The following is a 57671-nucleotide window of genomic DNA, read 5'->3' on the forward strand; positions in this document are numbered from 1 at the left end:
TCTGTCCTTTATTTCTTATCTACCTGATGCTAGCTGGAAGTTGGTATTTCAAGCACTTTCTCAAGGGAACATCAATGTCGAAGAATCTGAATTATATAAACTCCTGGGAGTTGGAATTTTTCGGCAAATAAAAAGCGATCTCCCTCTCAAAGTTCCCAAAGAAGCCGAAAAGCTATTGCAAACACAATTAAAATCTATCCACAGTTATATCGACGAAATTGATCTCGAACCAGAATTGGGCCCTGTCTCCATCGATTTTTTCCCACCTTGTATGGCGCATCTCTTACAACGGATAGAATCCAACGAAAGACTCAATCCGCCATCGTTGTTCTCACTGACTTCTTTTCTTATTTCTACCCAAACAAACCCCCAAGAAACTCTTGATTATTTAACAAACAATTCTTTCCACCCCTCTCTAATCCAATCTACCATGGATTATCTCCAAGATAAAGACGGTGCACCTCTATACCCTCCACCATCATGCGCAACGATGCAAGCATATGGTGATTGTGTTAACATGGATGAAATTTGCCAAACAATATCTCATCCACTTCAATACTCTTCTAAAAAACACTCTTAGAATTCTAACTATTCTTCATTTCTCGAAAGCAAATACCCCGTTCCCATCATAGCCACTATAAATCCAACTATCGCCACAATTATCCACAACGTCCCTTCTTGAAGGATTCCATCTTGCATAGAATATTTGTTTCCAATATATACTATTGCCACTACAAAAACACTTGCCCAGGCCACAGAAGCGATTATCTCTAATAATCGAATTCGTGGTATGTTCATACTCTATCTATTTCTTAGAAATAGTAAAAAGGGCTTCGAAGCAAAACAATCTCTTATGCAATATCATTCTGATCCTTATTTCTCCTCACTATAATCCCCAAACGTTGTCTTTTCCGACTCACCAACTAATTCCTCAAAATCAATTCCTTTCTCATACAAGTCCCCCCGCGAAACGCGATAGTTCCCACCTTTTGTTATATACAAGTCCCCCGGATGAAAGAAATACCATTTCTCATTATTAAATCTTACACCAATACGCGCTTTGGCACCAAAGTTCTGAGAGAAATAAACTAAAGCTTCGACCTCTTCTCCACTTAAATAGATCTTATCACTAGCACTCGATTTAACTTCAAATGCATAAAATAACTTCCCATTTCCTGCTAATACATCTGGCAATTCTCGCGATGTGGCACCACCACTTGCAGGCGCCCGCATGACAGCAAAACCCGCTTTGTCTAGTAATCTTACCAGTTCTCTTTCCACTCGACTCCCCTTTACCTGAGCCGAACTCACGTCCCGAACTCCGATCCTCTCAAATAATTATCTTGCGATTCTGAGAGGTAGTCTATCTCAATTCCCTCCGATCTAAGTTTTATTTCTGCCACCTGTGCGTCCAGTTCCATTGGCACTGAATGTACCCCCGGACCATATGTAGGATTTACAACCATCTCGCGCATACAGACCGCTTGCATACCAAAACTTTGGTCCATTATCTCAATCGGATGCCCAAGAGACAATGGGCTGGCTAAATTGACAAGTCTCCCCGAAGCAAGCACATTAATCCTACGACCATCTCTCAATTGATACTCCCGAACACCATCCCTCACCATTCGTTCAGATGTGGCTAATTTTTCTAGTTCTTTTATATTAATCTCAACATCAAAATGCCCAGCATTTGCAAGAATAACCCCGTCCCTCATCAATTCAAAGTGATTTTTATTCAGAATATCACAATTCCCCGTCGTCGTAATGAATACATCCCCCCTATGAGCCGCTTGCAGCATTGGCATCACTTCATATCCCTCCATGTATGCCTCCAAACCCCTCAATGGATCTACCTCTGTAATTATTACCCGTGCGTTTTGACCGGATATTTTTTTGGCCACCCCTCTCCCACAATAACCATATCCCGCCACGACCACTGTTTTACCCGCCCATGAAAAATTAGTCGTAACGGCAATGGAGAGTATAGTCGATTCTCCCGTCCCATGAATATTGTCAAATAAACGCTTCATTGGAGTGTCATTAACTGCAAAAACAGGATATTTAAGTTTCCCTTCAGCTTCCATAGACTTGAGTCGGTGCACCCCTGTAGTAGTCTCTTCACACCCTCCAATTACGCTCTTTATCTTTTCCTCATGATCTTCGTGCAACGCAAAAATTAGGTCTCCGCCATCATCCAATGTCAAAGTGGGGTTGTGAGAAATCACAGCCTCTATCCCTTTGTAGTATTCTTCATCAGTAATTCCCTTTGCAGCATAACTCGAAATCATTGGGTTGGCATCCAGAGCAAAACTCACATCATCATGGGTTGAAAGAGGATTGCAACCAGTCACTACGACCTTTGCACCACCTTCTGCTAGTAATTCCAATAGCACAGCTGTTTTCGCTTCAACATGCAACGCGACACCTATGCATTGACCTTGAAATGGCATCTCACGAATGAATTGTTCACGTAAAAAAGAAAGAATAGGCATGTTGGACGCAGCCCAGTCAATTTTTTGTCTCCCCGTATCTATGTAATTATCCACATTGTCAACGGAATCTGAAATGGTGGGATAAATACTCATGAGCTCTCTAAGCGACGCACCAAAGAAAAGTGTTTCAAGATTCTATCTATATTAGATTACCTCTTTTTCCTTACCCGTTCACTAAGATCATTCGCACATATACGAGCAGATTCTATGACTTTAGATTCATCCAAAGTTAGTACTTCTCTGTCTTTCATAAGGACTTTTCCGTCACAAATAGTGTGGATCACATCCGAACCCCTCGCCGCATATACAAGGAGATTCACACATTTCCTCATTGGGGTAAGATGCGCAGCTTCGAGATCCAATATTGCCAAGTCCGCAACCCAACCCGGTTCTATTCTTCCTGCTGGTATGTCTAATATATTTGCCCCACCCACCGTGGCCATTGAAAAAACAGATGTGGCATTCACAGCACTAGCACTTTTAGCAGACAGTTTTCCTACCATCGCAGCGTCTCTCATCTCTCCAAATAGATCTAAGTCATTGTTCGAAGCAGCCCCATCAGTTCCGAGTCCTATTGTCACCCCTGCATTCTGCAATTTTTGAATTGGAGCAATTCCACTGGCCAATTTCATATTGGATGCTGGACAATGAACAACCCCTATACCTTTATCAACCAAAATATCAATTTCATTTGAATCAACATGAACACAGTGAGCCGCGAAATCCCCTGAACTCAAAATATTATATTCTGATGCAAGCTCTATCGGTCTCATCCCATGCATTTTGCTAGTTTTTTCGACATCCTCTAATGTTTCATTAGTGTGAAGATGAATGGGAATTCCTAAATCTCTAGCACGGGGGATGTGTTCTTCAAAATATTCTAAATCAACTGTATTCATACTGTGGGGCATAAATGCCGTCTTAATTCTGCCACCCGCAAATCCACTATATTCTTCAGCAAATTTTAGTCCCTTTTCAGCATCCAAATAAGCATCATCTTCATTTTTGCCAACCGTCACCACACCTTGGCCTAACACAGCACGCATCCCCGAACTTTCAGTAGCCATTGCGACTTCAGACATGTGAAAATACATGTCACAAAAAGTAGTAGTACCCGATTTAATTAATTCAACCAAAGCCAATTGGGACCCAATATAAACATCTTCGGGTGTCAAATGAGATTCAATAGGCCATATATCTTCTTTCAACCACTCTTCGAGAGGTTTGTCATCCGAATAACCCCGTAAAAGTGTCATAGCCATGTGGGTATGTGCATTCACCAGACCCGGAATGACCAATCCCCCTCTTGCATCTATTTCTTCATCACCTCTAAGTGACTCCCCTACTTCTAAAATTAGTCCCCTCTCGACATCTATCAGGACATCTAAAAATTCTAGCGTCAAGTCTTCTTGTAGGACCCTTCCCCCTATGACACTTAGAGTATTCATATATCTCCTTTGGGATAGAGGACATTAGCCCCTACGATATGATCTTAATATACCGAAAGAGTGTTTCTCGTAGATTACATTAGGTATACTTATGAGAGTCGCGTTACCGAATAAAGGCCGTCTCCACACCCCCGCATCTAATTTATTATCTAGAGCCGGAATCTATGTGAGAGAATCTCAGCAAGACAGGAAACTTTGGTCAGATACAACAATTCCTGATACTACTGTTATCTATGTTCGATCAGAAGATATTCCTAGATATGTTAGCAGCGGTGCAGCAGACCTAGGAATCACTGGACACGATCAAATCAAAGAAAAGAATTTTGACAATATAGTCGATATTTTGGACTTGGATTTTGGAAAATGTAAACTAGTGGTAGCTTCACTTGACCCCCGTGTCAGCTCCGATATTTCCATCGATTCCCTTGAAAAATTAAAAGGAAAACGTGTCGCAACAGAGTTTCCAAATATAACTAAAACTTTCTTTGAAAATCAAAATATATCTATTGAAATAGTAAAAGTTGGTGGAGCAACCGAACTCACACCTCACGTCCGCATGGCAGATGCAATCGTAGATATTGTCAGCTCTGGAGAAACCCTCCGTAGCAACCAACTCATTACCATAGAAGAGGTATTGAGCAGCAGCGCCCGATTAATCTCTCGAGATGATGTACAAGACCATCCCTTAACCAAAAAAATTGCTGGGGCACTTTCTTCTGTTGTCGCAGCTAAAAATAAGAGATATCTAATGATGAACGCTCCTCGGGAAAAATTAGAAGACATCACAGCCGTAATACCCGGATTATCTAGTCCAACCGTGATTGATACTGCTGGAAAATCCACGGCAGTTATCCACGCTGTGGTGGATGAATCAGATGTCTTCGATACAATCGAACTTCTCAAAGAAAAAGGAGCAACTGGCATTTTGGTAACTACCATCGATAGATTAGTCGAATAAAATTCAATATTTATTATATTTTATGGGCATCGATATCCTCATCATTTATCAGAACTGAATCGCTGCTGTGTATGTTCTAGAACTAGCAGGTGACAACTACGATTTCGCTGTAGCGGAGGCTCAAAATGCGGCAAAAGGCGTACAAGTAATCGCACCAGGGTTGGCCCTTGCGGAAACAGTTTCTCTCTCTCGAACTATCCATTTAGGTTATACTCATCGAGTCAGTGAGGTCCTCTTACAAACCTCATCTCACTTATCTGAACTTCTTTCTTCCTTAGACATGATCCACCTAGACCAACCAGGTACTATCGCCATTCGAGCTAGAGATATTCGAAAATCCACCAACATTGACACACAAAAAGTCGAACGAGAAGTAGGAACTGTATTTGTCAACAAAGGATTTTCTGTTGATCTGGATACTCCCATTCATGAAATTAGAGTTCTTTTTTCGGGAGATATCTGTATAGTAGGGCGTCTGCTCGAAACGAGTTCGAAGGGATATTCAGATCGTAACCCCACAAAAAAACCTTTCTTTCAGCCTGGGAGTATGGACTCAATCGAAGCACGGGCGATTGCCAATTTAGCTGGGGCAAGACCCAACTCCGTAATACTCGATCCTATGTGCGGCACTGGTGGAATTCTTATAGAAGCTGCATTGATGGGAGCAACTGTGTATGGCATGGACGCACAACAAAAAATGATACTTGGAGCGAACCAAAACCTTCGACATTACTCTGTTAAAAATTTCGTAACCATTCGAGGCGATGCTGCAAATCTACCCATTTCAACTAAAATAGATTCAATCTTATTTGATGTCCCTTATGGCCGCCAATCAAAAATAACCGGGTATGAGATAGATGTCCTTATAGAACACGCCCTTAAAGAAGCATATCCTCTCACTTCAAAAGTAGTTGTTATTTCTGACTTTCCACTTGAAAAATTAGCTAAACAAGCTGGATGGGTTCTCAAAAATCACTTCACACGGAGGGTCCATAAATCTTTAACTCGACATGTCCACATTCTCCGTAAATAATCTGATCATCCACTTTCCATCAAAATAGACTCTCCCGCTCTAACCCTATCTCCAATTTTAACTAGTACGTCCTCTATACGCCTTCCTGCGGGAAATATGACATCCACTCGGCTACCAAATTCAATATGGCCAATACGCTCTCCCTTTTCAATACGATCTCCAACTTTTATATATGGTTTTATACGACGAGCTAGTGCACCTGCTATCAACACGATCTCCCATTCATCACTTGCTTTTACTTTACTCTCTTCTGATGGATCCACTGTACACACAATTCTAACTCTCTCATTTCTATCCGATTCTTTTGAGAAAGCAGGAAATAACCCTCCGGGTATGTGCTCTATCCCTTTAACGTATCCTGACACAGGAGCCCGATTAACGTGAACATCATACACATTCATGAACACTCCCACTCTGACTCTCCCATCCGATTCCTTTCTTACTACACTTACTTTCCCATCTGCTGGAGACACAATACCGGTGCTTGGAATTTCCCTATTGGGATCTCTTTTACTCCACACTATGAACAAAACGACAACAACCACAAGAGCTATGATTATTTCTTTCATCCCAGCGATCCCAATTTTGTCAAAAAATTCGTTAAATGAATTATTGAATTAGCTTCTTTTGAAAGATTACAATCAATCTCACTTAGTATAAGTGCAAACTCTACCTGGTCCACATCCTCTCTCTCTTTCACAACTTTACTTATAATTTCCAACAATTCTCCTCCAGAATATCCACTAGTTATCATTAACCCCTCAAGAATGGACCTTGCATTCTCAAACTGACCACTCAACGAACATTCCACAAGCTCTACGATGGGTTCTTCTAGTCCCATTTCTTGAACTATTTCAATCACTCCCTCCTGGGTAATTTCACCCCACCGTTCTGCAATCGCTTGTGTGTACATAATTGCAGATCTAATATTCCCCGACGCACTATCTACTACAAATCCAATCCCCTCTTCTGTAAATTTTATTCCCTCCTTCCTCAATATATTCTCTATTATCATATTCATATCAGAATCTTGGGCCCCTCTCACTGACACAGAATAACAGCGCGATCTGATGGCAGGAATAACCTTCCCCAATCGACGTGTTGTGAGAATAAATTGGGTATTATGATGATATTGTTCTATTATGCGCCTAAGAGCTTGTTGAAAAGTCCTCTGGGCACTTTCAAAATTATCAAGTATCATAACCTTTCTTCCCCCTGATACTGGCGGATAACTTGCACTTTCCTTTATGAAGTGAATAATAAGCGAATCTTTCGACCCACTAGGCATTTTTTTAGACGATATAAACCCAGAAAAAAGTGGATTCTCTACAATTTCCTTTTTTGAGCTATTAACTAAATCTGCAATATTGAATTCAATTAATTCCCCTCCTCTCGCAATGATTCTAGCCGCCGAAGTCTTGCCACCACCTGCTGGACCGTATAATAAAAAATTTATTGACATTTCTTGGGACTTTGGCAAAATATAACGGAGTTTCTCTTGAGGAAAATCCTCCGCATTGGGTGCATATTTATCGATCCATAATGGCGAGTCCATTACATATTGATAGTATTCAAAAAACAAGAATTGGTCGATTCATCCACTATCTTCAATCTAGTTCGAAGCGGGTATCTCCTTCGAGTAACAAGATTTCCAAATGACATTGAGAATAACTTTCCTAGGGACTAGCGGTGCAGTTCCTACAACCGAAAGAAGCTCGAGTGGAATTTTCGTTAATATCCACGGAGATAAATTTCTTTTCGACGCTGGGGAAGGTATTCAAAGACAAATGATGCATTATGGAACTGGATTTGGAATCCAAGATATATTCCTCACCCATATCCATGGAGACCACATTTTTGGTCTTCTAGGATTGATACAAACAATGGATTTCAATGGCCGGGAAGAGTCCCTTTTTATTCACGCGCCACCTGGGACTAAAAATTATTTAGATAACTTAGTTTCTCTTTGTGGAGATGGGCTAGGATATTCTATAACCATCTCTGAAACCCATCCCAACACAACGGTCAAAAAAACCCCTAACTATGCGATTAAAACTTTTAAAACAAATCACAAAACTAGTTCTACGGGCTATGCCCTGATCGAAACCGAGCGCAAAGGGCGATTCTTTAGAGAAAAAGCGGAGGAACTCGGTGTCCCCGTGGGAAAAGATTTTTCCACACTTCATGAAGGAAATTCAATTACATTAAAAGATGGTAGTATAGTTTCACCAGAACAGGTAATTGGTCCCCCTAGACCCGGACGAAAAATAGCCTACACTGGGGATACTCGACCAACAAAAACCACTATCGAAACTGTTTCTGGATTCGACCTGTTAATCCACGATTCAACTTTCACTGAAGAATACCAACAACGTGCAGAATTAACTGGGCACTCCACAGCACTAGAAGCTGCAGAAATAGCAACAAAAGCAGATATTTCTCATTTAGTTCTTACACACATTTCCTCACGTTTTAGTGGAAATTCCAATCTTTTGCTAAGCGAAGCAAAAACTAGATTTAAAGGGGAGTTAACTCTAGCTCACGATGGGCTAGAAATCGATATACCTTACGTAGATTAATAAAATCAAAGCTATCATTTTGACTTTAATATTTTCTCTCACGATAACCAAATACCCATCCACAGTATTTTTGCACGGGGAATGTACAGGGACAAACGTATAAGATGCCTCATAACGAATCTCCATCTAATTTGACGACATACGATAAGATCACCCAGAATGTGGTTGAAAGCATAACCGATGCAGAAATCCGTACATTGGCAGAATCTCCTCTCGACAAACGTGCTTATGTTGGGTTTGAACCTTCTGGAGTTCTCCACCTGGGACACATGCTAACTGCCAATAAACTAATTGATCTCCAAGAAGTTGGAATGAAAATAGTAGTCCTACTCGCCGATTTGCACGCATATCTAAATGGAAAAGGGTCCTTGGAAGAAATCCAACATACTGCAGAAATCATGCAAAAACAATTCATAGCATATGGTTTAGATGAAGGTCAAACCGAATTTGTTCACGGATCTGATTTTCAATTAGAAAAAGAATACATACTCGACTTGCATAAGCTAGGAACTTTAGTTACTCTCAACCGTGCAAATAGGGCCATGGCCGAAATACAAAGCGGCGACGTACCCAAAGTAAGCCAAGCTGTGTATCCTATAATGCAGACACTTGACATGCACTATCTAGACCTAGATTTAGCGGTTGGGGGTACTGACCAAAGAAAAGTACACGTACTCGCTAGAGAATTATTACCCGAATTAGGATATTCCCCTTGTCCTATGATCCACACTCCCATCTTGTCCAATCTAACCACCGGAATCGGAAAAATGTCTTCCAGCGTAGGTACAACGATTTCAATGGAAGATTCACCGGAATCCATCCATAAAAAAATCAACAAAGCATTCTGTCCCCCAACTGCAACCCCACCTGAAGATCAAGATGGGAACAACCCCGAAAACCCAGTATTACAAATTTTTCAATTCCATATTTTTCCCCGATTTGAACAAATCACAGTAGAACGAAACGATAAACACGGTGGAACTATCACCTATAATTCTTATACGGACTTGGAACATGACATAGAATCTGGAAATCTTCATCCTCAAGATGCAAAAAAAACCCTCGCACACTACCTTGATAATCTCATTCACTCAGGAAGAGAGAGGTTGACGGATCAATCTTAATATGCCCACAAATATAGATGGGTATTGCTTAAAACCCCACCGTCCAATATAGTACCATGAGCAACCAAGATGACCCCGCGGAAGAAGAGCTCCAACGGAAAAAACTTAGAATGCCAAAAGATGGAGAAGTATTCGCAGTCGTTTCCGATATGCTTGGAGCCAACCGTATACAAGTCCGCTGTGCAGATAGTGTAGAGAGATTAGCTAGAATTCCTGGGAAAATGAGGAAACGCGTTTGGATTCGACAAGACGACGTTGTTTTGGTGAGACCTTGGGATTGGCAAGATTCAAAAGCCGATGTAGTATGGCGATATGATCGGCACGATGCTGACCAACTCCGGAGGGAAGGAACTATAGAGTCAATATCAAACTAATGCCACAGCCATGACGTCAAAAAAAGAAGATTTTGAATTTGACACTTGGACCAACATAGATTTCACCGACGATGAAGTTGATAAACTCTCCCGGAAAAATGACAGAAAATTCGCAACATTCAAAAAAAGAATAAAAGACACTGACCAATTCAAAGTCGAGGCAAATGTTTTCGATGATTCTACATATGCAGCATTATACAAATTAGTCCAAGAAGGACACATAACAGCCCTTGGTGGTCCCATTTCATCGGGAAAAGAAGCAATAGTCTTCGAAGCATACGGCAAGGATGACAGTGAGATAGCCATCAAAATATATCGCATAAACACTTCCTCATTTCGGCAAATGAAAGACTACCTAACAGGAGATCCTCGATTCTCTGGAATCGGGTCTGACAAAAGAGATATAGTTTTGGCTTGGACGAGGAAAGAATTTGCCAATCTCAAAAGAGCTAGAGATGGCGGCGTCCGTGTACCCGACCCGATCGCTGTAAAACTAAACGTCTTGGTCATGGAACTTATTGGAGTCGAAGGTAATGTTGCCCCAAAATTACAGAGCATAGAACTCGAAAACCCACTTCTTGCATATGAGATCATCCGAGATTTCATGAAAAAACTACATATCTCAGGTCTAGTCCACGGTGATTTGTCGGAATACAATATCCTGGTACACGATGGAGAATTATGCATTATTGACATCGGACAAGCAGTCACCCACCGTCACCCAAAAGCATCGACATACTTGCACCGAGATTGTGAAAACATATCTAAATTTTTCAGCCGAAACGGGGTAGAAACGTCTAAAGAAATTTTATACGATTATATAACTCAAAAATCCCCCTAAACAAAGCTTAACTAGCCTCCGACAGAAAAATCTATATTATGCAGTATGTGAAGATCCCTGGAGAGAGAATCGGCGTTCTCATCGGTGAAGGAGGAGCAACCCTGCAAAAGATAGAATCACACGCAAACGTTACGATTGAAGTCGATTCTGATAACCACCGAGTACAAATAGAAAACACAGAAGCACCCTTTGAAGAACTCGCCGCCGCCGACATCGTAAAAGCAATTGGAAGGGGGTTTTCTCCAAAAGTTGCCCTCTCGTTACTCAAAGACGATAATATAACATTCGATTTAATCGAATTAAAACGTCTGTCTAGAAATGAAAATGATATGAGGCGGCATAAGAGCCGATTGATAGGAAAACATGGGAGGACCCGAGCCACCATGGAAGATTTAACTGACACAAAAATTGTTATTTATCGTTCAACTGTGGGTATTATTGGACCTTACCAACAAGTAGATTTAGTCAGATCAGCAATAGAGATGATAATCGATGGCTCTCGCCACGGATCCGTCTACGGCTTCCTCGAACGCAAACGGCAAGAAGCAAATCAATCTAAATTTGAACAATTCTAACCTTCCCCCTGCAAATTCAAAAAAGTAGAGATATAATCTCAAACATAGTTGAATATTGGTCTCTGCCCTATGGAAAAAGGCCCCTCTGACGCTTCGAAAATTATATATAGAACAACAAACAAATCAAATCCACTTATGGCACAGCAGCTAGGCGGTCAGCCGCTGATTGTGCTCGCAGGAGGAGCTCAGAGAACCTCTGGACGAGATGCACAATCTATGAATATCACGGCCGGTAAGGCCGTCGCAGAAGCAATCCGGACCACTCTCGGTCCGCGAGGTATGGACAAAATGTTGGTAGACAGTTCTGGAACTGTCGTCGTAACCAACGACGGTGCTACAATTCTTGCGGAGATGGATATAGACCATCCTGCAGCAAATATGATTGTAGAAGTAGCTAAAACCCAAGAGGACGAGGTTGCAGATGGAACTACCACTGCAGTTGTACTAGCGGGAGAGTTTTTACACCAAGCTGAAACCCTTCTTACTCAAAAACTCCATCCAACAACAGTCACTCAGGGCTACCGACAAGCTGCTACAAAAGCAAAAGAAATACTAGATGGAATCGCCACTGACGTTTCTAAATCAGACACCGAAATATTAGAAAAAATAGCGTCAACTGCAATGACTGGGAAAGGGGCAGAAAGTGCAAAAGATCTCTTATCCCAATTAGTAGTTGAAGCTGTGACATCCGTGAGCGACGAAGACGGGATCGATCTAGATAATATACGAATTAAAAAAGCAGTTGGGGGTGCCATCAATGAATCTGAACTTGTCGAAGGCGTTCTTATTCAAAAAGAGAGGGTACAGGAAAATATGCCCTATTACATCGAAGATGCCCGCGTTGCGATCTATGGCGGCAAGTTTGAAGTTAGAGAAACCGAACTTGATTCTGAAGTTAATGTCTCCGATCCTGCCGAACTACAACTCTTCTTGGATCAGGAACAACAGCAACTCAAAGATATGGTAAACAAACTCGTCGAGTTAAAGGCAAATGTGCTTTTCACCGATGCAGGGATCCACGACGTTGCACAACACTTCCTAGCTGAAGCAGGAATCTTAGCCGTTAGAAGAACAAAAGCTTCAGATCAGAAAGCAATAGCAAGAGCAACTGGGGCTAGAATCGTTACCAATTTCGACGATATCAAAGAGACGGATCTTGGGCATGCCGGAGAAGTCGTACAACAAGATCTCGGTGGAGATCAACATATCTTCATAACTGATGTAAAAGACGCAAAAGCCGTGACGCTCATTTTGAGAGGTGGAACCGAACACGTAGTCGATGAAGTAGAGCGAGCTATCGACGATTCCCTGGGTGTAGTACGTGCAACTATCGAAGATGGAAAGGTTGTAGCAGGGGGTGGATCCCCTGAATTAGAAGTCGCTCTTGGAGTCCGCGATTTTGCTGAATCAGTTGGAGGTAGAGAACAACTCGCAATTGAAGCGTTCGCAGATGCAGTTGAAGTCATACCCCGAACTCTAGCTGAGAATGCAGGACTAGATCCGATTGATTCGATCGTGAGCCTTCGCTCTCAACATGATGGAGGTAATGTTTCTGCAGGCCTCAATGCAGACACGGGAGATGTCATTGATATGGCAGAAGAAGGGGTTTATGAACCTCTTCGGGTCAAGACACAAGCGATTAAATCTGCCACCGAAGCCGCAATTATGATTCTTCGCATCGACGATGTCATCGCTGCAAGCGATGCGCCATCTGGTGGTCAACCCAGCCCAGAAGAATTAGAAGCAATGATGGGCGGAATGGGCGGAATGGGCGGAATGGGCGGAATGGGCGGAATGGGCGGCATGATGCCCGGCATGATGTGATCCCTTCTTAAAAAATAATATATTTTACTAACAGCAATTCAAACCGCAGTTTCCGAGAGACTAAACTGACGATTTTCTTCCACCGCATTCAACACAACACTAGTGTTTGAAGCCTTTATTATCGGGTCGATAAGAATAGCTTTTATTTGTTTATTCATTCCAGCCGTGTCTTTGAACTTTGCAATAACAATTAAGTCATAATCCCCTGTGACTTCATAGATCGATATCATTTGTTCGTACTTAGACAATTTAGTAGTAATATCTGGAATTTGAGCCCCCTCGACTTTCAGCTGAATTATCGCTGTGAGTCCATATCCAAGCTTTTCATATTTGATTGTTGGAGCATATCCTGTGATCACTCCTCTTTCTTCCAATCCAAATAGATGCCTCGAAATGGTTGCCACTGAAACACCCACTCTTTCTGACAAAGTTCTAAAACTAGCTCTCCCATCCTCAAGTAGTTCATTTATTAACTTTGAATCAAGATTTTCATACGTCATCACCTAAATATACGGGTCATTCTTATTAAAATGCACCGAATGGTCATTTTTATCTTAAAATATCATCCGTGCGCAAACCATAAAATTTTATTATGTTACATACACTATAATAACCACAGATTAAAATGACAAATGGACATTCTGATTCCGAACTGGCTAAAATCGGCCCGTCGGAACAAAAAATTCTAGATAGTATTCAAAAAAATAACATCGATTTCTTGCGACTACAATTCGTCGATATACTCGGTGTAGTAAAAAATATAGCAATTCCTGCTAATCAAGCAGAAAAAGCATTCACAGAAGGTATCTATTTTGATGGTTCCTCTATAGAAGGCTTCACCCGGATACAAGAGTCTGATATGCGCCTCGTCCCTGACTCTTCAACCTACGAAGAACTTCCCTGGAGAAAAGATGAGAATGGTAGAGGTGCCGCTAGAGTCATTTCTGATGTACGTCGAATAGACAACACACCATTCGAAGGAGATTCCCGAACTACTCTTCAAAACTCTCTTGAAAAAGCAAAGAAACTGGGATTTGATCTAAACGTTGGAATTGAGCCTGAATTTTTCCTTCTAAAAACAAACGAAGGAAACCCTTCTCTAGACACACACGATGTAGGAGGTTATTTTGATATAACTCCTGCCGACCTAGGTCCTTCAATTCGCAGGGATATGGTCTATACTCTGCAAAAACTTGGGTTTGAAATAGAAGCAAGTCATCACGAAGTCGCAGAAGGCCAGCATGAAATAGATTGGAAATATGCTCCAGCTCTCAAGACGGCAGACAATGTTGTGACATTCAAAGCCGCAGTAAGAGCTGTTGCACACCAACACGGTTTATATGCTACTTTCATGCCAAAACCCATCTCTGGTATAAACGGATCAGGAATGCATACTCATATGTCTCTATTTGAAGGCGGAACGAATGCTTTCTTTGATAAAGATGGAGAATTTGGCCTTTCTGATATAGCTAAACATTACCTAGCGGGTTTGCTAGAACACGCACCAGCTCTAACCGCAATTTGCAACCCTATAGTTAATTCCTACAAACGCCTCGTCCCGGGATATGAAGCCCCAGTCTACATAGCTTGGAGTGATGTCAACCGATCTGCACTGATCAGAAAACCAGCTTCGAGAACTGCCGCAGGGACCCGCGTGGAACTTAGATCTCCCGACCCATCTGCCAATCCATATTTAGCTATAGCCGCAATGCTAGAGGCAGGATTAGATGGTATCAATCGAGAACTAGAAGCCCCCGAACCAGTCCGTGAAAATATCTACGATTTCGATGCCAAAAAACAAGAAGAATACGGTATAAAAACACTTCCAAGCAATCTAGGAGATGCTATAGATGCCCTCGAAGCAGACGAAGTTATTTGCAATGCACTTGGGCCTCACATAATCGAAGCATATACCACTACCAAACGTGCAGAATATGCAGATTATTTGGTTTCTGTTTCCGAGTGGGAACATAACCGATATCTACGCACTTTCTAAATCAATTAGTTTCCTGTAGCCTCGTATATCTCAGAAACTGTAGCATTTGTTTTCAATGTAGTTCCCCCATAGTGGGTTCTTGAAACCTCAAAACCCACATCTGATAAACATTGCACAAATATTTCCATGGAGGGCGCAGGGCGCTTCCACAGTCGACATAATTTATGCTGGTCATAGTGTGTAGGAATTTCTAGTTCCTCTAATAACCTTGAAAATATTTTTTGCGCCCTATGGGCCATACCCATTTCTTCTGTTAGGTTTCCCTCAACCCTGCCTACAAAATCTTTGCTGGCTGTATTTCCCAACCAAATTGGACCAGAAGTTGTCATTTTTGTACTGCCACACGAAGGACAAATAGAAGGTGGAAACGAAATCAAACCATCTTGAGTATCCCGATGCAAACAAGAGGTACAGTGATGCAAGTATCCTATTTCCTCCAACGATTCATTTGCTCTTGACACTCTCCTTTCTATTTCTACATACACCCTATAATAATGGCGAGTAGCATGGCATAATATGGGATTAATTCCAATATCATATCGCGCAGCCATTCGTGCCATCAAAGAAAGAAGAACTCTAATTCCTACTTCTGCATGGTATTCCGTTTTCCGAGGAATGGAACTATATCTCCGAACACCCGCCTGGAAATGTGCACCACAAAGAGGTGCTGTGTCGGTCGCAGTCACACAAATCAAACGCTTAGCCCCTCTGAATGCACTATCCAAAAAAGAAATCGGGCTTCCAAATGGGTCTATGTCCACCACGTCATATCTATTAAGACGAAGGACAATATTGACATCATTTTGATACACTTCTCCCGACAATCCATTCCTAGATAAATTAGATTTACACAATTCGACAGCATCTTCCTCAATATCCACTAATGTTACTTTCCAACCATCTGCAGCAGCCCTCACTCCTCTTATCCCGGTCGCAGCATTTGCATCTAGATATGTATCAACCCCCTCAACCCTGTATGCTCGCAACGCCGCTACTGTTATATCTCTATTTAGCTCCATATTCGGATTAAAAAACACATCTTTAGTTCTACCAGACACCGATGCAGACGGAACTATGGCTTCAATCCCTCCCTCTGAGACTGTATACATATATCCACGTCTGTGGCAAAACCTGAAAATCCATCGTTTATGGTTACTTGCCATCCTCTGTCCAACAAAGTTGCCAATTTATTTATTTTTATTACCCTGGAGCACTAACTACACCTTGTGCCAAAGCCCAGTGGAAAAAACAATTCCTCGCTACCTGAAAAACCCGCAAATTTTTACACAGAGTCATTACTACAGAAAAACGGGATTCGTGGACAAAAAGCCCTCGAAGCTATTCAAGAAGACAGGGTCAAACAATATCGAGATTTCACCGTAGTTGTCGGATATGATGACGAATATATCGTGGAAGACGGGATGTGTACCTGCAAAGGTTCAGAATACAATATCAAAAGCGACACGAATAAGAAATGTTGGCATTTATTGGCAGTAGATATAGCAGAAAGAACTGGAAGCATAGATTACCATGACATGTGGTATTCCGAAGTCCGAGATTTATTATGAATTTTTTTCAAAAACCAAAACCGTCTGAAATTTTTTGGTCCCTATTTCTATCAATCCCCGTTGGTATTGGTGTATCTTTGGCCATAATGAGAAGTACCGGGGGAAATTTAACAGAGCCACTAGTATTCGTACCGGGATTGCTTTCTTTTTTATTTATATTTTTAATCATTATCCTCAGTATTCTTACCCCTGAAGATTCCTCTTAAAATCTTTTTAGACTCATACACTTTGACAAACTTCAATAAAATTATGGAGAATTTTTAAACCAGTTTCTCCAGATTTCTCCGGGTGAAATTGTGTCCCAAAAATATTTTCTCTAGCAATCATACTAGCAAATTCCCCCCCATACTCTGTAGTTGAAACTACCGCAGAACTATCTTTTGGAACTGCATGATATGAGTGCACGAAATAAGCGTGCAATCCATCCACTCCTTTGACAATAGGATGATCTTGTACAATCTTCAACTCATTCCACCCCATATGCGGCACTTTTTCATTTCTAATTCTGATATTCTTACCTGGAATTAGATCCAGTCCCTGCACATCCCCTTGTCCTACACATTCTGCCTCTTCTGATTCTGTTAGTAACATTTGCATTCCTAAACAAATACCAAACATAGGAATCCCACTTTTTCCAATTTCAATAATACTTTTTTTGAGTGGTTCTGCATTTTCCATACCCTCTGAAAATGCTCCCACTCCTGGTAATACCACACCATCTGCGTGAGATATAATATCTATATCTGATGTTACAATCACATCCCCGCCCGAACGCTCAAAACCCCTTTTAACACTCCTCAGATTTCCTAACCCATAATCTATTATTGCTATTTTTACATCAGTCATGGATTATCTCCCACTTATTCTACTAGACTAACAATCCACAAAAGGATTATGCACAGAAATCATACCCACAATACTTCTACTTCGCCCCTTTCATTTTTAATCCAACCAACTCCACAGCTTTTGAAATTGCAGATTCAAAAATCACTTTTTGGTTTGGATTATAGAGAGTCGCAGCGGGGTGAATACAAATCAGAATAGACCGATCCACTCCCTCAATGTTCGCTAATTCTACTTCGCCCGCTTCTTTTGTAACTAGTACTTCCCTTTGAAGTAAATGTTCAGATGGAACTCGTCCCAGCGCAACAATCAATTTAGGATCTACAAGTGCAATTTCGGTGTACAGATGGTTCTTGCAATTAGAAAGTTCTTTTTTGGATGGATTTCTGTTTTCTGGGGGCCTACAACGAACACAATTAGTGATTCTAACATCTCCTCTTGAAATACCATTTTCTTGTAAGCTTCTATCAAGAACAAGGCCACTTCTCCCCACGAATGGCTTTCCGCTTATGTCTTCTTCTCTACCTGGACCTTCTCCTACAAATAATATCTCCGCGTTCATTTTTCCATCCCCATTAACAATCATAGTCCGTGAAGAAACCAATGCGGGGCAACGCTCACATGAGATCACTTTCGATCCCCTCATATCCTCCATATACTTTACTAGTTGTACTGACAGTTTATGAACTCTATCCCTATTAAACAACCATCAATCGAATTTGACCCAAACAATCCAAAAAAATACTTATATATGGCAATTGGTTTCGCCGCCCTCTTCATGGCATATGTTGGAGTCATAACTCCTGGAATACCGTTCACTGGATTTCTGATTATTGCAGCTTGGGCCTTTGGGAAAAGTTCCAAAAAATGGCACAACTATCTCTACACCCACTCAATCTTTGGACCCTTTCTTCACAATTGGGAAACTGAGCGGGTATTCCCTCGAAAAGCACGGTATATAATGATGCTATCTATGTGGTTCAGCTCCACCATTGTTTGGATTACCACAAAATCCATAGCCTTTACCGGTGCCGTAGTTCTCATCATGATACTAGCCATACTTTGGACTAATAGATACCCCGAATCCCCTTCAATCAATACGATGTGACTCCAATGGACGTTTGTAACCTCACGCATGAATCCACCATTTTTACTTCCAACGCGTATTTGATTTTCGGAGAAAAAACCACTCTTGTAGATGTAGGTTCTGACCCCAACACTCTTGAAAAAATTTATCTCCATACCTCCAAAATAGATTCTATAGTTCTGACCCATCAACATCCCGATCATGTTGGATCTTTACATGATATCATGGATGCTTTTCGACCCGATCTACATTGCTATGCAGATCATCCTTTGCAAACATCAAAACTTACCAATGGCCAAAAAATATTCATGGGCGACGATTGGTATACGACTCTCCACACTCCTGGACATTCCAAAGACCATTTGGTTTTTTTGAATCATAATTCCATTTTTACAGGAGATATAGTCGTCTACAGTGACCAAGCGTTCCATCGTGGTAGTTTCGGACGCACCGATCTACCTGGCAGTTCCCGAGAGGATTTAATATCTAGTATAGAGCTAATATTATCCAATTCCCCTCAAGATTTAAGGAATATGTACCCAGGCCATGGCCCGATGTTCCACGGAGATGTTTTGGAAGTAATCTCTAAAGCCCTGGCTAGAGCCAAGAAACGAGAGCCAAAATACAAACCAGAGGGATAACTCCATTCTGCAATTAAACTAACCAGCAGCTTGGCGTTCTCTTCTTCTAACACGCAACCCGGTATATCCACATTTACGGCAAGCCTTCGCTTTCTGTGGATTTCGGGCATTACAACGCATACAAATTTTCTTTTGCAACATGCGTTTCTCTGCTTGTTCAAAGCGCGCCATAGCCACACGTATAGTCTACCACAATTAAAAACTTTCGAGTCCCATCGGGGCTTCTAAACAACATTTTATTCAAGACAAGTACAATTCTTGGACATTTACCACATCTTCTGAAGTTAAACAAGACGCATATGATTCTAAAGGCTCTTCATTAAGTGTTAAAAAATTCAGTCCCCATCGGAACTTAGATAGTACCTTTCTAGATTGTTCTTTCTCACCTAAAATAAACAAAGAGGCCGCTATAGCCTCCACTGTTGTAAGTTTAAACGGCTTTCCATAGTTCACGGGATTGGCTGCGACTAGAAATGGTAGCGCCCGGTGGATACCTTTCATAGAAAAACTACCAACCCCTGCAGTTTCCCAGGAACAATCCAACGCCACCAATTTGTACGGATATTTATAATCGGCAGGAGACAACGCCTTTTCCGAATACGGATTAAGGATTATGCCATATGGTGTTGACTTATTATCTCTATGTAATTCAGCCAACCCGAAACGTGAAAGCTTTCTAGCCGTGCATTTGCTTGGATCGTCGTCACCTTCATATCGAATATGGATTTCCACAGCTTGACTATATATCCAGAAGTACCAAAAGAGAATCGAAGGAAACCCCATTTCGAACCCTCAATTTTTTGTCTGTACACAGCTTTCTTTTTTCATGGATTGGGCACTCATAAGCGCAACGGCTTTATTTATGGTTTCAATGACTTTCTCCCCTGGACCCAACAATTTACTTTGTGCAGCACATGGGTCTCAACACGGAATCCGAAACACTTTGTCATTGATGATAGGAATGTTTTTTGGATTCACGGTTTTAGCACTCATAATTGGAATCGGAGCCGTTTTCATTGAACAGAATGCCAATATACTCCAAATACTAGTCTACGCTGGCGCATTGTATATTGCATACCTCTCCTATAAAATAGCGTTCTCATCCTCCGTATCCACCGACGAATCTACTCAACTACTTGGTTTCTCTACAGGTCTTTTCTTACAACTCGTAAATGGGAAAGCATGGATCCATTTCATTGTTTTAATGACCACCTTTGCAACTCAATTCGCCCCTGGCTATGGAGTAAAAATCTTGTTCGTTTTAATCAATTCCACATTGGGTTTCACAGCCCTATGTACATGGGCATTTGCCGGAACGTTACTTCGTAAACTATTCAATACACCTGGACAAGTTCACACCTTGAATTTGCTGCTGGGACTATCACTTTTCTCCGTGGCAATCTGGATCGCATTTTTTCAGTAGATCCAATTAAAAATCCAAACACTTGATATCTCCGTATCTCAAAGACTAACTAATGCAAAGGAGAGACATTCTATTAGGAATTGGAATTGCAATCTCTGGGTGTCTCGGTACAAGTGAAAATAACAAATATGAACCAGATTTAGACCCCTTCGATGGATACCCTCCTCTGCCCGCTCAAATTCCCCCTCGACAATTCTTTGACCCCACTACTTTTGATGTGGCTAAAGTCAACTCTCAAACTATCCCTCTAGCACCCCTCAAAACAGTCTATAATTGGCACCAAAGAGGAGAAGCCCGTTTTGTCGACTCAAGATCTCAAACACAATACGAACGATCACACATTCTAGGATCTATACTAAGCCCCGCACCATCTGGAATTGGATCCTCAGACCCCACTTCATATTGGCCAAAAAACGATAGAATTGTGACTTATTGTGGATGTCCACTTCATCTCTCCACATTAAGAGCAGCTAGCTTATTGAATTCTGGATTTACAAACGTTTACGTACTCCAAGATGGATTTTGGGAGTGGCACGATAGACGATATCCTCTGGCTGGAAATGATCTAAACCTTGCGCCCAAAATTTGGATTCTTCACGGAAAAACAGACCCCTCTTTTTCTGGAAAAACAGTTTGGATACGCGAGTTACAATCGGGACAAGTAGAGGCAACTATGATTCAAACCAATGGCGAATTTAAGTCTGACATACGATTTTCAAATATCTCTCTCACAACACCCATTTCAATTGAGGCCCCTCATCGAACCATAGTTAGCCCTCTCTCTGCATTAATTGACACAACAATTGAAATCTAGTTTCTCAAACCTGCACCAACTGCACTCTCTCCTATCGGATCACTACCTTCAATTCTTTCCAATCCACCCATATATGGACGCAATACTTGTGGTATTTCCACAGTCCCATCTGCATTCTGATAATATTCTAGAATCGCAACCATGACCCTAGGAAGTGCCAAACCTGAAGCATTTAACGTATGGATATAATCTGCCGATTCATGACGCTTCGGACGATACCTCAATCCTGCCCTACGCGCCTGGAAATCTTCAAAATTAGATGCAGAAGAAACCTCCAACCACCGACCATCATTTTTTTCTTCATTATTCCCTATCGGTGTCCAAATTTCAATATCATAAGTTTTAGCCGAGGAAAATGTCAAATCTCCTGTACAAAGGGAAATTACCCTATATGGCAATTGTAGTTTCTTGAGCACTTCTTCTGCATCATTCACTAACAACTCAAGCTGTTCATAACTTGAATCTGGCCGGGTAAAATTAACCAATTCAACTTTATTGAATTGATGCACTCTAACAATTCCTCTAGTTTCTGTACCATGTTCTCCCGCTTCCCTCCGAAAATTAGGAGTGTAAGCCTGATGCTTTATTGGTAGATCCTCATCAAGTAAAATCTCTTCAGAGTACATATTTGTAACCGGGACTTCTGCAGTTGGACATAGCCACAGATCTTCTCCTTCAATTTTATAAGCATCATTGACAAATTTTGGAAACTGCCCTGTCCCCGTCATAGATGCAGATGATACCGGGATTGGAGGGATTAATTCAATATATCCCTGTTCTCTATGGATATCTAGCATCAGTGAAATTAAAGCATGTTCCAACCGCGCACCTTCTCCTTTCAAAAAATAAAAACCCGACCCTGTAGTTTTTGCACCTCTCATCTCATCAATTATGTCCAACCTAACTCCTAGATCATAATGGGGAACAATATCCTCTGGAAATTCTCTTAAATTTTCAAATCCCACCCGGCGAATCTCAACGTTATCTGATTCATCCATTCCCGTCGGGACACTTTCATGTGGCACATTCGGTAATTCCAATAACCCTTTCTTTAATTCTTCTTCTAGAGCTTTCGCATTTTCTTCTAGCTTTTCTAATTCTACTTTCAACCCCGACGATTGAGCTATGGCTTTCTCAGCAGCCTCATTTTCCCCTTTACTTTTAAGATTTCCAATCAACGTTGAAACCTTATTCCTTTCATGCCGAAGATCGTCACATTGGGCCTTCATAACTCTCCATTTCTCATCTATTTGAAGCAATTTTACCACTACTTCTCCTTCTCCCATATTCCTATTTTTGATGGCCTCTTTTACTATCTCCGAATTTTCTCTAAGATATTGTCTAGCCAACATATTCCTACATTTAACAACGAGTGCTTAAGGAAAACAATATCGGGTTGTCACTACTAAAAACCCGATAATATATACTTAAACAGAAAATAAAGTAAACATAAAACCCAGTTTTACCATGGAAAACCGTCCCACTCACAAAAAACAAACTGCCAACGCTTTTGGAAATAGGGCAAACTCTTATCTCTCTAGTAAAATCCACCGTGAGGGAGATGATTTAGATATCTTAGCCAATTGGTCAAGAGGCTCTCGACTCGCACTCGACATAGCCACTGGAGCAGGACATGCTGCCAATGCGATTTTCCAAAAAAATTCCTCTCACTCTCGTGTTATAGCTATCGACATATCTCCTAAAATGGCACACACAGCTCTATCTGCATATCCTATCTTGGAAGTGGCGGTCTCCGACGCAGAATCTCTACCTTTCCACGATGATTCATTTGATACCATCGTTTGCAGAATTGCAGCACACCATTTTCCCAACCCCCGTCTGTTCCTTGAGGAAGTCTCTCGAGTATCAAATTCTTCCGGTGTTTTTCTATTTGAAGACAACGTAGCTCCCAATACCCCTTTTCTCAACACATTCCTCAATACCGTTGAAAAATTGAGAGATCCCACCCACATTCAAAGCCACACAGTAGATCAATGGACAAGTTGGATTGAAGAGCAAGAATTTAACATAGAATCTGCCACCGTCCTGAAGAAGGATATTCCCTATATTCCTTGGACTACCCAATCTAATACATCTAAAGATAACCTGACAAAACTCAATGAACTTTTCATTAATGCTCCACCTGAAGCAAAAACACTTTTTGACATAAAAATTACTAATGGATCTGTGGAATCTTTTTCAAATCTGAAACTTTTGCTAAAAGCCACTCGATTGAATCAATAACTATACCTTCTCCGCCAGAACCAACTACTCTATGGTGCGCGTGACAATCTGGAATGAATACCACTGTGAGCGAGATAATTCATCAGCAGGGGAACTTTACCCCTCTGGGATTCATAATTTTATAGCTAACTTTCTCACCGAATCTGGGTATGTCACCACCACTGCAACCCTGGACTCTCCCGAACACGGACTCCCTTCTGAATTATTAGACCAAACAGATGTACTGCTTTGGTGGTCCCATAACAAAAATGAATTATTAGACGACTCCATCGCAAAACGTGTGACAAAAAGAGTGTTGGATGGAATGGGATTTATAGTACTTCACTCGGCATTGCGCTCCAAACCATTCCAATTGCTCATGGGAACTTCGTGCCGATTAAAACGAAGAAATGCAGATGAAATCGAGCGCGTTTGGATAGTTGACCCCGGGCACCAAATAGTCCAAAACCTCACCTCCGAGTATATAGAATTCCCACAATCTCAGGTCTTCGCCGAACCATTCGATATACCTAGACCCGACGACCTAGTATTGGTTAGTTGGAACGAAGGAGGCGAAGTTTTTCGAAGTGGGTGTTGCTGGAAAAGAGGAAATGGAAACATATTCTTCTTGGGACCTGGGCACGAAACGCATCCTGTATATCACAATCAAGACATTCAATTGATTATCAAAAATGCTATTGATTGGGCCACACCGAAAAACTCACCTCCTGTTCAATACGGAAAAATGAGTGGGGCAACAAATTCCGAATCTAATCAAAATTAACGAGGATTTTTTTACCTTCCATCCCCATTAAGCATCATGGATCACGAGGCAGAAATCCGAGGAATTGGAATCAGTTGGTGCGAATCTGGAATGGCAACTCCCGTAGTACTTTTAACAGCCAAAGATAGATACGTTCCCATCTTTATTAGCCCCGACCAAGCACAATCCATTCAGTTCGAATTGCAAGGAGAAAGGAGCACCAGACCACTTACTCACGATCTGTTACTAGAAATCATAACCGAACTAGGAGGTGCACTTGACAAAATCATTGTAGATGACCTTTCTGGAGGAACTTTCTACGCTAAAATTCATCTTCAACGTTACACCGATGGAAAATCCCATCCGTTTGCATTCGATGCTCGGCCTTCTGATGCGATCGCTCTAGCGGTCCGAGCAGATTGTCCAATCCTTCTTTCAGAATCAGTGTTAGATGCAGCAGGACAGTCCATTGGCGATTTCATATTACAAGAGTTTGGGAGTACTGGGTGGGAGTAATTCCTACAATACTCACTTGTATACTTTAATAAACTGTATGCACTAATTACTATATAGATGAAATTCAGCTATCCCTGGCAATTCATTGGACGCAGATCTGCAATGATGGCAAAAAATGGAATGGTTGCAACAAGCCAACCATTGGCAGCCCTTTCTGCCCTCCGCGTGTTAGAGAATGGTGGGAATGCAGCAGACGCAGCTGTAACCGCAGCTGCAGTACTCAACGTCGTCGAACCCCACATGTCTGGTATTGGAGGGGATATGTTCGCTCTAGTACATTTCAATAACCAATACCAAGCGTATAATGGAAGTGGCGGTGCCCCTGAAGAAGCCAATTTATCACTATGCCAAAATCTAGCCTCTGAACAGAAAACCGAAAGTGAGTTTCAAAATCTCGACACCCAACCAACCGAAGACGAGCTTAAAATGCCCACAAAAGGTGGACTTTCTGTAACAACCCCTGGTGCTTTAGCAGGGTGGAACGATCTACTAGAAAAATATGGTACAATTTCCCTTTCGGAAGCATTTGAACCCGCAATCAAATATGCAAGAGATGGTTTCCCAGTGAGTGAATATATTTCTTGGCAATGGTCTTTTGCTTCAAATAGAATTACTCCCTACCCTAAAACTGCACTCACTTATCTCCCCGGTGGTTCCCCACCCACCCCTGGAGACATCTTTTCCAATACTCAGTTAGCCGATACATTTGAGCTAATCGCTAAACACGGTATTTCAGAATTTTACAACGGAAACTTAGGAAAAAATATGGTTGAAGCCGTACAAAAAGATGGTGGACTCTTATCTCGATCAGACCTCGAAGAACATGAAGGGGCTTGGTGCGATCCAATTTGTACTAATTACCGTGGAATCGATATACTTGAGGCTCCCCCAAATGGCCAAGGACTGATAGCACTTGAGGCGATAAACATTGCCGAAAATTTTGACCTTCCACCTTCTATCACAGACCCCGACCGGATCCACACACTCGTTGAGACCTTCAAGATAGCAGTTTCAGATGGGCACAAATACATCTCCGATCCTGCCATGGTGGATATCCCCATGAAAAAAATGCTATCAAAAAAATACGCACAAAAACGAGCTCAAGAAATAGGAGAATCTGCTAGTTCTTATATTCCTAAAGCCGGTCCAAATGGCAACGATACAATTTACATTTCTGTAGTCGACGGTGATGGAAATGCAGTTTCATTTATCAACAGCATTTTCATGGCTTTCGGAAGTGGACTCTCTTCAAATGGTTTCTTAATTCACAATCGAGGATGTTCATTTAGCTTAAATCCAACACACGCAAATTGCATCTCTCCTCATAAAAGACCATTTCATACCATAATACCTGCCATGCTTCAAAAAAATGGAGAGTTCAAGGCGTCTTGGGGTGTCATGGGTGGCTCTATGCAACCACAGGGACATCTGCAAGTCTTGCTATCTTTAGTAGACCTGGGTCTCAATCCTCAAGCTGCAATGGATGCCCCTCGATTTAGATGGGTAAATGGAAATACAATTGCCCTAGAAACTAGCCGTATCCCCAATAGTACCGTTGCTGCACTACGCAAAAAAGGGCATGATGTTCTGGAAGAACATCTCTTCTTCAACCCCAGAGAACATTTTGGAGGTGGGCAATTTATTTATTCAGATAAAAATGGCACTCTCATCGGAGGATCTGATCCTCGCAGAGATGGGATTGCAATTGGATACTAATTCGATTTTATCCATCATTGCTCCAGTTTAAACACTTGCCATTCCTAAAATAATCGATAAAGTTTCCTGAAATGTCCCTTCTCCCAACTTCTTTTAAAGATAGACCAGAACTCGAGCGAACCGCTTCTTTTCTTTACGGTGTAAGTGCCCTTTCCATGATGGGTGTGACGTTTATCTCACCCGTCTTTCCCCTGATGTTTCTAGAAATAGGAATGACCGAAATGGATATGGCAAACATGATCGCATGGTTCACATTTCCCGCTCTTATTTTCATACCTCTCTGGGGTTTCATCGCTGACCGTTTCCAAAGGAAAATAGTCCTTGCAGTTTCTCTATTACTTTTTGGTGTCTGTGGGACTGCTATCTTTTTCACAGATAATATGCAAACAATACTCTTGTTACGATTTGCACAAGGAATTGGAGTCAGTGGAATCATGCCCATGTCCGGCACTATAATTGGAGACATGTTTTCCAAACAAACTGATCTTGAAGTTGGAGCTCAAGGTTTGCGAGTGGTTTCTATAAACATAGCCAAATTTTTCTACCCAGTCGTAGGAGGTCTCTTGGGGGGGATAGCTTGGAATTTACCTTTCTTGTTTTTCTTCATAGCCATACCTGCTGGATTATATACTCTCAAATATATGCCCGAAATGGGAACTGAAGAAAAAGAACCGCGTACAACTTCTTTTGTCTATTTCTATTCATTGTGGAAGGCCCTGTTTAATTGGTCTGTCGTAATCTCCTATGCCGTAGTTTTCATGAGATTTTTCATCAAATACGGTGTCTACACATTCTTACCATTGATGGTATTAAAATACGGTATGTCTTCCGGAGAGGCTGGACTCGTTTTCAGCATGATGAGTTTAGGACTCGCGGCAGTAGCCACCCAAGTCAAGCGTCTAGCAAATAGCAGATTCGAGATCAAATATATAGTTTTGGCCGGTATGATTTTTATAGGAATAGTTTCAATTGGTTTCAGTCTCGCAACTTCTCTCATTTCTTTCTTACTTGTTGGCCTTCTTTATGGTATAATGGAAGGATTCGCAGCAGGTCTGGAAACTAGCCTACTGACCCAAAATACTTCTCGAGACATCAGGGCTGGGATAGTTTCAATTGGATCTTGGATCCGAAATCTAGGAAAAACAATATCCCCTTTATTCTTCCTTTATGTTGCTACCCACCCTGAATTATTCATTCCCCTATCTCGTATCCCCATTTTAAACTTGGATCCTGCAACCATAGTGGGGCCCGACCAAGGATTTATCATCACAGGACTGTTGGGCACTCTTGCCGGTGTTATACTAGCAGTATTAATCACCCTTTCTTGGGCAATCAAAAAAATAAATTCTCCCTCTTAATTAGCTCAAACCCCCTCACTATTCCCTCCTGTCAAATATCGAGAGTGTTAAGTTCATCACACGCACGCCTCATTCCATGAAGGCGACCGCAAGAGCCCATCCCATCCAAGGACTCATAAAATATCATGGAATGCAAGACCCTATACTCCGGCTTCCTTTCCACGATAGCATTAGCGTTTGCACAGCCCCGAGTAGTACTACTACTACCGTGGAATTTGATTCCACTCTAAAATCAGATCAATATTCCATCGACGGAAAAAATCTCCAAGGGCGATCAGCTGAACGTGTAAAAGCAGTTGTAGACCGGGTACGCGAATTGGGCGACATTTCTCACCATGTAAAACTTGAAAGTACAAATTCATTTCCTTCTAATATAGGACTTGGATCTTCTTCATCTGGTTTTGCAGCAGCAGCTTTGGCTTTGTCATCAGCAGCCAATCTAGATCTTTCTTTGGAAGAAATTTCTACTATCGCCAGACGTGGGTCCAGTTCTGCAGCACGTTCTGTGACCGGAGGATTTTCCATCTTACGTTCAAGTGAAAACGATCTTGAATGTAAATCATACCAAATTGAAGATGGTTTCTCTGATGATTATCGAATCATTGTCGCAATTGTTCCTGCCCATAAAGAAACAGAATCTGCCCACGCAGAAGCCACTGAAAGTCACATGTTTCAAGCAAGAGTAAAACATGCAGAATCTCAAATATTCAACGCACTAGATGCAATAGAAATCGGAGATTTTGATGGTATCTTCTCACTTGCAGAATTAGATTCTATTTCCTTGGCAGCAACTACCATGACAGGCCCAAAAGGATGGATTTACTGGAAGCCAGAAACCCTATCGATTTTTGAAAATATCCGCGCCTTGAGAGAAGAAGGTTCAGATGCATATTTTTCAACTGATACTGGTGCAACAGTTTATATCAATACGAGGGAAAAATATGTTTCTCAAATCTCAGATTCTATATCCGATCTGGGAATCGAGACAAAAACATGGCACATGGGGGGTCCTGCAACCCTCTTAGATAGCAAAGAAGATCTGTTTTAATTTTCAAAAATATAGTCTGTTTCTTCATACCCCTCTCCATCTCCCTTCCCCCTGTACCTTCCACCATTTCTTCCTTCTCCACTTGCGAGTTTAACCATCGGTTTTATAATCACATCCGGGTCGTGATTCATATTCTTCAAAGGATCTTCCACAAAAGCAGCTTCGCTGGTTCTAACCCCTCCAGGGGGAGGTGTAAATACCAATGAATCCACGGGAGTGTTCTTCAGTTCCAAGGACAATGTCCAATGAAAACCCTCTGCCCCAAACTTAGACGAAACATACGGACTTCTTTTGACTCTTCCTTTTTTACCATGTCCTGATGTGACGTGAATTATTCTTCCACTTTTTCTATTTAACATACTTGGAAGCACAGCTCTAGTACATAAGAAACATCCGCGCAAATTGGTGTTTATCACTTCATCCCATAATTCAAGAGGAACTTCCGCAACTGAGTATTCTTCACCCACTAGTGTCAATTGCTTCACGCCTGCATTGTTAACTAGAACATCCGCCCCCCCAAATTCCTCCGATATTTTAATTAAACGTTCCACATCATTTTCATTCCCCACATCGGCAACAACGGGAATTGCTTCTCCCCCTCCCTCAATTTTTTCTACTGATTTTTCCAGTTCTTTCCTATCTATATCTCCACAAATTACGGTTGCTCCTTCTTTAACAAAACCCACGGACATAGCTTCTCCCAATCCTGCAGCAGCACCTGTCACAATAATTACCTTATTCACAAGCTTCATACAATTCTCTCTGCAAGGAACTCACGTAACAATTGCGACAGAGGATGCTTTTATGTTTTGAGACAGGTTATACACTATGACACAATCAATTGGATTCGTTGGTTTAGGGATAATGGGTCTCCCTATGGCAAAAAATCTATTAAATTCAGGATATTCTGTAATCGGCTATAATCGATCCAAACCTAGATTACAAGAATTCGCTAAAGCCGGAGGAACGCCCGCAAAAACAATAAAAGAAGTCGCAGAAAATGCACAAATAGTTATCACTTGTTTACCCAATTCACAATCAGTCTCTGATGTAATTTTCCAAAAGGGAGGCCTATTAGAAGGATTTCAAAATGGAAGTACACTCATAGATTGTTCTACCATATCTCCCAAGACCACTGTAGAAATCGCAGAAAAACTCACCAATTCTGGTGTCTCTCTACTTGATGCTCCTATTTCTGGAGGCGAAGAAGGTGCAATTAATGGTTCTCTCTCTATCATGGTAGGTGGGGATTCCGACCTCTTAAGTCAACATATGGATGTTTTCAAATCAATGGGAACTACAATAACCTATTGTGGAAAGAGTGGTGCGGGACAAATAGCTAAAGCATGTAATCAAATAATCGTTGCATCCCAGATGGTCGGTGTCAGCGAAGCGGTACTTCTCGCAAAAAAAGCTGGGGCAGATTTAGATTCTGTCGTTTCTGCAATTTCACAGGGTGCAGCTAGCTGTTGGACACTTACAAACCGTGCCCCTGACATGATCAAGGGAGATTTCACTCCGGGATTTTTCGCCGAATACCAATATAAAGATCTCTGCATTGCAGTCGACTCTGGAAGGGAATTTGGCTCCCCCATGCCTCAGACTATGGTAGCACATGAATTATACAAATCCATGGTTGAAAATGGCATGGGAAAAGATGGAAATTCTGGAGTTTTACAAATATTAGAACTACTTGCTGGAACCACCAATAGAGCTATTTAATTCCCTTTTCCTATCCTACCCAACTCTTATGCAAGAAGTCTCCTAAGAACATAATTTAAAATTCCACCATGTTCGATGTATTTCACCGCAGCGGGTGTATTCACTTGGGCTACAACTGAAAATTCTACTTTATTTCCATCCTCTTTCTCAGCAATGACTTTTAATCTTTGACCAACAGCTACCCCCGATTCTAGTCCTACTATATCATACTTTTCTGATCCATCAAGGCCCAGTTCCATTCGCGATTCTCCTTTTTCAAATTGAAGTGGGAGCACTCCCATTCCTACTAAATTATCTCTAAATATCCTTTCATAACTTTCTGCAATTGTCGCGCGTATTCCCAAGAGATCTGATCCCTTCGCCGCCCAATCTCGACTAGAGCCTGCTCCAAATTCTTTCCCTGCAAGAACAATAAGTGGAATTCCTTCTTCGTGATAGTGTCTACTAGCATCATAGACACTTGAAACCTCTTGAGAAATAAAATCTAATGTGTAACCACCCTCTGTCCCTGGGACCAATTCATTCTTAATTCTGACATTAGCAAATGTGCCTCTCATCATTACCTCATGATTCCCCCGTCGCGATCCATATGTGTTAAATTCATATGGAGACAAACCCTGATCTGAAAGCCAAATACCCGCAGGGACACTACCCCCAAATGGACCTGCTGGACTAATGTGATCTGTCGTAACAGTATCTCCTAATACCAACAAACAACGCGCGTTCTTTATATCTTCTGTACCTGGGGGATCTGAAGAAAAGTCTTGGAAAAATGGAGGTTCTCGAATATATGTAGATTCAGAATCCCACTCATAATTCATTCCTTTTGGTGCAGAGAGCTGTTCCCATTTTTCATCTCCCAGGAATACCTCTGAATATTTCTGTTGGAACATAGAAGGATCTAAATTTTCACTCACAGTCTTGTTTATTTCTTCGTTACTAGGCCAGATATCCGCTAAATAAACTGGATTCCCCTCTCGATCTTCTCCCAGTGGTTCTGTTTCTAAGTTGATGTCCATTCTACCTGCAAGACCATACGCCACAACAAGAGGGGGACTAGCAAGATAATTTGCCCTAATTTTCGGATGAATTCGCGCTTCAAAATTTCTATTACCACTCAAAACACTCGTTGTCCACAAACCATTCGCGTCAATGGCCCCTTCTAAACTTTCGGGCAGGGGACCCGCGTTCCCAATACATGTTGTACACCCATATCCCACAATATGATAACCTAATTCTTCGAGCGGAACGAGCAAACCCGATTCTTTCAGATATTCTGTGACAACTTTGCTACCTGGAGCTAGACTAGTTTTGACATGAGGTGGTATTTCGAGACCCAATTCCACAGCCCTTTGAGCCAGAAGTCCCGCCGCTACCATGACCGTTGGATTCGACGTATTTGTACAACTAGTAATTGCACTTACCACGACGCTACCATGTCCAATTGAAGAACTCCGTTCTCCTTCTAACTCAACCAAAATTTCTTTTGATGTCTCTTTTTCCCCAACTTCAGATTCAAGTAAATCTTCGAAGTGATTCCTCATCTCATTCAACAACACCCTATCTTGCGGACGTTTTGGTCCGGCTAGGCTAGGTTCTATTGTTGATAAATCTAGCTCCACAATTTCTGTATATTCCGGCTCTTGCTCTCCAAATAATCCCTGCTCTTTTAGATATGCCTCGACTAATCGAATATGCTTTTCATCCCTCCCCGTTAACCGAAGGTATTCTAGCGTCACGTCGTCCACTGGAAATACGCTAATAGTGGACCCTTGTTCTGGAGCCATATTCGAAATAGTGGCCCTATCTGGAACTGACAACGTCTTGACAGCTGGACCAAAGAATTCTACAAATCTATCCACCACGCCCACACCTCTTAAAATTTCTACTATATACAGAACCAAATCTGTCGCTGTAGCTCCTTGTGGCAATTCGCCCGTTAATTTAACTCCAACAACCTCTGGAAGTGTCATGGTTATGGGCTGTCCTAACATTGCAGCTTCTGCTTCAATTCCTCCCACTCCCCATCCTACTACTCCAATTCCCCCAATCATAGGCGTGTGACTATCAGTTCCCACAAGTGTATCTGGAAGTAGCCACTGATCCTCTCCCACCAAACGTGAGTGAACAACTTGCCCAAGATATTCTAAATTCACTTGATGTACAATCCCCGTTCCAGGAGGTACTACTCTAAAACTAGAAAATGCTTGCTGCGCCCATTTAAGAGCACGATACCGTTCACCATTTCTTTTATACTCCATCTCAACATTACGTTCGTACGCATCTTCCGATCCAAAGAAATCCACCTGGACACTATGGTCAATTACCAAATCACATGGAACTGCAGGTTCCACAATTGAAGGATCTTTCCCCGCTCTATGAGCAGCCGATCTAAGCGCTGCTAAATCCACAACTGCAGGCACTCCTGTTAGATCCTGCAACACAACTCTAGATGGACTAAATGGAACTTCCACGTCTGGAGTTTCAGGCGCCCACGACGCCGCATGTTTAACATCTTCGAAAGTTATTATCTCCTCATCCACATTCCGCAAAACAGCCTCAAGTAGAATTCGAATGCTAACTGGAAGGCTATTTAATTTACAAAGACCATCTTGTTCCAATGCTTTCAAGGATGCTATCTTATACACATCCCCCTCGAATTCAAAATCTCGTATTGCGGGTGGAGGATTTAGTTTTTCCATGGAGACCCTACGCATAGGTACTTTAAATAAATAGAGAAGTCCGTCTACTTCTCGCAAAACGAATAATAACCGCAAGAATCAGACCGATCCCTCCTAGAACAAGTCCAATTCTCACAAAAGTAATTGAAACCGTACCTCGATAAAGTAAAAACCCCATCAAAAATGGACCTGCTGCCTGGCCGAAACTTTGAGCAGCCATTGCGGCAGAAATAGTTCCCCCTCTAAGTTCTGGAGGTGAAAATTGCACCATGAGACTTTTCTGAATAGGCGCACTTACACTCGCACCTGCTGAAAAAATAACCAACGCAAGCATCAACACAATAAATGAACTAGATGCACCTATCATCGCCAATCCCACCCCTGTCGCGAGTAAACTAATCCCCAGCAAAACTAATGGATCAAATCTAGCCATTAAGCGACCCGATTGAGCCGCCCCGATAAGTGTTAAGACACCGTAACTTGTAACAATCACCCCTGCCTCGAACGCTCCATATTGGAACTTTTCTAAAACCAACAATGAAACGTATGCAAAAAATGCAAAGGACATCATAAACCGAATGACAAATGAAACACTTACTGCGGCTATGTCCAACCTGACGAGAGATTTGTACAATTTAGATATGTAGCCACTCCTCAACTCCTGCATAACTTCGATATCTGGTGGTAATATTCTCCAAGTCCATAGGGCCGCAAAAATAGCAACAAAATATAGAACAAACGGAGCTCTCCATGAAGCTATCAATAGGCCACTTGCAACCAATGGAGCTACAAGTGCCACAGATTGCATCCCCACTATCCGCACACCTTGTGCTGTTGCTTCCTGAATATCTGCGTAATAATCCCCTATCATTGCCACACTTACTGGCATTAATGCAGCAAAACCCATCCCCTGTATCACTCGCAAAATAAGAACTGTAGAAAACTCATTTACAAATCCTATAGTACCCCCTGCAACACCAAAAACAATAAATCCAAATACTATGACTCGACGCCGTCCAATTCTATCCGACAACATCCCCATCAATGGAACAAGAATAATGGAGGGTGCCGTATATGCAGTTATGAGCTCCCCCGCTCTCACTAGTGGCATCTCAAACACCAAGGTAACATCTGCAGCAATTGGACTTACGATATATACACCTGCCATCCCCACGGCAGCAGCAAGCATGACAACCTGCATTTCTTTATCCAAAAACACCGTGCCGCCCTTTCCAAATATTAATTCCAACCAACTCTCCAGTGTTTTTTCCATACTATCTTATCAGCAGCATAAGCATTTACCGTAGCGGCTTTCTCCACCGCAGTATATTTCTGAACATGGAAGGTCATCTATCCGACGGCGTCGTAGTTGTAGGAGAAGACGCAAAACAACGTTTTCACGATTCAAGAGGATATGGTATTCCAAAAAAAGGCAACGAAATTGAACTCGACCCAGTCGAAGCTGCTCATCTTCTACTTCGTGGGGATCTCGATAATATTGATGGAATGGATTTTATACAATTTATATCTGCACAAAAACCAGATTTTTCTGCTCAATTTTCCACATATCTCGATCTTCGATTTAGGGGGTTTCATTTAACTCCTGATGGCGCTTCAAATAATCTTTCTAGTTCAAACATAGACTTCACAGTCTACGAACGAGGAACTAAACCCCCTGATGGAGTCGTCAAATATGAATTACGTGTCATCGGAGAGCGTTCCACTATCCCCGCAGACCAACTTGGTGAGCACACCCTTGCAATCGTAGATGAAGAAGGTGAATTGACCTATTTCAACACGACTGAAATCGAACCAAATGGAAAAAAACAATTTTTCCCCCCTCCTTCCCAAGGAATATTACTAACTGATACAGTCTTACTCAAAAATCCAAATTCTACTTTCCACAAAGAAGGATTTTTTGGTCAGCACATACCCAACACTCCCCATATACAACTATCTCTAGTCGAAGCTGCTTATTTGTGCAATTGTGGATTGTTATCTATAAACGGGAATGTATTGCACCAAGGGCGTAAAACCGAAGGCGATCTATTTGACCACCGGTTATCTGTCTACACAGTTTTACGCAAACGTGGATTGATCCCAAAAACCGGATTTAAATTTGGGTTTGATTTCCGCGTTTACCAAGATTTTAACACAACTGAAAACGTGCTCCATTCCGAGTATCTAGTCAAAGTTATCAAAAGTGAACATGTTTTTTCAACCAAAGAACTATCTCTAAACGTCCGCCTTGCAGTAGGTGTGAGAAAACGAACACTTTTTGCAATTGTAGATGGGAGTAGTAATATCCGATGGGTCTTGGTGGAAAGGGTGACACCATGAATAACAAATCTAGTAAGGACGATAAGCACATTTCTATTGACCCCTGGGGGTCATCCACCATCGAAGATTACAACGATCTCTTCTCCCAGTTTGGAATCTCAAAATTCGAGCACTTCCTTCCTGATATTTCGCATCCCCACCATCTCATGCGCCGCGGTATAATATTCGGACACCGTGGATATCAATCCATTCTCGAAGCCATGAAGTCCAAAAGTCCATTTTCAGTCCTTTCAGGCTTTATGCCCACTGGAGATCCTCATATTGGCCACAAAATGGTTTTTGATGAGATCGTTTGGCATCAAAAACAAGGAGCAAAGGCCTATGGTTTAATAGCCGATCTCGAGGCACACGCAGCTAGAAAATTGAGTTGGAGCGAAATAGATGACCACGCTAGGAATTATATTTTAGCTCTTCTAGCATCTGGATTCGATTTAAAAACGGGAGAGATATATCGACAATCTGAAAATAAACGAGTTAAAGACTTGGCGTTTGAACTTGGCATCGAAACTAATTTTTCCGAAATGCAATCCATCTATGGTTTCTCTGGCAACACTGAAATATCCCATATCCAAAGTGTGTTAACCCAAGCTGCTGACATACTCTACCCTCAACTTGATCACCCACAACCAACTGTCATTCCTGTAGGCCCTGATCAAGACCCCCACCTAAGATTAACTAGGGATTTGGCATCCCGTTTGCGTTTATTCTCCGTAACAGAAGCATACGCAAGTTTCGAAGCAGATGCTGCAGAACTTGAATACCTTAAAGTAGCATTTGAAAATCTCTCATCCCTCCAAACTCCACTTCATTGCAATGACGTAGCCGAGTGGATTGAGAACGAAAACCAAGCAAGTGAAGCCCTTTCTACCATCACCAATAAACTTAAAGAAGCTTCAAAAGAAGAATTCTATCCCCGTATCCGAATAATCAATCACCGAGCAACTCCCGATCTACTCAAAGAGCTAGAATCTAAAATCTCTAAAAATAAACAAGTATACAAAGAACACATAGATGTTTTCGATGCATCTCACAATGATATCGATAATATGGTGAGAGAATTTGAAATAGAAAATGGTGGATACGGATTCTACCCACCTCTCTCCCTGTATCACCGATTCATGAGTGGTCTTACCGGCGGTAAAATGTCTTCTTCTCTCCCTGATAGTCATATCAGTCTGTTTGAAGCCCCTGAAAGTGGATATCAAAAAGTAAAACAATCTACAACTGGCGGAAGAGAATCTGCAGAACTCCAACGTGAGTTGGGCGGCGAAGCAGACAAATGTCCTGTATATGAACTATATGCCTATCTCTTAACACAAGACGATGATTCTTACGCACAACGAGTCTATGAAGAATGCACAAATGGAACTCGACTTTGCGGAGATTGTAAAGAAGAAGCAGCAAATTTAATGCGAGAATTCTTAAAGGATTATCAACAAAAAATAAAAGAAGTCGAACCACTCCTAGAACAATTAAATCCCAATACCCCCAACACCGAGGGACGCTCTTAAATGACCATCAAACTCCCGAAAAATCAGAAAATAGTTTTCGAAGCAGCAAGTCCTACTGAGGAGAAAACGTTCGAGCAACTATCCGAAGAAACTGAACTCAAACTTGAACACATATCAGGTGCCTCATTCGCACTCGAATCCCAAGGATTGATTTCTATAACTACTCTTTCTGATTCTAAACCCTCACTCACAGACGAAGGATCTCTCTATCTACAACACTCTTTACCCGAACTACGACTTTACCAGGCCGTACGACTACTGGGCGAACTTGAAACCGAATTTGATCTATCCCAGGCAATTAGCCAATCCTCTCTCAATAAAAATGAAGTTAGTGTGGCACTCTCTAATTACGCTCGAAAAGATTATGGAACAATTAACCAAGGAAAAATAATCTCATCTCGCGATTTCGATCCAAAATCTGACCCCGAACAAGTCGCTCTTTCTTCCATTGACCAAGGTGTAGAACCTGATCAATCAATAGTAACTAGACTTGAATCCAGGGGGTTGATAAACATCAACCAACTCACGACCAGATCTGTCATTTTAACTAAAAAAGGAATCTCAGAGCGCAAGAAAGGCGTGAAAATATCTCAGAGTGTAACTAATCTCACCCCTCAGATGTTATCCCAAGGAAACTGGGAGAACCTAGAATACACAGCCTATAACGTCGAAGCCGAGGCTGCACCCTACATAGGAGGTAGGGTACATATCCTTCGAGAAACTGCCGAAAGGGTCAAAGACACACTAGTTAGTATGGGATTTCAAGAGATGGAAGGTCCTCATGCCGACTCAGAATTTTGGATCAATGATTGTTTGTTTATGCCCCAGGACCACCCCGCAAGAACTCATTGGGATCAATTTGCACTTTCTGTACCTCCTGCACAAAATTTACCTACTGATATAGTTGAAAAAGTTCAAAACTCCCACCTCGACGGCGTCGGAACAGACGGAGATGGTTACCATTCTCCATGGTCAGAAGATGTGGCACTTGGAATCGACCTTCGAGGCCACACCACTTCTTTATCCATGCGATATCTTTCAGGGCAGGCGATAGGCCATCTTGAACCTCCTCAGAGATTTTTCTCTGTGGAAAAAGTCTATCGAAACGATACGTTGGATCCTACTCATCTGCTTGAATTTTTCCAGATAGAAGGATGGGTCATGGCAGAAAATTTATCCGTCAGAGATCTCATGGGAACTTTCACCGAATTTTACCGTCGGTTTGGAATAACCAATCTCAAATTCAAACCCCATTACAATCCTTACACCGAACCAAGCTTCGAACTTTTCGGAGAACACCCCCGAACAGGGGAACTAATCGAGATAGGAAACTCGGGCCTTTTCCGAGACGAAGTCCTACACCCTCTCGGAGTTAGTTGCGACGTCATGGCATGGGGCTTAGCACTCGAACGACTCTTAATGCTAATGTATGGGTTTGAAGATATACGAGATGTCCATGGGACTCTTTGTGATTTACAACTTTTGCGATCTACTGGGGTACCTTACTAATGCCAGTTGTAAGTCTCCACCCAAATCTTTTAAGACAAATGACCGGAATAGAAATTTCCGATGAAAAACTAAAAGAAGATCTATTCAATTTGGGCCTTGAATTTGATGGAGAAGATGAAGATGGAAATTTCCAATTAGAGTTCGCACCCGACAGATTAGACAGATTATCCACTGAAGGAATCGCACGATCTTTGAGATATTACTATGGTCAGGATAGGGGAATTTTCATCCCTTCCCTCAATCCTCCAAATTGGACTATATCCTTACACTCTCCCATCCACCACAGCCGTCCCTGTGTCACTGGTGCCATCGCCCGTGGAATCAAATTAGACGATTCCATTTTGAAATCCTTAATCCAATTACAGGAGAAACTTCACGATACCATTGGTAGGGGCAGGGCAAAAGGCTCCATCGGTATCCACGATCTTTCCATGATTAAAGCCATTGAAAATTCAGACGGAATGTCTTCTATCTTGTATTGTGGAACTCTTCCCTCTGAACCATCCTTTGTCCCGCTAGGGCTCAAGGAGGAATTAACACCCGAGCAGATACTTGAATTCCATCCAACCGGAAAAAAGTACAAAAAACTCGTTGAAGGCGATCAACAATACCCTGCATTTTTCGACGACCTTGGATTGTTTTCATTCCCTCCAATAATTAACAGCGCCCGTACCGAAGTAACCGTTGATTCTAGAGATCTCCTCATCGAGATGACCGGAACCGATCAGTGGACTATCGACCGAATGCTCAACATAATTTGCTATGCTTTAGAAGCCCATGGGGCCACTCTTGAAGAACTCAATATTCAAACTCCAGATGGTGCAGTTAACAAACCAGATTTCTCTCTTGACACAAAACACATAGACCACACTAGAATAGAACAAATTCTCGGAACTAACTTCTCCTCAAACGACGTAGTTGATTTACTCGAACGTTCCGGGTTGGATGGCAAAGTCATCACACCACCCCACAGAGGCGAAGTTCCTCCTCAAGAATCCCAATACCGGGTCACAATACCTCCTTATAGAGTCGACGTACTCCATCCTCTTGATATCATTGATGATATAGGTAGAACTCATGGTTTTTACAAACTCAAACCACGTTATCCTGATGTAGCGACGATAGGAGGTCGGACTACACGTTCCAGCTTGGAACGAGCCACAAGACAGGTACTAATTGGAATGGGATTTGAAGATTTACTCAACTTTAATTTGACAAACGAAACTGAGAATTTCTCCAAAATGAGGTTAGAAGGTGACATAAACGCATATGGATATCATAAACCCGTTAAGATACTTGAGCCCTATTCCGCAGAATACACAATAATCAGAACGTGGGTACTTCCCTCACTTTTGATGGTACTAGAAAACAACACACATCGTGCATATCCTCAAAATCTACTCGAAATTGGGTTAACTGCTAATGTAGACCACACAAAAGACACAAGAGTGGACGAAAACTACGCTATTGCTGCCACTGTCGCCCATTCCCATGCTTCCTATGAAGAAGCAAAATCAAAACTGCAAGTACTTTGTCAAAGATTCAACAAAAGACTTGAAACTCTTCCCATTTCTCACCCGACCTTTATTGAAGGACGATCTGCGTCTATCCTAATAGACGGAGAACCCAAAGGAATCCTTGGAGAAATACATCCTGAAGTACTCAATATACATGGGATCGAACTCCCAGTTTCGGCCTTTGAATTATCACTCAATTCTTTCATTTAACCCCTTATTTAACTTATAAAACCCTCTTTTTAGGGCCCTATCTCACACCTCGCGTGAAAAAAACCAAAAAAAACACCCCAGACGAGGCCTACTATATAAAGATATGGCCAATCCAACCCCCGATTCTCCGATATATTTATAACCTGCCCTCTTCACGGTCCTCATGGTGGAATCAAACCATGGTACGTGAAGACGGAAAACGAAATTTTGCTCTCCAAGACAGAGCAGGAAACGAATCAAGTGTATTTAGCGGCAACACACCAAGACAAGCAGCCCTTAAAGCTGCCCGAAGACTCGACGACGTTGGTGACAATGAGGCAAGCGCTAGACGCGTAGAAATAAGAATGAGAGAGAGAGGAACAAGCAAAGTGCATATTTACGATGCATGGGCGTGGATGACCACTGCACCTCCCGATTCTCCTAGCTGGATGCCTAGCAAATTGAAAGAAGCAAACGTTTCTAAAAAAGGCATCGAACGCATCGATTAAGATCTCCATTAAAGATCTTTTTTATGTTTTTTCCATGAATAGTGCCCACTTTTAGTCTCCAAATACTGTTAGTCATTCTCACACATAATTGCATGAGGGAGATCCGATGGGTTTAATAGTCCACGACTGGAATTATAGGTCCGAGCTTCTTCGTAAGAAGCAAAACGAGGTGAGGATCTCGCCCCTGCGGTACTCCGTACAGACGAGATCTGATGTTAACGCATAAATACGAAACTTGGGAGATACTTTTTCTCCCACTTAGACAGTTTCGGTGAATCCCGATCAGTTCCTCTGAATATCAACTTTCAAAAATGGAGGACACAACACAGTGTTCGTCAACCCAGACTAATTGTCTGGGAATTCTGGTTGATCCTGCCAGAGGTCATTGCTATCGGGGTCCGATTTAGCCATGCTAGTTGCACGGGTTAAGACCCGTAGCGAACAGCTCAGTAACACGTAGATAAACTACCCTATGGACTGTGATAACCTCGGAAAACTGAGGGTAATAACAGATAGTACTCCTATGCTGGAATGCAGTGAGTACGAAATGCTCCGGCGCCATAGGATGTGACTGCGGCCGATTAGGTAGACGGTGGGGTAACGGCCCACCGTGCCGATAATCGGTACGGGTGGTGAGAGCCAGAGCCCGGAGATGGAATCTGAGACAAGATTCCAGGCCCTACGGGGCGCAGCAGGCGCGAAAACTTTACAATGCGCGAAAGCGCGATAAGGGGACCCCGAGTGCGAGGGCATAACGTCCTCGCTTTTGTATATCGTAAGAAGATATACGAATAAGGGCTGGGCAAGACCGGTGCCAGCCGCCGCGGTAATACCGGCAGCTCGAGTGATGATCACTATTATTGGGCCTAAAGCGTCCGTAGCCGGTTGAACAAGTCCTTCGGCAAATCCACTCGCTCAACGAGTGGGCTCTCGAGGGAAACTGTTCGACTTGGGGCCGGGAGATCTGAGGGGTACGTCTAGGGTAGGAGTGAAATCCTGTAATCCTAGACGGACCGCCGGTGGCGAAAGCGCCTCAGAAGAACGGACCCGACGGTCAGGGACGAAAGCTAGGGTCTCGAACCGGATTAGATACCCGGGTAGTCCTAGCCGTAAACGATGCTCGCTAGGTGTTGCGAAAGCTACGTGCTTTTGCTGTGCCGTAGGGAAGCCGTGAAGCGAGCCGCCTGGGAAGTACGTCCGCAAGGATGAAACTTAAAGGAATTGGCGGGGGAGCACTACAACCGGAGGAGCCTGCGGTTTAATTGGACTCAACGCCGGAAATCTCACCAGTACCGACAATTGCAGTGACAGTCAAGTTGATGACTTTACTCGAGCTCTTGAGAGGAGGTGCATGGCCGCCGTCAGCTCGTACCGTGAGGCGTCCTGTTAAGTCAGGCAACGAGCGAGACCCACATCTCTAATTGCCAGCAGCATCCATGTGATGGCTGGGTACATTAGAGAGACTGCCGTCGTTAAGACGGAGGAAGGAATGGGCAACGGTAGGTCAGTATGCCCCGAATGTACTGGGCTACACGCGGGCTACAATGGCCGGGACAATGGGATGCAACCCCGAGAGGGGAAGCTAATCTCCTAAACCCGGTCTTAGTTCGGATTGAGGGCTGAAACTCGCCCTCATGAAGCTGGATTCGGTAGTAATCGCGTCTCAATAGGGCGCGGTGAATACGTCCCTGCTCCTTGCACACACCGCCCGTCAAAGCACCCGAGTGAGGTTTGGATGAGGCCGCCCTTAGGCGGTCGAATCTGGGCTTCGTAAGGGGGCTTAAGTCGTAACAAGGTAGCCGTAGGGGAATCTGCGGCTGGATCACCTCCTATTGAACGGGACCAGGCTATATGCCTGGCCCAAAAGATACAGGAGAGCTGATCGGGCACTACAGGAACTGTCTACATTTTATGCGTCCCTTCTTCAGAATGAAGGGTGGGCCCATAACTCAGTGGTAGAGTGCTGCCTTTGCAAGGCAGAAGCCCTGGGTTCGAATCCCAGTGGGTCCATGTCGAAGAAAATTGAATTTCACATGATATTCAATTCCATTCAAGGCAAACACATGCACTACTCCGTGAAATCGAGAGTAGGAAGGGTCTGAGTACGTCCACTTCACACTACGGACGATTCTATGAAGATCATTTATACGCACATGGCTCTCACCCGCTTCCCCTCTTAGGGTCGTGGTGAGAGCCAGAGCCCAAGAACAGAACTTTAAATAAAATTCTATTCTTGGGCTCACCCAGGCGAAAACTGGATCTGTATGATAAATACAGATAGTATCTATAACGTGGCTACAATGCCACTTGGTGAATGGTTCGGCTCGAGCGCCGATGAATGGACGTGCCAAGCTGCGATAAGCCCGGGGGAGCCGCATGGAGGCTAAGAACCCGGGATCTCCGAATGAGAATCTCTACACAATTGCTTCGCGCAATAGGGAACGTCGGGAACTGAAACATCTTAGTACCGACAGGAAAAGAAACCAACAGGGATGTCGTTAGTAACGGCGAGTGAAAACGACACAGTCTAAACCGAAGCCTTCGGGCAATGTGGTGTATGGACTGACAATCAGCACTAGAACTTCAACGTGAAGTCTCCTGGAACGGAGCGTGATACAGGGTGAAAGCCCCGTAACTTTGATTATTATAGTGTGTGTCAGAACCTGAATAGCGGGGGTTGGAATTCCCTCGTGAATACGGCAGGCATCAATCTGCCAAGACTAAATACGTCTCGAGACCGATAGCGAATAAGTAGCGTGAGCGAATACTGAAAAGAACCCTCAGAAGGGGGGTGAAATAGGACCTGAAATCAAGTGGCGATAGAGCGGTGGGGCATAAAAGGCCTTACGACGAACGAATCAAGGGCGACCTTGTAGTAGGAGTCATAAGGAGCCGGTGTCCTGTCGTGCGTTTTGAAAAATGAGCCAGGGAGTGTATCTAATCGGCGAGCTTAACCTGATTATCGGGGAAGGCATAGGGAAACCAACATGTCCGCAGCTTTCGAGCAAGGGACGCCGTCTACAAGGGCGGGGAGTCGATTGGATACGACCCGGAACCGGGCGATCTACGCGTGGGCAAGGTGAAACGTGGCGAAAGCTGCGTGGAGGCCTGTTAGGGGTATTGCCTTACAATGCATTCCCGTGACCCACGTGTAGGGGTGAAAGGCCCATCGAGCCCGGAGACAGCTGGTTCCGACCGAAACATGTCGTAGCATGACCTCCATTGAGGTAGTTTGTGGGGTAGAGCGACTGATTGGGAGAATCGATATCGAAAGGTGTCGACCTCCTTGTCAAACTCCGAACCTACAGACGCCGTAGACGTGGGGAGTCCGGTGTACGGGGTAAGCTTGTATACCGTGAGGGTGAGAACCCAGAGCTGGGTTAAGGTCCCAAAGTGTGGGCTAAGTGCAACTAAAAAGTGGTCTCGGGTCCAAGACAACCGGGAGGTAAGCTTAGAAGCAGCAATCCTCTAAGAAAAGCGTAACAGCTTACCGGTCGAGATTCGAGGCGCTGAAAATGATCGGGGCTAAAGCCCACCCCCGAGACCCAGCCGCACCTTAACAGGTGATCGTGTAGGTCGGCGTTCCGTTCGGGTGGAAGCACGGGCGAGAGTTCGTGTGGACCGTTCGGAAATGAAAATCCTGGCCGTAGTAGCAGCGTTAGTCGGGTGAGAATCTTGATGGCCGAAAGGGTAAGGGTTCCTCAGCAATGTTTATCAGCTGAGGGTTAGCCGGTCCTAAGTCTTATCGTAACTCGAGTAAGACAAATTGGGAAATTGGTTAATATTCCAATGCCATTATACATTAAAAGCTGACGCTTCGGGGTAGAGTGAGCCGGGCCTTCGCCCGGTCGAACCGTCGAAATTCGTGGAAGCCGTAATGGCACGAAGCGAATGAATGTCGGGATAGGGAAACTCACTTCAACCTGGAGCCCGTGAAAAGGCAAGTATAATGACCGTACTCAGAACCGAAACAGGTGCCCAGGCAGAGAAAGCCAAGGCCTGTCGGGAATAACCGACGTTAGGGAATTCGGCAAATTAGTCCCGTACGTTCGCAATAAGGGATGCCTGCTCCGGTAAGGAGCAGGTCGCAGTGACTAGGGAGCTCCGACTGTCTAGTAACAACACAGGTGACCGCAAATCCGAAAGGACTCGTACGGTCACTGAATCCTGCCCAGTGCAGGTATCTGAAACTCTGGTTCAACAGAACGAAGGACCTGTCAACGGCGGGGGTAACTATGACCCTCTTAAGGTAGCGTAGTACCTTGCCGCTTAATTAGCGGCTTGCATGAATGGATCAACGAGAGCTCCACTGTCCCAACGTTGGGCCCGGTGAACCGTACTTTCCAGTGCGTAGTCTGGAGACCCCCAAGGGGAAGCGAAGACCCTATAGAGCTTTACTGCAGGCTGCCGCTGGGGCATGATCGACGATGTGTAGAATAGGTAGGAGTCATTACACAGGTGCGCGCGCTAGCGCGTCGCCGAGACAACAGTGAAATACTACCCGTCGTTGAGCGTGTCCCTCACTCTTTTAGAGGACACCGGTAGCTGGGCAGTTTGACTGGGGCGGTACGCGCTCGAAAAGATATCGAGCGCGCCCTAAGGTCACCTCATCCGTGTCAGAAATGCGGAGAAGAGCGCAAGAGCAAAAGGTGGCCTGACAGTGTTCTCCATAACAAGGAACGCTGACGCGAAAGCGTGGTCTAGCGAACCTGTGTGCCCGATTGATGCGGGCCATAGATGACAGAAAAGCTACCTTAGGGATAACTGAGTCGTCACCGGCAAGAGCACATATCGACCCGGTGGCTTGCTACTTCGATGTCGGTTCCCTCCAACCTGCCCGTGCAGAAGCGGGCAAGGGTGTGGTTGTTCGCCAATTAAAGGAGGTCGTGAGCTGGGTTTAGACCGTCGTGAGACAGGTCGGCTGCTATCTATTGGGGGTGTGAGGTGTCTGACGGGAACGTCCACATAGTACGAGAGGAACTGTGGATGGGTGCCACTGGTGTACCGGTTGTTCGAAAGAGCAAGTGCCGGGCAGCTACGCACCAAGGGGTAAGAGCTGAACGCATCTAAGCTCGAAACTCACCTGGAAAAGAGACACCATTTGAGTCCACCTGTAAAAGACAGGATTGATAGATTTGGGGTGTACGCACCAAGGCAACGAGGTGTTTAGCCCGCGAATACTAATCGGACGAAGCCATACATTTATGATCTATCCAGAATTATCCTATAGGTCCAGTCGCTAATTGGGTTGTGCGTTATTTATAATATCAAACCGACACTGGCCACGCTAACTCGACGAGTTAAGGGTGCTATCTTACTTGCACCCATTATGGCGGTTCAATTCCGCAAGTCGGCATTAAGGCGGCCATAGTGGCGGGGAAACTCCCGTACCCATCCCGAACACGGAAGATAAGCCCGCCTACGTTCCCTTGAGTACTGGAGTGCGCGAGCCTCTGGGAAATCCGGCCCGAAAGGGTGATTCGGTTATGTACTGAGGGGTGTAAGATTAGTACGTGCTGGGTTCGTCCCGGCGGAAGGTCAAGCGCCCTGTCGACGTATATAATTGGTCGTTCGCTGCCTTTCCATTCATATTTCCATACTTATAGCGGTAGCAGTACCCGCTTTTGATATATCTGATCAAAACGGTTAACTATCCAAGGCGAAAACATGATCCTGCGCATAGGTGGCAGAGTGGCTACGCGTCCGCCTGCAGAGCGGATATACGCCGGTTCGAATCCGGCCCTATGCTTATCTTCTACTCTACAATCTTTTTTTCTTAGAGTACAAGAGAATATTCTATAGCCCCTTCCGAGAAGTAATTCTTTAATAATCCGTCCCATAATTTTATACATCAATGAAGTTCTTATCAACTTTTAAAATCACCAAAGGATTTGATACCTGGCTACAAATGTACAAAGAGATTGAACCCGACTTAGATGAATTAGGAATAAAAGTACTATGGGCCGGAACCAATTCCGACGAAACAAAAGTCTACGACGTTACAGAAGTAAAAGATCCATCAAAATTTGAGATACTAACAAAACGAGAAGATATCACAAAAAAGAGAATTGATGCTGGAGTCGAATTGGAAAGTCAAGAAGTAATAGAGACTATATCTGAAGACTATTGGGCATAATCCTCCAAATCCTCTTCCGTGTCGATATCAAATAGGACTCCTCTGTCACCTGTTTCAACTAAGTCCATCCCAAGATCTTTGAGAATAGAATTCCCCCCTTCATCACCTCTTAATCCTTCTTTGAGCATTTCTATCACAGAAGCTCTAAATAAAACAGGATTTCCTCTTCTCCCCTTGTAACCTGCAACAAAAACATCTCCAACTTTCTTATTCATCTGGACAGAAATGAGTTCATTGACACTACTACTTTTCACGAATGGCATATCTCCCAGAGCAAATACAATCGCATTTTCTTCCAAAACCGCATCAATTCCTCTTCGAACCGAAGTTGACTGGCCCATTTTCCAATCTTTATTGTATAAAAATTCCACGTCTAAGTGAGATAGTTCTTCTTCCACTCTTTCTGCTTGATATCCGGTAACTATTTTTACAGATTCCACCTCCGAATCAATCAAATTTTGAGTGGCCATTTTGATTATAGATTGGCCTCCAATTTCAACAAAAAGCTTGTTTTCGGCCCCAAACCTAGAGCTGTCTCCTCCCGCTAATAATACTCCCAAAACACCACTATTTTTTTGGTTCGGTATAGTCATCTTATTGCTGTATATGGAACGACTTTGACAATACTTCCTTTTTCAACATCATTCACCATTATAAAAAAACCATCCGCCCGAACTGCTCGGGTACTAGATGACAACACACTAGAGTTAAAAACACCATCAAATATCTGCAATGGAGAATCTATATGTCCCAGTGGCATCGCTAATTCTCCACCTTTTTCAAATACTACTGGGACAATGTATTCAAATCCCTCTCTACTTACTTTTACATCACGGGACAGTTCCATGTCAATTGTGGGGAATTCTTCCAATCCCACAAAAAATGGACGGAGAAACAACATCGAAACTGTGTGCGCTCCTATTGGTTTCCCCGGAACTGCAAAAATAACCGAGCTACCGATACTTGCCATTGTAATTGGTTTCCCCGGACGTACCAATACTCCCTGAAACTGAATCGTTCCAAGGTTTGAAATGGCCTTTACCACATAATCCCTTTTTCCCACACTTGTCCCCCCTGTTGTTATTACAACATCGTATTTTTTTGAGAGCTCTTCAATCCGTTTCTCAACAATTTCATATTGATCCGGAACGCTACCTTCGTACGTTGGGCGCCCGCCCCACGAAGTCACTAGTCCACCAAGCATGGCCGAATCTAGGTCTTCATGCTTTCCCTCATAAATTTCCGTTCCAGTAGCTAGAATTCCAACTGAGAATGGAGAATAAACTTTAACATTTTTATGCCCTATATCCAATAAAAGAATCGCATCTCTCGGCGCCAAACACGTTCCCTTTTCAAACAACTTTTCGCCAATTGAGACATTACTCCCCTTCGCATATACATACGTCCAACTAGGGATATCTTCCCCAATCAGATTTTTCCCATCCACGTTTGCATCTTCCCGTTTTAACACCGCATCCGCCCCTTCTGGGAGTGCAGCACCCGTGGATATTCTAACCGCTTGTCCCGGAGAAATAGATCCAGGAGAATCCTCTGGAAAAACAGAATCGATAAGTTCCAATGGATATTCATCACTCGAATTAATGGCATATCCATCCATGGTTGCATGATTCTGAGATGGTAAGTCTACTTTTGAAACGATGGATTCCGCTAAGATGCGGCCTCCGATCTCATCTACTGCAATCGATTCTGTAGGTCTATCTGAGAGTAAAAGTTTGCGCACAGAGGCTATTTTTAAAATAGCTTGAGACCGAGTCACCATTTTTTGATTGGACATATTCTTCAAATATTTCTTGAAGTCCTACCAAAAAACTCTTGACGGTATGTTCTCTGAATATATATATGGTGAAAAAATATGAGTGAGCACGATATAACCCTAACCGTCAATAATACTGAACACAAGTTGGTTATTGAATCAAGGAGACTTCTAATACATACACTCCGGGACGAGTTGGGCTATACCGGTCCAAATGTGGGATGTGAATCTAGCCTTTGCGGTGCCTGCACGATCCATCTCAATGGATCTGCAGTCAAATCCTGTACAATCTTAGCAGTACAAGCTAACAACGCAGATATAACAACGGTCGAAGGTTTAGCCCAACATGGAACCTTACACCCCATCCAATCAAGCTTCCAAGAAGAACATGGCCTCCAATGTGGATATTGCACCCCTGGAATGATGATGACTGCACTGGATTTCCTCAAACACCATCCTGACCCCTCCCGCGATGAAATACGTGAGGGCCTAGAAGGAAACCTTTGCCGTTGCACTGGTTATCACAATATAGTCAACGCAGTTGAATCTACTGCAAAGAAACTCGCCGAAATTAGTTCTGGAGGGTCTGCATAATGTACCCCACACATTTCGATTATTACCAGGCGAAAACCCTATCTGAGTTATTTGATTTACTCTCTGAACATGGTGAAGAAATGATTGAATTCCTCGCAGGTGGGCATAGCCTATTACCTATGATGAAAACTGGATTGGCATCTCCAGATATTTTGATAGACCTGAACAACATCGAAGAACTCCATGGGATTGAACAGAATGAAACCACAACTTGTATTGGCGCCATGGAGCACTACTCTGATATTTCTAGAAATAACATTGTTAAAACCAATTGCCCCGTACTTGCAGAGGCAGTCAGTCTAGTTGGAGATATTCAAGTTAGGAATCGAGGAACTCTTGGTGGGAACCTAGCACACAACGATCCCGCAAGCGATCCCCCTGCTGCAATATTGGCATCCCAAGCAACCTTACACGTTCACGGACCCAATGGAAAACGAACGATCAAAGAAGATGATTTTTTCACTGGCTTATATGAAACATCACTCGAAGAAGACGAAATATTGACCAAAATAGAAATCCAAAATATAGAAAATGGTGCAGGCTCTTACCTTAAAAAACCAAGCCCGTCCTCTGGATATGCTATGATTGGAACTGCAGTAGTTTTACACTCCACCGATGGGATCATCGATACCGCAAGAGTGGCAGTAATTGGCGCTGTAGATCATGCTACACGTCTCACCGGAGTCGAAGATGCTTTAGTTGGTTCTCCTGCAACACACGAGTCCGCGATTAGTGCTGCAGAGCATGCTCTAGAAGGTATTGAAGATTATATGGTAATGGAAGATCTACAAGCCTCAGCAGAATACCGGGAACATTTGATAGGCGTGTATGCAAAAAGGGCTACAATGGCGGCAATAGACAATTTACCAAAATAACACGTTTCCTCTCTCATTCAGCTACACTCTCCGAAAGCGATACAGCTCTACAAAACATTTGTAATAACAATGAACGATCAAGATTGGGGTGCCCCAGAATCGGAAATTATAGAAACTATTCGAAGAGTTCAAAAATCAGATTCTCAGGCAGTTATAGCTCATATTGTAAGCGTAGAAGGCAGCGCATACAGGCGCCCCGGGGCAAAAATGGTTGTATCTGAAAATAGAGTTGGTATCGGGAACATCACTGCCGGATGCTTAGAAGGAGAAGTACTCGATATAGCATCCAAAGTCTTAGAAACTGGAAAGCCCCTTATTCAAACCTACGATCTAATGCAAGATCGGGATGATATATGGGGATTAGGTGTGGGCTGCAATGGAGTCATTGACATATTACTCGAACAAATAGATTCCTCCTATCAACCTATTTTAGACTCACTAGATCAAGGAAGGCCAATTGGAGTTGTAACTGCACTGTCCGGAGATGTTCCTATCGGGACTAAAGCGTATTATGATGAAGAGACTGGGTTTAACACCTCTGAGAATTTCCCAGATTGGCTCTTAGATGAATTGAATTCAATTCTGCCTCCTTTGTTCAAAAAAGGCAAATCAATTTCAATCGATATTGAATCCCAGGGTGGCCAAGCAAGAGTCTTCATTGATAGCATCCTCCCAATTCCAAAACTCATTATAGTTGGAAATGGAAACGATGTCGCCCCTGTTGTAGATGTAGCAAAGATAAACGGTTTCTCAGTCAGCATAATCAGCTTTCGAAAAGGAATTGACATAGCTAAAAAATTCCCCAATGCAGACCATTTCTATCATTCCTCTCCTTCTTCTATCACTTCCATTCTTGAATTCAACAATAACACCTATGTTGTAATTATGACTCATAATTTCATTGAAGACCGGCTATCTCTTGAACAACTTCTCTCCACTCCTGTAAGTTATATCGGTCTACTAGGGCCCCAAGAGAGATTCAAAGAAATGCTCTCTGAGTTTAAAGCAGAGGGGAAAAACCTGACTTCCCACACTGATAGAATTTACACACCCATTGGTCTTGATATCGGTGGTGGTTCTCCTTATCAAATAGCCACAAGTATCATTTCCGAAATACTTTCTGTACACAACCACCGGCCACCAAGACATTTACGCGACCGAGAAGGTCCTATCCACGATAGATAGTACATCTCGAAACGAAAAGAAACCGCTTTACGAGATGCATTCTTTTCTTCGCTATGCAACGACGGACTGCAGCTATTTATGCGGCACTCTTACTCCTTCTTGCAGCTGGATCTTACGCGACCATAGGTGCAGTAGACGCACCAGTAATAACGATCACTAACCCTGAATATTCCTATGCGTCAGGTGATCAGGCCACACTAAACAATAAAGCTTACACAGTATCTGCAGTAACTAGTGATTTTGCAGAATTAGAGTGGATAGATGAGTCTATTGTAAAAACCGAAACATGGGAAGCAGGCGATACGATCAAAATAGGAGAGTCTGACTTTTTAATAGGCACTCTCTCCACCGTCGATCCTATGACTTCAACATTTATTTTAACCGAAGTGCGACCTATAGGGGATGTTGAGACTGTCACTGTTAATTCTCAAACATATGTGATCCTCCAAACCGACTCAAATACCTCCTCCAAACCTTCCTTATTGCTTAAAGAAGATTATTTAACAGATAAATACGGCCCTGCAGCACAAATTGAATTAAGTATCGGAGATATTATTGAATACGATTCGAAACCCACTCTCATAGCCGATGTATCTGATCAAATTATAACGGTCTCTTGGTCCTCTCCAAAAACTAACACACTTGCTATAAGCGAAGGGGATATAATCGATTCAAACGGAATCTCTTATGTCGCCCATTTTGAGAATTACATGCTTCACTTGTCTAGCGATGTTGATGATTATGAAAGACAAGCATCTGTCATCGAAAAGTTCTACGAACGAATAAATGGTCTCTGGGGAATTTCCATTCTTGGAAGTCTTGCGTCCATTCTACTCCTGTCTATGGCCTATCTTTCTTCGCGCTACTGATAAATTTTATAGATCCGCAGGCCCCATCAACCTATAATATTCACACAATTGATATCACACCAAACAGCGCATCGATGCCCTTTTGTCCAAAGCATGTCTCCGTCCCGATATGGCCGAATTTCAAGTAGTCGTTGGAGATCCCGACACTGGTAACTCTTATCAGTTTACCGTCGAGGGAAAAGAAGCCAATCGATTCATAGGAAAAGAAATCGGAGATGAGGTCGAAGGAAAATTAATTGGCCTCGATGGATACACGCTGCTTCTAACTGGAGGCTCTGATATCATCGGGCGTCAACTAAACAAAGAAATAAAAGGATCAGCTCCACGAAAAATATTAATAACAGACAAATCAGGGCACAAAAATTCTCTCCGCTCAGGTGAGAGAAAACGTATAATTGTAAGAGGCCGAGAAATCTCTGAACAAACTTCTCAAATTAATACTGTGGTATCCACTAAAGGAAAAATTTCCATCGAAGATCTAGTCAACTCTACAGAAGAAATCGAAGAAGAATCCGATTAATTAGTTTCTCTTCACGCTGTATTTTCATTTCCCAGCATATGTTTAAAAGCTTCAAGTAGTACCTCTTTCGTTTCTTCCCCTTGACTTATCCAATGATTGGCATAATGAAGTAAATCTAAAAATTCAATCGGCATACAACCCGAGGCCATAGGATGCCCTCCCCCTCCAAATATCCTTGCAAGTTCATGACATCTTTTGAATTTCTCACTCCCTCTAATACTGACCCCGCCTGTTGGTTTAATTATCACACATACATCTGCCCCCTCTCCTCTAATGCCTTCTGCAACTTCGTTTTGGGAGCATCTTCCATATGTTATCCCTATGGTAAATCCTCCGATTTTTCTGTATTCTGCACGATCTACGGCACGTCCAATTAGATCATTTTTTTCTTCCCTATGCTCTTGTATAAATAACATCACGTCTTCTGGTAAATCCGCTCCGTATTCTCGAACAACTTCTATATACTCTTTGAATGGTGCCCACATGGCAAAATCCGCTAAATACCCACTTCGAGCATCTTCACATAGCCACAAATCATGATCTCTAGTCACTTGCACCAACTCCTTCATGTCCTCAGAAAAATCTCCATTTAACACTCTGAATACTACATCTGCAGCACATTCTTCGGACGAATCTCCCAATTCCACTCGAATTCCCAATGACTTCACAAAATCACACACATCCTTGTCCCATCGATGATGATCACACCACAGAATAAAATCAGTTTTCTCGCATAATTCTTCCAATCCTGGTTCTATTCCCTCAACCGAATCTGGACAAAGATCACATATGTATATTTTGACCCCTTGATCGGAATATTTAGCAACCCGATTGAGGCAATCTTCCAAATCGTAAGGACTAGTTGGGACACAAACTGCCCCCTGATGAGTTTCTTGTACAAGAGCCGCACAAGTCAACCCATCCGCATCTGAATCTGTAATCACCACCACGCTTGCTCCTTCGAGAGAATTCTCAAGTTCCCTTTCTTTCTGCTCGCGATAAAACGAATCTGGAACAAAAAATCCCATTCCTGGCAATAAAGATGCCCTTTCCAGATCTACCCCTGGTCCTTTGACAAGCTCATCTTTCATATATCTCTCTCCTTTCCCGAGATAATAAAGTCCCACCGATGCGAAATATCATTCACTGTCTAGCGATACTCTTTTTGGGTTGCCGTTTAAATAAAAAATATGGCTGAAGATCCGCCCGAAATTGGACTGGAAGAAGCTGACTTTTCCAACGAAGATACCTCCGATTCTTCACTTCCTGAAGATGTCCGTACGTACGATCGATTCAGCAAAATCGATAGAGCGAGTTACGATAGAGTAAACAAATTCCTCAGAGACCGGACTTATATCACCGCGCGAGAATGGGCAATTGCACGATTGTGTGCGGATTTTAGAACCGCAACCGGAATTGAAATGACTAAAATAGGAACTCACTTACCCGAGTTGGTTCCCTTCATGACCAAACCCTACTCCCCACAAGCAGTCAACCAAGCACGCCATGCCTTTGAAGCGAAAATAAAAAAGTCTGGAGCAACGTTTCTATATGGTGCAATGTCTGGTTTTATCACTGCAAATCAGTTGGACGATCTAATGTATGAGTCAACTGAAGTTGCCAAATTCCTTCTAGAAGTTGAAAGCATAGATCTCTCTCTAAATGAAGAATTGGAAGCCGAAGATCGCATCTCAAGCATCATGCGTGATGTAAGGCGAGCTGCAATCAAACTCCGCCACGAAGATAATCATTGCCCCGAATGTGGACAGCCTCTACATGAGGATCCTACTAAATGAGATATCCCCCAATCATCGCGGTTATAGTGGTTTTATTAATCGCTAGTTTGGCATATTCCATCCCTTCTTGGAATGGCAATACGGACCCATTAGATATTTTTTCCAATATTTATGATATTCGAGATCCCCTTGATCCCTCAACACCCGATACAGTGGGATCTGAAAATGGGTATCACCATGCCGATCGAATTTCTATCGACCAGTCTGATGGTTTAAGTGATGACGAAATCCTCGCCTACGTATCTCGGGCACACGCTCGAACTGAGTACATCTTGAATTTGGAATTTGATAAACTCATCCCAATCAACGTAACTACTACAAATGAATTCGTGAAAACACACTCCGCGGATGATGACAGTGAAGACGCCGAGTTTAGTTATTCTGCTTGGAACAATCAAGTATGGGAGGCAATTTTTATAATAGGCGAAAATCAAGCAGCAGAATCTGAATTAGAAAATACTTCTGCCCAAAGCATTGCGGGAGTGTACACTAATGGCCAGATAGTAATAGTGAATGATTCTGATGATGCTCTCCGTGTAATCCCCGAAGATGTACTTATTCACGAATTGGTACATGCTCTACAAGATCAAGAGGGACTTTTCGACACGCTTTATGAATCATCTCCTCAGCTTACTCAAGACACCCAACTATCGACAAAAGGCCTCTCAGAAGGCCACGCAATGTACGTGGAATGGTACTATGATCAGGTTTGTAATGGATCTATTTCCGTACGTAATAATTCACTTTTAGAAGAAGTGGTATGGGGAGACTGGCAATGTGTCCCTCCTCCTAAAATCACACGCGACACGTCCAATTCAGAAACAAACCCCCCGCCCCCTCCAGTCAACTTCGGCGCGTTGATAATATTATTCCATCCTTATTCCGATGGGGGAGCTTATGTAGCCCATCTAAAATCCCAAGATGGTTGGGACTCTGTCAACGCGAAATATGCCTCTCCCCCTCTTTCCACCGAACAAATTATCCACCTCTCTGAAGAAAAACCATCCCCTTTGGAAATAAATTTCCCCGAAGAAGGTATTCCTAGTCATACTGGAGGGACTTGGAAGTCAAATCCTGACCATGGAATTGATGGGGCCGATACCGTGGGTGAGGCTAGTATTTTTTCGATGTTTTGGCATCAATCCCGTGAATATAATGCAAATGCCATCACAACAAACACATTTTGGAATTCTAGGGAAACTTCTCAAAACTCATCCGGCCTCCAACCATCTGCCCACTTTAATTATACTAGTCCACCTTCTACAGGGTGGGGAAATGACAAGTTACTACCTATCTACCGATCTGGAACCGACCAAACTGAGTATGGGTACATCTGGACAACAAAGTGGGACACACCACTCGATGCAAATGAATTCCACACCGCATACTCTAAAATTATAGCTGCACACCACGCCACTAAAATCGGGAAGAGCGACGATGGCAAAACAACCCTGTGGGTAATCCAAAACGGACCATTCGCAGATTCGTTTGCTATTTCCACCACTAGTAAAACAGTTACCATAGTCAATGCCCCTACTCCTGCTGATGTAGAAGAAATATTGACTTCCTTTTCGTTATCTGTGTAAATATTTCTCCACACACCTTACCACAACAATCTTATTACCTCTCAAACACTCAGTGGGTTCGGTGACAGAGGAAGACCGGCCACCGCGGACCATCCGTGAGGAAAGTCCCCCCACCGGTCGTACAGGTGACCAGGTGCAAGCTTGGAGTGGGAGACCACTGGCTCTGAAACAGAAACGACACGTCTCCACCAGACCTATGAAACGAGCGAACCTCTCCCGTAAGGGTGAGGGAGTTAACCTCCTGAGGGTGGAAGGTGCCAGATATTTTCTGGACGTTAGATATTCTATCTAACTTGAGGATCGATGGAACGGTGAAACCTCACCGGTGCAAGCCCGTGCCGCAAAAGTAGTACGACCAGGGCCCGGGTGCTTAGCCGAATGCCGGAGAAAAACAGAAGGGGGCTTACTCTCCTCAGCCACCATATTTCTTATCTTGAACCAACCCAGAAAGCTATAGTATCCCTCCCCTCCTATGGATCTCCATGGGCACATACAAGTATCGTGTAGTTGATTCAGATGCACATTATATGGAGGGATTGGACCAATTAGTGGACTACTTCCCCGAACCCTGGAAAACACGCATGATAGGGGGGTCTGGCAAGGACAAAGCGAGTATTGCAGGCATATATCCAATCTCCACGGGAGATAGGTCTATTTTTGGTAGAATTCAACGAGACGAGTTCACCGAAATGCAACGAAAAGCGGGTGGGTTTGTTCCAGAAATAATCCCGGACGTGATGGAGTTTCTTGGGGTGGATGCAATCAATATGCTCTCTCAGAAAATGCTCACATTTTCTAGAATAAAAGGCGACGACGAAAGGGCAACTCTTCTCGCAAATGCCTATACAGATTACATGTTGGACAAAGTAGTGGACCCTAGTGAGGGTATCTATACGATGATTCCTATTCCATTTCAAGAACCAAAAGAAGCTGTAGAACTCATCGATAGGGTGTCTCATGAAAAAGGTATCATCGGTGGATGTTTTGTTACCGCAGGCCCCGAACCACCCTTTGGAAATAGAAAATATGACCCTATATATGAAGCAGCAGAGGCCAATAATCTCCCAGTAGTCTTCCACGCAGGCGGTGGCGGGATTGATGAATTTGTTAG

General features: G+C 43.0%; 54 protein-coding genes, 2 tRNA genes, 3 rRNA genes, 1 other RNA gene and 1 pseudogene (2 of these 61 cut by a window edge). 42 read left to right on the forward strand and 19 right to left on the reverse strand.

Annotated features, from left to right (window positions below):
• Nucleotides 1-580 carry the 3' portion of a DNA primase regulatory subunit PriL gene (locus tag ACM9H2_RS00275; protein ID WP_415487017.1) on the forward strand. Its footprint begins 431 nt before the window's first position, so 580 of the gene's 1011 nt are visible here — the last part of the coding sequence; the start codon falls outside the window, past its left edge; it ends in the stop codon at nt 578-580.
• Between the two features lie 8 nt (nt 581-588).
• Here the strand turns inward: ACM9H2_RS00275 and ACM9H2_RS00280 are convergent, their stop codons facing one another.
• The 4 genes and pseudogenes from ACM9H2_RS00280 to ACM9H2_RS00295 all read right to left on the reverse strand — a co-directional run bounded on the left by ACM9H2_RS00280 (nt 589) and on the right by ACM9H2_RS00295 (nt 3943).
• Complete coding sequence (locus tag ACM9H2_RS00280; RefSeq protein ID WP_415487019.1) at nt 589-798, reverse strand: hypothetical protein; 210 nt, start codon at nt 796-798, stop codon at nt 589-591.
• 84 nt (nt 799-882) lie between these two features.
• Nucleotides 883-1311, reverse strand: a pseudogene (gene hjc / locus ACM9H2_RS00285) (Holliday junction resolvase Hjc); the annotation flags it as partial.
• Nucleotides 1308-2588: an adenosylhomocysteinase gene (locus ACM9H2_RS00290; protein ID WP_415487021.1), complete on the reverse strand. Its 1281-nt coding sequence runs from the start codon at nt 2586-2588 to the stop codon at nt 1308-1310. The gene ACM9H2_RS00290 and the pseudogene hjc, both read right to left, overlap by 4 nt.
• A 56-nt stretch (nt 2589-2644) precedes the next feature.
• The gene (locus ACM9H2_RS00295; protein ID WP_415487022.1) at nt 2645-3943 is read right to left on the reverse strand and encodes an amidohydrolase; all 1299 of its coding nucleotides are present in this window, start codon (nt 3941-3943) and stop codon (nt 2645-2647) included.
• A 91-nt stretch (nt 3944-4034) separates the two neighbouring features.
• Between ACM9H2_RS00295 and hisG the strand changes: the two genes are divergently transcribed.
• Nucleotides 4035-4901, forward strand: coding sequence for an ATP phosphoribosyltransferase (hisG, locus tag ACM9H2_RS00300; RefSeq protein ID WP_415487024.1), 867 nt, complete (start codon nt 4035-4037; stop codon nt 4899-4901).
• A 67-nt stretch (nt 4902-4968) separates the two neighbouring features.
• Complete coding sequence (locus ACM9H2_RS00305) at nt 4969-5934, forward strand: methyltransferase domain-containing protein (protein ID WP_415487026.1); 966 nt, start codon at nt 4969-4971, stop codon at nt 5932-5934.
• Between the two features lie 5 nt (nt 5935-5939).
• On the opposite strand, the gene ACM9H2_RS00310 is transcribed toward ACM9H2_RS00305, so the two are convergent.
• Entirely contained in the window at nt 5940-6503 is a 564-nt protein-coding gene (locus tag ACM9H2_RS00310) for a phosphatidylserine decarboxylase (RefSeq protein ID WP_415487028.1), read from the reverse strand.
• Entirely contained in the window at nt 6500-7489 is a 990-nt protein-coding gene (locus ACM9H2_RS00315; RefSeq protein WP_415487030.1) for an AAA family ATPase, read from the reverse strand. Before ACM9H2_RS00315 ends, ACM9H2_RS00310 begins: the two co-directional genes overlap by 4 nt.
• Before the next feature lie 100 nt (nt 7490-7589).
• On the opposite strand from ACM9H2_RS00315, the gene rnz reads away from it, so the two are divergent.
• The 6 genes from rnz (at nt 7590) to thsA (ending at nt 13251) form a co-directional block, all read left to right on the forward strand.
• Entirely contained in the window at nt 7590-8513 is a 924-nt protein-coding gene (gene rnz, locus ACM9H2_RS00320) for a ribonuclease Z (protein ID WP_415487032.1), read from the forward strand.
• A 131-nt stretch (nt 8514-8644) separates the two neighbouring features.
• Nucleotides 8645-9637 (forward strand): tyrosine--tRNA ligase, encoded by a 993-nt coding sequence (locus ACM9H2_RS00325; protein ID WP_415487273.1) that lies wholly within the window; start codon nt 8645-8647, stop codon nt 9635-9637.
• Between the two features lie 56 nt (nt 9638-9693).
• Nucleotides 9694-10011 carry a translation initiation factor eIF-1A gene (eif1A, locus tag ACM9H2_RS00330; protein ID WP_415487034.1) on the forward strand — a complete coding sequence of 106 codons (318 nt, stop codon included), beginning with the start codon at nt 9694-9696 and terminating at the stop codon, nt 10009-10011.
• Between the two features lie 10 nt (nt 10012-10021).
• Nucleotides 10022-10852: an RIO1 family regulatory kinase/ATPase gene (locus ACM9H2_RS00335; protein ID WP_415487036.1), complete on the forward strand. Its 831-nt coding sequence runs from the start codon at nt 10022-10024 to the stop codon at nt 10850-10852.
• Nucleotides 10853-10890: 38 nt separating this feature from the next.
• A complete protein-coding gene (locus tag ACM9H2_RS00340) occupies nt 10891-11427 on the forward strand; it encodes a KH domain-containing protein (protein WP_415487038.1) in 537 nt (178 codons plus the stop codon).
• A 135-nt stretch (nt 11428-11562) separates the two neighbouring features.
• On the forward strand, nt 11563-13251 hold the full coding sequence (gene thsA / locus ACM9H2_RS00345) for a thermosome subunit alpha (protein WP_415487275.1): 1689 nt from the start codon (nt 11563-11565) through the stop codon (nt 13249-13251).
• A 38-nt stretch (nt 13252-13289) separates the two neighbouring features.
• Here thsA and lrp read toward each other — a convergent pair whose 3' ends face one another.
• Nucleotides 13290-13751 carry an HTH-type transcriptional regulator Lrp gene (gene lrp, locus ACM9H2_RS00350; RefSeq protein ID WP_415487040.1) on the reverse strand — a complete coding sequence of 154 codons (462 nt, stop codon included), beginning with the start codon at nt 13749-13751 and terminating at the stop codon, nt 13290-13292.
• A 125-nt stretch (nt 13752-13876) separates the two neighbouring features.
• Here lrp and glnA point away from each other — a divergent pair, with 125 nt between their 5' ends.
• Nucleotides 13877-15247, forward strand: a complete 1371-nt coding sequence (gene glnA, locus ACM9H2_RS00355) for a type I glutamate--ammonia ligase (protein ID WP_415487042.1) — start codon at nt 13877-13879, stop codon at nt 15245-15247.
• Nucleotides 15248-15252: 5 nt separating this feature from the next.
• Here the strand turns inward: glnA and ACM9H2_RS00360 are convergent, their stop codons facing one another.
• Nucleotides 15253-16356: a tRNA (guanine(10)-N(2))-dimethyltransferase gene (locus ACM9H2_RS00360; protein WP_415487044.1), complete on the reverse strand. Its 1104-nt coding sequence runs from the start codon at nt 16354-16356 to the stop codon at nt 15253-15255.
• Nucleotides 16357-16473: 117 nt separating this feature from the next.
• Between ACM9H2_RS00360 and ACM9H2_RS00365 the strand changes: the two genes are divergently transcribed.
• Nucleotides 16474-16815, forward strand: a complete 342-nt coding sequence (locus ACM9H2_RS00365; RefSeq protein ID WP_415487046.1) for a hypothetical protein — start codon at nt 16474-16476, stop codon at nt 16813-16815.
• A 219-nt stretch (nt 16816-17034) separates the two neighbouring features.
• Here the strand turns inward: ACM9H2_RS00365 and hisH are convergent, their stop codons facing one another.
• Complete coding sequence (gene hisH / locus ACM9H2_RS00370) at nt 17035-17661, reverse strand: imidazole glycerol phosphate synthase subunit HisH (protein WP_415487048.1); 627 nt, start codon at nt 17659-17661, stop codon at nt 17035-17037.
• A 76-nt stretch (nt 17662-17737) separates the two neighbouring features.
• A complete protein-coding gene (locus tag ACM9H2_RS00375; RefSeq protein ID WP_415487050.1) occupies nt 17738-18313 on the reverse strand; it encodes a uracil-DNA glycosylase in 576 nt (191 codons plus the stop codon).
• A 27-nt stretch (nt 18314-18340) separates the two neighbouring features.
• Between ACM9H2_RS00375 and ACM9H2_RS00380 the strand changes: the two genes are divergently transcribed.
• Together ACM9H2_RS00380 and ACM9H2_RS00385 are read left to right on the forward strand one after the other, a co-directional pair.
• Entirely contained in the window at nt 18341-18766 is a 426-nt protein-coding gene (locus ACM9H2_RS00380) for a YbaN family protein (RefSeq protein WP_415487052.1), read from the forward strand.
• 5 nt (nt 18767-18771) lie between these two features.
• Nucleotides 18772-19386 (forward strand): MBL fold metallo-hydrolase, encoded by a 615-nt coding sequence (locus tag ACM9H2_RS00385; protein ID WP_415487054.1) that lies wholly within the window; start codon nt 18772-18774, stop codon nt 19384-19386.
• An 18-nt stretch (nt 19387-19404) separates the two neighbouring features.
• Here the strand turns inward: ACM9H2_RS00385 and ACM9H2_RS00390 are convergent, their stop codons facing one another.
• Complete coding sequence (locus ACM9H2_RS00390) at nt 19405-19557, reverse strand: 50S ribosomal protein L40e (protein ID WP_415487056.1); 153 nt, start codon at nt 19555-19557, stop codon at nt 19405-19407.
• A gap of 69 nt (nt 19558-19626) precedes the next feature.
• Nucleotides 19627-20118, reverse strand: coding sequence for a DUF367 family protein (locus ACM9H2_RS00395; RefSeq protein WP_415487058.1), 492 nt, complete (start codon nt 20116-20118; stop codon nt 19627-19629).
• A gap of 94 nt (nt 20119-20212) precedes the next feature.
• Between ACM9H2_RS00395 and ACM9H2_RS00400 the strand changes: the two genes are divergently transcribed.
• Both ACM9H2_RS00400 and ACM9H2_RS00405 read left to right on the forward strand, forming a co-directional pair.
• A complete protein-coding gene (locus ACM9H2_RS00400) occupies nt 20213-20809 on the forward strand; it encodes a LysE family translocator (protein ID WP_415487060.1) in 597 nt (198 codons plus the stop codon).
• Between the two features lie 52 nt (nt 20810-20861).
• Nucleotides 20862-21623, forward strand: coding sequence for a rhodanese-like domain-containing protein (locus ACM9H2_RS00405; RefSeq protein ID WP_415487062.1), 762 nt, complete (start codon nt 20862-20864; stop codon nt 21621-21623).
• On the opposite strand, the gene serS is transcribed toward ACM9H2_RS00405, so the two are convergent.
• A complete protein-coding gene (gene serS, locus ACM9H2_RS00410) occupies nt 21620-22975 on the reverse strand; it encodes a serine--tRNA ligase (protein ID WP_415487064.1) in 1356 nt (451 codons plus the stop codon). The two genes, ACM9H2_RS00405 and serS, sit on opposite strands and share 4 nt — an antisense overlap.
• 115 nt (nt 22976-23090) lie before the next feature.
• Between serS and ACM9H2_RS00415 the strand changes: the two genes are divergently transcribed.
• From ACM9H2_RS00415 to mvaD, 6 genes are all read left to right on the forward strand, one after another.
• Nucleotides 23091-23867, forward strand: a complete 777-nt coding sequence (locus ACM9H2_RS00415; protein WP_415487066.1) for a class I SAM-dependent methyltransferase — start codon at nt 23091-23093, stop codon at nt 23865-23867.
• 31 nt (nt 23868-23898) lie between these two features.
• Entirely contained in the window at nt 23899-24630 is a 732-nt protein-coding gene (locus ACM9H2_RS00420) for a ThuA domain-containing protein (protein ID WP_415487068.1), read from the forward strand.
• Nucleotides 24631-24666: 36 nt separating this feature from the next.
• Nucleotides 24667-25125 (forward strand): bifunctional nuclease family protein, encoded by a 459-nt coding sequence (locus tag ACM9H2_RS00425; protein WP_415487070.1) that lies wholly within the window; start codon nt 24667-24669, stop codon nt 25123-25125.
• Nucleotides 25126-25182: 57 nt separating this feature from the next.
• On the forward strand, nt 25183-26841 hold the full coding sequence (gene ggt, locus ACM9H2_RS00430) for a gamma-glutamyltransferase (protein WP_415487072.1): 1659 nt from the start codon (nt 25183-25185) through the stop codon (nt 26839-26841).
• Between the two features lie 71 nt (nt 26842-26912).
• Entirely contained in the window at nt 26913-28199 is a 1287-nt protein-coding gene (locus ACM9H2_RS00435) for an MFS transporter (protein ID WP_415487074.1), read from the forward strand.
• Nucleotides 28200-28275: 76 nt separating this feature from the next.
• Nucleotides 28276-29247 carry a phosphomevalonate decarboxylase MvaD gene (mvaD, locus tag ACM9H2_RS00440; RefSeq protein ID WP_415487076.1) on the forward strand — a complete coding sequence of 324 codons (972 nt, stop codon included), beginning with the start codon at nt 28276-28278 and terminating at the stop codon, nt 29245-29247.
• Here the strand turns inward: mvaD and ACM9H2_RS00445 are convergent.
• A complete protein-coding gene (locus ACM9H2_RS00445) occupies nt 29244-29999 on the reverse strand; it encodes an SDR family NAD(P)-dependent oxidoreductase (protein ID WP_415487078.1) in 756 nt (251 codons plus the stop codon). The genes mvaD and ACM9H2_RS00445 overlap by 4 nt on opposite strands.
• A 76-nt stretch (nt 30000-30075) precedes the next feature.
• Here ACM9H2_RS00445 and ACM9H2_RS00450 point away from each other — a divergent pair, with 76 nt between their 5' ends.
• Complete coding sequence (locus ACM9H2_RS00450) at nt 30076-30969, forward strand: NAD(P)-dependent oxidoreductase (RefSeq protein ID WP_415487080.1); 894 nt, start codon at nt 30076-30078, stop codon at nt 30967-30969.
• Between the two features lie 26 nt (nt 30970-30995).
• Here the strand turns inward: ACM9H2_RS00450 and acnA are convergent, their stop codons facing one another.
• Nucleotides 30996-33671 (reverse strand): aconitate hydratase AcnA, encoded by a 2676-nt coding sequence (gene acnA, locus ACM9H2_RS00455; RefSeq protein ID WP_415487082.1) that lies wholly within the window; start codon nt 33669-33671, stop codon nt 30996-30998.
• A gap of 22 nt (nt 33672-33693) precedes the next feature.
• Nucleotides 33694-34923 carry an MFS transporter gene (locus ACM9H2_RS00460; RefSeq protein ID WP_415487084.1) on the reverse strand — a complete coding sequence of 410 codons (1230 nt, stop codon included), beginning with the start codon at nt 34921-34923 and terminating at the stop codon, nt 33694-33696.
• 65 nt (nt 34924-34988) lie between these two features.
• On the opposite strand from ACM9H2_RS00460, the gene endA reads away from it, so the two are divergent.
• From endA to ACM9H2_RS00515, 11 genes are all read left to right on the forward strand, one after another.
• A complete protein-coding gene (endA, locus tag ACM9H2_RS00465) occupies nt 34989-35990 on the forward strand; it encodes a tRNA-intron lyase (protein ID WP_415487086.1) in 1002 nt (333 codons plus the stop codon).
• Nucleotides 35987-37501 carry a tryptophan--tRNA ligase gene (locus ACM9H2_RS00470; protein ID WP_415487088.1) on the forward strand — a complete coding sequence of 505 codons (1515 nt, stop codon included), beginning with the start codon at nt 35987-35989 and terminating at the stop codon, nt 37499-37501. The genes endA and ACM9H2_RS00470 overlap by 4 nt, the downstream gene beginning before the upstream one ends.
• Nucleotides 37502-37507: 6 nt before the next feature.
• Complete coding sequence (locus tag ACM9H2_RS00475; RefSeq protein ID WP_415487277.1) at nt 37508-39010, forward strand: phenylalanine--tRNA ligase subunit alpha; 1503 nt, start codon at nt 37508-37510, stop codon at nt 39008-39010.
• Nucleotides 39010-40737, forward strand: a complete 1728-nt coding sequence (gene pheT, locus ACM9H2_RS00480) for a phenylalanine--tRNA ligase subunit beta (protein ID WP_415487090.1) — start codon at nt 39010-39012, stop codon at nt 40735-40737. Before ACM9H2_RS00475 ends, pheT begins: the two co-directional genes overlap by 1 nt.
• Before the next feature lie 179 nt (nt 40738-40916).
• Complete coding sequence (locus ACM9H2_RS00485; protein ID WP_415487092.1) at nt 40917-41225, forward strand: non-histone chromosomal MC1 family protein; 309 nt, start codon at nt 40917-40919, stop codon at nt 41223-41225.
• A 359-nt stretch (nt 41226-41584) separates the two neighbouring features.
• Nucleotides 41585-43056 (forward strand): 16S ribosomal RNA (locus ACM9H2_RS00490).
• A 107-nt stretch (nt 43057-43163) separates the two neighbouring features.
• Nucleotides 43164-43235, forward strand: a tRNA-Ala gene (locus ACM9H2_RS00495).
• Between the two features lie 276 nt (nt 43236-43511).
• Nucleotides 43512-46428, forward strand: a 23S ribosomal RNA gene (locus ACM9H2_RS00500).
• A gap of 154 nt (nt 46429-46582) precedes the next feature.
• A 5S ribosomal RNA gene (rrf, locus tag ACM9H2_RS00505) occupies nt 46583-46698 on the forward strand.
• Together the 16S, 23S and 5S rRNA genes with 2 tRNA genes alongside form the textbook arrangement of a ribosomal RNA operon.
• Nucleotides 46699-46902: 204 nt before the next feature.
• Nucleotides 46903-46974: transfer RNA gene (locus ACM9H2_RS00510), tRNA-Cys, on the forward strand.
• Between the two features lie 105 nt (nt 46975-47079).
• On the forward strand, nt 47080-47361 hold the full coding sequence (locus tag ACM9H2_RS00515; RefSeq protein WP_415487094.1) for a hypothetical protein: 282 nt from the start codon (nt 47080-47082) through the stop codon (nt 47359-47361).
• Here the strand turns inward: ACM9H2_RS00515 and ACM9H2_RS00520 are convergent.
• Nucleotides 47349-47954 (reverse strand): nucleotidyltransferase family protein, encoded by a 606-nt coding sequence (locus ACM9H2_RS00520; protein WP_415487096.1) that lies wholly within the window; start codon nt 47952-47954, stop codon nt 47349-47351. The two genes, ACM9H2_RS00515 and ACM9H2_RS00520, sit on opposite strands and share 13 nt — an antisense overlap.
• Entirely contained in the window at nt 47951-49156 is a 1206-nt protein-coding gene (locus tag ACM9H2_RS00525) for a molybdopterin molybdotransferase MoeA (RefSeq protein ID WP_415487097.1), read from the reverse strand. The genes ACM9H2_RS00520 and ACM9H2_RS00525 overlap by 4 nt, the downstream gene beginning before the upstream one ends.
• Before the next feature lie 78 nt (nt 49157-49234).
• Between ACM9H2_RS00525 and ACM9H2_RS00530 the strand changes: the two genes are divergently transcribed.
• The 5 genes from ACM9H2_RS00530 to ACM9H2_RS00550 all read left to right on the forward strand — a co-directional run bounded on the left by ACM9H2_RS00530 (nt 49235) and on the right by ACM9H2_RS00550 (nt 53178).
• Entirely contained in the window at nt 49235-49729 is a 495-nt protein-coding gene (locus ACM9H2_RS00530; protein WP_415487099.1) for a (2Fe-2S)-binding protein, read from the forward strand.
• Nucleotides 49729-50604 (forward strand): FAD binding domain-containing protein, encoded by an 876-nt coding sequence (locus ACM9H2_RS00535; RefSeq protein WP_415487101.1) that lies wholly within the window; start codon nt 49729-49731, stop codon nt 50602-50604. Before ACM9H2_RS00530 ends, ACM9H2_RS00535 begins: the two co-directional genes overlap by 1 nt.
• A 69-nt stretch (nt 50605-50673) precedes the next feature.
• Nucleotides 50674-51789 carry an XdhC family protein gene (locus tag ACM9H2_RS00540; protein WP_415487103.1) on the forward strand — a complete coding sequence of 372 codons (1116 nt, stop codon included), beginning with the start codon at nt 50674-50676 and terminating at the stop codon, nt 51787-51789.
• Between the two features lie 53 nt (nt 51790-51842).
• A complete protein-coding gene (locus tag ACM9H2_RS00545; protein WP_415487104.1) occupies nt 51843-52658 on the forward strand; it encodes a hypothetical protein in 816 nt (271 codons plus the stop codon).
• Nucleotides 52659-52767: 109 nt separating this feature from the next.
• On the forward strand, nt 52768-53178 hold the full coding sequence (locus ACM9H2_RS00550) for a 30S ribosomal protein S6e (RefSeq protein WP_415487105.1): 411 nt from the start codon (nt 52768-52770) through the stop codon (nt 53176-53178).
• An 11-nt stretch (nt 53179-53189) separates the two neighbouring features.
• Here the strand turns inward: ACM9H2_RS00550 and ACM9H2_RS00555 are convergent, their stop codons facing one another.
• The gene (locus tag ACM9H2_RS00555) at nt 53190-54269 is read right to left on the reverse strand and encodes a DHH family phosphoesterase (RefSeq protein WP_415487107.1); all 1080 of its coding nucleotides are present in this window, start codon (nt 54267-54269) and stop codon (nt 53190-53192) included.
• A 99-nt stretch (nt 54270-54368) separates the two neighbouring features.
• On the opposite strand from ACM9H2_RS00555, the gene ACM9H2_RS00560 reads away from it, so the two are divergent.
• The 4 genes from ACM9H2_RS00560 to ACM9H2_RS00575 all read left to right on the forward strand — a co-directional run.
• Complete coding sequence (locus ACM9H2_RS00560) at nt 54369-54974, forward strand: DUF5806 family protein (RefSeq protein WP_415487109.1); 606 nt, start codon at nt 54369-54371, stop codon at nt 54972-54974.
• On the forward strand, nt 54971-56560 hold the full coding sequence (locus tag ACM9H2_RS00565) for an Hvo_1808 family surface protein (protein WP_415487111.1): 1590 nt from the start codon (nt 54971-54973) through the stop codon (nt 56558-56560). Before ACM9H2_RS00560 ends, ACM9H2_RS00565 begins: the two co-directional genes overlap by 4 nt.
• A gap of 63 nt (nt 56561-56623) precedes the next feature.
• Nucleotides 56624-56978: RNase P RNA component (gene rnpB / locus ACM9H2_RS00570), an RNA gene on the forward strand.
• Nucleotides 56979-57042: 64 nt separating this feature from the next.
• Nucleotides 57043-57671 carry the 5' portion of an amidohydrolase family protein gene (locus ACM9H2_RS00575; protein WP_415487113.1) on the forward strand. 460 nt of this gene lie beyond the right edge of the window, so only the first 629 of its 1089 coding nucleotides appear in the window; it begins with the start codon at nt 57043-57045; the stop codon falls past the right edge of the window.

The sequence above is a fragment of the Candidatus Hikarchaeum yamanae genome (genome assembly GCF_009889665.1).
GTDB lineage: Archaea > Halobacteriota > Halobacteria > Halobacteriales > Hikarchaeaceae > Hikarchaeum > Hikarchaeum yamanae.

What these genes read in the sequence shown, in the direction of transcription:
- ACM9H2_RS00280 (WP_415487019.1), bottom strand. Translation starts at nt 798, where the DNA reads ATGAACATACCACGAATTCGATTATTAGAGATAATCGCTTCTGTGGCC.
- ACM9H2_RS00290 (WP_415487021.1), bottom strand. Translation starts at nt 2,588, where the DNA reads ATGAGTATTTATCCCACCATTTCAGATTCCGTTGACAATGTGGATAAT.
- ACM9H2_RS00295 (WP_415487022.1), bottom strand. Translation starts at nt 3,943, where the DNA reads ATGAATACTCTAAGTGTCATAGGGGGAAGGGTCCTACAAGAAGACTTG.
- hisG (WP_415487024.1), top strand. Translation starts at nt 4,035, where the DNA reads ATGAGAGTCGCGTTACCGAATAAAGGCCGTCTCCACACCCCCGCATCT.
- ACM9H2_RS00310 (WP_415487028.1), bottom strand. Translation starts at nt 6,503, where the DNA reads ATGAAAGAAATAATCATAGCTCTTGTGGTTGTTGTCGTTTTGTTCATA.
- ACM9H2_RS00315 (WP_415487030.1), bottom strand. Translation starts at nt 7,489, where the DNA reads ATGGACTCGCCATTATGGATCGATAAATATGCACCCAATGCGGAGGAT.
- rnz (WP_415487032.1), top strand. Translation starts at nt 7,590, where the DNA reads ATGACATTGAGAATAACTTTCCTAGGGACTAGCGGTGCAGTTCCTACA.
- eif1A (WP_415487034.1), top strand. Translation starts at nt 9,694, where the DNA reads ATGAGCAACCAAGATGACCCCGCGGAAGAAGAGCTCCAACGGAAAAAA.
- ACM9H2_RS00335 (WP_415487036.1), top strand. Translation starts at nt 10,022, where the DNA reads ATGACGTCAAAAAAAGAAGATTTTGAATTTGACACTTGGACCAACATA.
- ACM9H2_RS00340 (WP_415487038.1), top strand. Translation starts at nt 10,891, where the DNA reads ATGCAGTATGTGAAGATCCCTGGAGAGAGAATCGGCGTTCTCATCGGT.
- thsA (WP_415487275.1), top strand. Translation starts at nt 11,563, where the DNA reads ATGGCACAGCAGCTAGGCGGTCAGCCGCTGATTGTGCTCGCAGGAGGA.
- lrp (WP_415487040.1), bottom strand. Translation starts at nt 13,751, where the DNA reads ATGACGTATGAAAATCTTGATTCAAAGTTAATAAATGAACTACTTGAG.
- glnA (WP_415487042.1), top strand. Translation starts at nt 13,877, where the DNA reads ATGACAAATGGACATTCTGATTCCGAACTGGCTAAAATCGGCCCGTCG.
- ACM9H2_RS00360 (WP_415487044.1), bottom strand. Translation starts at nt 16,356, where the DNA reads ATGTATACAGTCTCAGAGGGAGGGATTGAAGCCATAGTTCCGTCTGCA.
- hisH (WP_415487048.1), bottom strand. Translation starts at nt 17,661, where the DNA reads ATGACTGATGTAAAAATAGCAATAATAGATTATGGGTTAGGAAATCTG.
- ACM9H2_RS00375 (WP_415487050.1), bottom strand. Translation starts at nt 18,313, where the DNA reads ATGGAGGATATGAGGGGATCGAAAGTGATCTCATGTGAGCGTTGCCCC.
- ACM9H2_RS00380 (WP_415487052.1), top strand. Translation starts at nt 18,341, where the DNA reads ATGAACTCTATCCCTATTAAACAACCATCAATCGAATTTGACCCAAAC.
- ACM9H2_RS00385 (WP_415487054.1), top strand. Translation starts at nt 18,772, where the DNA reads ATGGACGTTTGTAACCTCACGCATGAATCCACCATTTTTACTTCCAAC.
- ACM9H2_RS00390 (WP_415487056.1), bottom strand. Translation starts at nt 19,557, where the DNA reads ATGGCGCGCTTTGAACAAGCAGAGAAACGCATGTTGCAAAAGAAAATT.
- ACM9H2_RS00400 (WP_415487060.1), top strand. Translation starts at nt 20,213, where the DNA reads ATGGATTGGGCACTCATAAGCGCAACGGCTTTATTTATGGTTTCAATG.
- ACM9H2_RS00405 (WP_415487062.1), top strand. Translation starts at nt 20,862, where the DNA reads ATGCAAAGGAGAGACATTCTATTAGGAATTGGAATTGCAATCTCTGGG.
- serS (WP_415487064.1), bottom strand. Translation starts at nt 22,975, where the DNA reads ATGTTGGCTAGACAATATCTTAGAGAAAATTCGGAGATAGTAAAAGAG.
- ACM9H2_RS00415 (WP_415487066.1), top strand. Translation starts at nt 23,091, where the DNA reads ATGGAAAACCGTCCCACTCACAAAAAACAAACTGCCAACGCTTTTGGA.
- ACM9H2_RS00420 (WP_415487068.1), top strand. Translation starts at nt 23,899, where the DNA reads ATGGTGCGCGTGACAATCTGGAATGAATACCACTGTGAGCGAGATAAT.
- ACM9H2_RS00425 (WP_415487070.1), top strand. Translation starts at nt 24,667, where the DNA reads ATGGATCACGAGGCAGAAATCCGAGGAATTGGAATCAGTTGGTGCGAA.
- ggt (WP_415487072.1), top strand. Translation starts at nt 25,183, where the DNA reads ATGAAATTCAGCTATCCCTGGCAATTCATTGGACGCAGATCTGCAATG.
- ACM9H2_RS00435 (WP_415487074.1), top strand. Translation starts at nt 26,913, where the DNA reads ATGTCCCTTCTCCCAACTTCTTTTAAAGATAGACCAGAACTCGAGCGA.
- mvaD (WP_415487076.1), top strand. Translation starts at nt 28,276, where the DNA reads ATGAAGGCGACCGCAAGAGCCCATCCCATCCAAGGACTCATAAAATAT.
- ACM9H2_RS00445 (WP_415487078.1), bottom strand. Translation starts at nt 29,999, where the DNA reads ATGAAGCTTGTGAATAAGGTAATTATTGTGACAGGTGCTGCTGCAGGA.
- ACM9H2_RS00450 (WP_415487080.1), top strand. Translation starts at nt 30,076, where the DNA reads ATGACACAATCAATTGGATTCGTTGGTTTAGGGATAATGGGTCTCCCT.
- acnA (WP_415487082.1), bottom strand. Translation starts at nt 33,671, where the DNA reads ATGGAAAAACTAAATCCTCCACCCGCAATACGAGATTTTGAATTCGAG.
- ACM9H2_RS00460 (WP_415487084.1), bottom strand. Translation starts at nt 34,923, where the DNA reads ATGGAAAAAACACTGGAGAGTTGGTTGGAATTAATATTTGGAAAGGGC.
- endA (WP_415487086.1), top strand. Translation starts at nt 34,989, where the DNA reads ATGGAAGGTCATCTATCCGACGGCGTCGTAGTTGTAGGAGAAGACGCA.
- ACM9H2_RS00470 (WP_415487088.1), top strand. Translation starts at nt 35,987, where the DNA reads ATGAATAACAAATCTAGTAAGGACGATAAGCACATTTCTATTGACCCC.
- pheT (WP_415487090.1), top strand. Translation starts at nt 39,010, where the DNA reads ATGCCAGTTGTAAGTCTCCACCCAAATCTTTTAAGACAAATGACCGGA.
- ACM9H2_RS00485 (WP_415487092.1), top strand. Translation starts at nt 40,917, where the DNA reads ATGGTACGTGAAGACGGAAAACGAAATTTTGCTCTCCAAGACAGAGCA.
- ACM9H2_RS00515 (WP_415487094.1), top strand. Translation starts at nt 47,080, where the DNA reads ATGAAGTTCTTATCAACTTTTAAAATCACCAAAGGATTTGATACCTGG.
- ACM9H2_RS00520 (WP_415487096.1), bottom strand. Translation starts at nt 47,954, where the DNA reads ATGACTATACCGAACCAAAAAAATAGTGGTGTTTTGGGAGTATTATTA.
- ACM9H2_RS00525 (WP_415487097.1), bottom strand. Translation starts at nt 49,156, where the DNA reads ATGTCCAATCAAAAAATGGTGACTCGGTCTCAAGCTATTTTAAAAATA.
- ACM9H2_RS00530 (WP_415487099.1), top strand. Translation starts at nt 49,235, where the DNA reads ATGAGTGAGCACGATATAACCCTAACCGTCAATAATACTGAACACAAG.
- ACM9H2_RS00535 (WP_415487101.1), top strand. Translation starts at nt 49,729, where the DNA reads ATGTACCCCACACATTTCGATTATTACCAGGCGAAAACCCTATCTGAG.
- ACM9H2_RS00540 (WP_415487103.1), top strand. Translation starts at nt 50,674, where the DNA reads ATGAACGATCAAGATTGGGGTGCCCCAGAATCGGAAATTATAGAAACT.
- ACM9H2_RS00545 (WP_415487104.1), top strand. Translation starts at nt 51,843, where the DNA reads ATGCAACGACGGACTGCAGCTATTTATGCGGCACTCTTACTCCTTCTT.
- ACM9H2_RS00550 (WP_415487105.1), top strand. Translation starts at nt 52,768, where the DNA reads ATGGCCGAATTTCAAGTAGTCGTTGGAGATCCCGACACTGGTAACTCT.
- ACM9H2_RS00555 (WP_415487107.1), bottom strand. Translation starts at nt 54,269, where the DNA reads ATGAAAGATGAGCTTGTCAAAGGACCAGGGGTAGATCTGGAAAGGGCA.
- ACM9H2_RS00560 (WP_415487109.1), top strand. Translation starts at nt 54,369, where the DNA reads ATGGCTGAAGATCCGCCCGAAATTGGACTGGAAGAAGCTGACTTTTCC.
- ACM9H2_RS00565 (WP_415487111.1), top strand. Translation starts at nt 54,971, where the DNA reads ATGAGATATCCCCCAATCATCGCGGTTATAGTGGTTTTATTAATCGCT.